Origin of the sequence: Kineosporia rhizophila, assembly GCF_021277265.1 — a bacterium.
Classification (GTDB): Bacteria; Actinomycetota; Actinomycetes; order Actinomycetales; family Kineosporiaceae; genus Kineosporia; species Kineosporia rhizophila.
Map to the genome: position 1 here is coordinate 1 of NZ_JAJSOH010000001.1, position 57,671 is coordinate 57,671.

45 protein-coding genes and 1 tRNA gene (1 of these 46 running past the window's edge) are annotated in these 57,671 nt (G+C 71.1%); 22 read left to right on the forward strand and 24 right to left on the reverse strand.

Translation table 11 applies throughout. The annotated features are described in order from the left end of the window. Positions 1–58: 58 nt before the first annotated feature. Together LWF15_RS00005 and LWF15_RS00010 are read right to left on the reverse strand one after the other, a co-directional pair. Positions 59–2,947, reverse strand: coding sequence for an alpha/beta fold hydrolase (locus tag LWF15_RS00005; RefSeq protein WP_408622250.1), 2,889 nt, complete (start codon positions 2,945–2,947; stop codon positions 59–61). Positions 2,948–3,042: 95 nt separating this feature from the next. Then, entirely contained in the window at positions 3,043–4,188 is a 1,146-nt protein-coding gene (locus tag LWF15_RS00010; RefSeq protein WP_232808205.1) for a hypothetical protein, read from the reverse strand. Positions 4,189–4,685: 497 nt separating this feature from the next. On the opposite strand from LWF15_RS00010, the gene LWF15_RS00015 reads away from it, so the two are divergent. From LWF15_RS00015 to LWF15_RS35800, 3 genes are all read left to right on the forward strand, one after another. Further along, positions 4,686–7,814: a BTAD domain-containing putative transcriptional regulator gene (locus LWF15_RS00015; protein ID WP_232808206.1), complete on the forward strand. Its 3,129-nt coding sequence runs from the start codon at positions 4,686–4,688 to the stop codon at positions 7,812–7,814. Between the two features lie 47 nt (positions 7,815–7,861). Further along, entirely contained in the window at positions 7,862–10,678 is a 2,817-nt protein-coding gene (gene ppc, locus LWF15_RS00020) for a phosphoenolpyruvate carboxylase (protein ID WP_352396455.1), read from the forward strand. Positions 10,679–10,772: 94 nt separating this feature from the next. Then, positions 10,773–12,317, forward strand: coding sequence for a GAF domain-containing protein (locus LWF15_RS35800; protein WP_285616429.1), 1,545 nt, complete (start codon positions 10,773–10,775; stop codon positions 12,315–12,317). 6 nt (positions 12,318–12,323) lie between these two features. Here the strand turns inward: LWF15_RS35800 and egtD are convergent, their stop codons facing one another. Genes egtD through LWF15_RS00050 form a run of 4 tightly spaced genes read right to left on the reverse strand, consistent with a single transcriptional unit; the run spans position 12,324 to position 16,650 of the window. Beyond that, complete coding sequence (egtD, locus tag LWF15_RS00035; protein ID WP_232808208.1) at positions 12,324–13,307, reverse strand: L-histidine N(alpha)-methyltransferase; 984 nt, start codon at positions 13,305–13,307, stop codon at positions 12,324–12,326. Between the two features lie 13 nt (positions 13,308–13,320). Then, positions 13,321–14,055 carry an ergothioneine biosynthesis protein EgtC gene (gene egtC / locus LWF15_RS00040; protein ID WP_232808209.1) on the reverse strand — a complete coding sequence of 245 codons (735 nt, stop codon included), beginning with the start codon at positions 14,053–14,055 and terminating at the stop codon, positions 13,321–13,323. Next, positions 14,048–15,370, reverse strand: a complete 1,323-nt coding sequence (gene egtB, locus LWF15_RS00045) for an ergothioneine biosynthesis protein EgtB (protein WP_232808210.1) — start codon at positions 15,368–15,370, stop codon at positions 14,048–14,050. The genes egtC and egtB overlap by 8 nt, the downstream gene beginning before the upstream one ends. Beyond that, a complete protein-coding gene (locus LWF15_RS00050; protein WP_232808211.1) occupies positions 15,364–16,650 on the reverse strand; it encodes a glutamate-cysteine ligase family protein in 1,287 nt (428 codons plus the stop codon). Before LWF15_RS00050 ends, egtB begins: the two co-directional genes overlap by 7 nt. 160 nt (positions 16,651–16,810) lie before the next feature. On the opposite strand from LWF15_RS00050, the gene LWF15_RS00055 reads away from it, so the two are divergent. Beyond that, complete coding sequence (locus tag LWF15_RS00055) at positions 16,811–17,410, forward strand: sulfite oxidase-like oxidoreductase (protein WP_232808212.1); 600 nt, start codon at positions 16,811–16,813, stop codon at positions 17,408–17,410. Further along, positions 17,403–18,185, forward strand: a complete 783-nt coding sequence (locus LWF15_RS00060; RefSeq protein ID WP_232808213.1) for a ferredoxin reductase — start codon at positions 17,403–17,405, stop codon at positions 18,183–18,185. Before LWF15_RS00055 ends, LWF15_RS00060 begins: the two co-directional genes overlap by 8 nt. Before the next feature lie 48 nt (positions 18,186–18,233). Here LWF15_RS00060 and LWF15_RS00065 read toward each other — a convergent pair whose 3' ends face one another. From LWF15_RS00065 to LWF15_RS00075, 3 genes are all read right to left on the reverse strand, one after another. Next, positions 18,234–19,169, reverse strand: a complete 936-nt coding sequence (locus tag LWF15_RS00065) for a response regulator transcription factor (RefSeq protein ID WP_232808214.1) — start codon at positions 19,167–19,169, stop codon at positions 18,234–18,236. A gap of 86 nt (positions 19,170–19,255) precedes the next feature. Next, on the reverse strand, positions 19,256–19,690 hold the full coding sequence (locus LWF15_RS00070; RefSeq protein WP_232808215.1) for a hypothetical protein: 435 nt from the start codon (positions 19,688–19,690) through the stop codon (positions 19,256–19,258). Further along, a complete protein-coding gene (locus LWF15_RS00075) occupies positions 19,687–22,038 on the reverse strand; it encodes a hypothetical protein (RefSeq protein WP_232808216.1) in 2,352 nt (783 codons plus the stop codon). Before LWF15_RS00075 ends, LWF15_RS00070 begins: the two co-directional genes overlap by 4 nt. A 281-nt stretch (positions 22,039–22,319) precedes the next feature. Here LWF15_RS00075 and LWF15_RS00080 point away from each other — a divergent pair, with 281 nt between their 5' ends. Continuing rightward, a complete protein-coding gene (locus tag LWF15_RS00080) occupies positions 22,320–22,949 on the forward strand; it encodes an RNA polymerase sigma factor (protein ID WP_232808217.1) in 630 nt (209 codons plus the stop codon). A gap of 177 nt (positions 22,950–23,126) precedes the next feature. On the opposite strand, the gene LWF15_RS00085 is transcribed toward LWF15_RS00080, so the two are convergent. Next, a complete protein-coding gene (locus LWF15_RS00085) occupies positions 23,127–25,937 on the reverse strand; it encodes an ATP-binding protein (RefSeq protein ID WP_232808218.1) in 2,811 nt (936 codons plus the stop codon). 250 nt (positions 25,938–26,187) lie between these two features. Here LWF15_RS00085 and LWF15_RS00090 point away from each other — a divergent pair, with 250 nt between their 5' ends. Together LWF15_RS00090 and LWF15_RS00095 are read left to right on the forward strand one after the other, a co-directional pair. Then, positions 26,188–26,823, forward strand: coding sequence for a hypothetical protein (locus LWF15_RS00090; RefSeq protein WP_232808219.1), 636 nt, complete (start codon positions 26,188–26,190; stop codon positions 26,821–26,823). A 72-nt stretch (positions 26,824–26,895) separates the two neighbouring features. After that, positions 26,896–29,337, forward strand: coding sequence for a Dyp-type peroxidase (locus LWF15_RS00095; protein WP_232808220.1), 2,442 nt, complete (start codon positions 26,896–26,898; stop codon positions 29,335–29,337). Here LWF15_RS00095 and LWF15_RS00100 read toward each other — a convergent pair. Beyond that, positions 29,314–29,853 carry a 2'-5' RNA ligase family protein gene (locus LWF15_RS00100; protein WP_232808221.1) on the reverse strand — a complete coding sequence of 180 codons (540 nt, stop codon included), beginning with the start codon at positions 29,851–29,853 and terminating at the stop codon, positions 29,314–29,316. The genes LWF15_RS00095 and LWF15_RS00100 overlap by 24 nt on opposite strands. A gap of 77 nt (positions 29,854–29,930) precedes the next feature. On the opposite strand from LWF15_RS00100, the gene LWF15_RS00105 reads away from it, so the two are divergent. From LWF15_RS00105 to LWF15_RS00120, 4 genes are read left to right on the forward strand one after another with little or no spacing between them, the layout of a single operon-like run. Continuing rightward, complete coding sequence (locus LWF15_RS00105) at positions 29,931–31,079, forward strand: epoxide hydrolase family protein (RefSeq protein ID WP_232808222.1); 1,149 nt, start codon at positions 29,931–29,933, stop codon at positions 31,077–31,079. 36 nt (positions 31,080–31,115) lie between these two features. Then, complete coding sequence (locus tag LWF15_RS00110) at positions 31,116–33,377, forward strand: putative bifunctional diguanylate cyclase/phosphodiesterase (RefSeq protein ID WP_232808223.1); 2,262 nt, start codon at positions 31,116–31,118, stop codon at positions 33,375–33,377. A gap of 43 nt (positions 33,378–33,420) precedes the next feature. Continuing rightward, on the forward strand, positions 33,421–37,272 hold the full coding sequence (locus LWF15_RS00115; protein WP_232808224.1) for a response regulator: 3,852 nt from the start codon (positions 33,421–33,423) through the stop codon (positions 37,270–37,272). Further along, positions 37,269–38,192 carry a GGDEF domain-containing response regulator gene (locus LWF15_RS00120; protein ID WP_232808225.1) on the forward strand — a complete coding sequence of 308 codons (924 nt, stop codon included), beginning with the start codon at positions 37,269–37,271 and terminating at the stop codon, positions 38,190–38,192. Before LWF15_RS00115 ends, LWF15_RS00120 begins: the two co-directional genes overlap by 4 nt. On the opposite strand, the gene LWF15_RS00125 is transcribed toward LWF15_RS00120, so the two are convergent. Continuing rightward, entirely contained in the window at positions 38,193–38,573 is a 381-nt protein-coding gene (locus tag LWF15_RS00125; RefSeq protein WP_232808226.1) for a response regulator, read from the reverse strand. 233 nt (positions 38,574–38,806) lie between these two features. On the opposite strand from LWF15_RS00125, the gene LWF15_RS00130 reads away from it, so the two are divergent. Both LWF15_RS00130 and LWF15_RS00135 read left to right on the forward strand, forming a co-directional pair. Next, positions 38,807–39,331 (forward strand): helix-turn-helix transcriptional regulator, encoded by a 525-nt coding sequence (locus LWF15_RS00130; protein WP_232808227.1) that lies wholly within the window; start codon positions 38,807–38,809, stop codon positions 39,329–39,331. Positions 39,332–39,366: 35 nt separating this feature from the next. Continuing rightward, positions 39,367–40,020, forward strand: a complete 654-nt coding sequence (locus tag LWF15_RS00135) for a nucleotidyl transferase AbiEii/AbiGii toxin family protein (RefSeq protein WP_232808228.1) — start codon at positions 39,367–39,369, stop codon at positions 40,018–40,020. Positions 40,021–40,050: 30 nt separating this feature from the next. On the opposite strand, the gene LWF15_RS00140 is transcribed toward LWF15_RS00135, so the two are convergent. The 6 genes from LWF15_RS00140 to LWF15_RS00165 form a co-directional block, all read right to left on the reverse strand. Next, a tRNA-Lys gene (locus LWF15_RS00140) sits at positions 40,051–40,123 on the reverse strand. Positions 40,124–40,363: 240 nt separating this feature from the next. Then, positions 40,364–41,155, reverse strand: a complete 792-nt coding sequence (locus tag LWF15_RS00145; protein WP_232808229.1) for a hypothetical protein — start codon at positions 41,153–41,155, stop codon at positions 40,364–40,366. Then, positions 41,155–41,697 carry an RNA polymerase sigma factor gene (locus LWF15_RS00150; protein WP_232808230.1) on the reverse strand — a complete coding sequence of 181 codons (543 nt, stop codon included), beginning with the start codon at positions 41,695–41,697 and terminating at the stop codon, positions 41,155–41,157. The genes LWF15_RS00145 and LWF15_RS00150 overlap by 1 nt, the downstream gene beginning before the upstream one ends. 195 nt (positions 41,698–41,892) lie before the next feature. Beyond that, positions 41,893–42,162, reverse strand: coding sequence for a hypothetical protein (locus tag LWF15_RS38030; RefSeq protein ID WP_352396456.1), 270 nt, complete (start codon positions 42,160–42,162; stop codon positions 41,893–41,895). A gap of 56 nt (positions 42,163–42,218) precedes the next feature. After that, a complete protein-coding gene (locus tag LWF15_RS00160; protein ID WP_232808232.1) occupies positions 42,219–42,560 on the reverse strand; it encodes a hypothetical protein in 342 nt (113 codons plus the stop codon). Between the two features lie 184 nt (positions 42,561–42,744). Further along, positions 42,745–43,011, reverse strand: a complete 267-nt coding sequence (locus LWF15_RS00165; protein WP_232808233.1) for a hypothetical protein — start codon at positions 43,009–43,011, stop codon at positions 42,745–42,747. Positions 43,012–43,161: 150 nt separating this feature from the next. Here LWF15_RS00165 and LWF15_RS00170 point away from each other — a divergent pair, with 150 nt between their 5' ends. Further along, entirely contained in the window at positions 43,162–43,605 is a 444-nt protein-coding gene (locus LWF15_RS00170) for a GNAT family N-acetyltransferase (RefSeq protein WP_232808234.1), read from the forward strand. 105 nt (positions 43,606–43,710) lie between these two features. Here the strand turns inward: LWF15_RS00170 and LWF15_RS00175 are convergent, their stop codons facing one another. From LWF15_RS00175 to LWF15_RS00185, 3 genes are read right to left on the reverse strand one after another with little or no spacing between them, the layout of a single operon-like run. After that, the gene (locus LWF15_RS00175) at positions 43,711–45,129 is read right to left on the reverse strand and encodes an FtsX-like permease family protein (protein WP_232808235.1); all 1,419 of its coding nucleotides are present in this window, start codon (positions 45,127–45,129) and stop codon (positions 43,711–43,713) included. Further along, positions 45,126–45,809 (reverse strand): ABC transporter ATP-binding protein, encoded by a 684-nt coding sequence (locus LWF15_RS00180; protein ID WP_232808236.1) that lies wholly within the window; start codon positions 45,807–45,809, stop codon positions 45,126–45,128. The genes LWF15_RS00175 and LWF15_RS00180 overlap by 4 nt, the downstream gene beginning before the upstream one ends. Before the next feature lie 2 nt (positions 45,810–45,811). After that, entirely contained in the window at positions 45,812–46,432 is a 621-nt protein-coding gene (locus tag LWF15_RS00185) for a PadR family transcriptional regulator (protein WP_232808237.1), read from the reverse strand. A gap of 130 nt (positions 46,433–46,562) precedes the next feature. Here LWF15_RS00185 and LWF15_RS00190 point away from each other — a divergent pair, with 130 nt between their 5' ends. The 7 genes from LWF15_RS00190 (at position 46,563) to LWF15_RS00220 (ending at position 55,239) form a co-directional block, all read left to right on the forward strand. Continuing rightward, positions 46,563–47,054 (forward strand): hypothetical protein, encoded by a 492-nt coding sequence (locus tag LWF15_RS00190; RefSeq protein ID WP_232808238.1) that lies wholly within the window; start codon positions 46,563–46,565, stop codon positions 47,052–47,054. Then, a complete protein-coding gene (locus tag LWF15_RS00195) occupies positions 47,054–48,394 on the forward strand; it encodes a hypothetical protein (RefSeq protein ID WP_408622460.1) in 1,341 nt (446 codons plus the stop codon). Before LWF15_RS00190 ends, LWF15_RS00195 begins: the two co-directional genes overlap by 1 nt. Further along, a complete protein-coding gene (locus LWF15_RS00200) occupies positions 48,391–49,734 on the forward strand; it encodes a VWA domain-containing protein (protein WP_232808240.1) in 1,344 nt (447 codons plus the stop codon). Before LWF15_RS00195 ends, LWF15_RS00200 begins: the two co-directional genes overlap by 4 nt. Before the next feature lie 23 nt (positions 49,735–49,757). After that, complete coding sequence (locus LWF15_RS00205) at positions 49,758–50,879, forward strand: ATP-binding protein (RefSeq protein ID WP_232808241.1); 1,122 nt, start codon at positions 49,758–49,760, stop codon at positions 50,877–50,879. Next, positions 50,876–53,716, forward strand: coding sequence for a DUF5682 family protein (locus tag LWF15_RS00210; protein WP_232808242.1), 2,841 nt, complete (start codon positions 50,876–50,878; stop codon positions 53,714–53,716). The genes LWF15_RS00205 and LWF15_RS00210 overlap by 4 nt, the downstream gene beginning before the upstream one ends. A gap of 326 nt (positions 53,717–54,042) precedes the next feature. After that, on the forward strand, positions 54,043–54,786 hold the full coding sequence (locus LWF15_RS00215) for a hypothetical protein (RefSeq protein WP_232808243.1): 744 nt from the start codon (positions 54,043–54,045) through the stop codon (positions 54,784–54,786). 72 nt (positions 54,787–54,858) lie between these two features. Continuing rightward, positions 54,859–55,239 carry a VOC family protein gene (locus LWF15_RS00220; RefSeq protein WP_232808244.1) on the forward strand — a complete coding sequence of 127 codons (381 nt, stop codon included), beginning with the start codon at positions 54,859–54,861 and terminating at the stop codon, positions 55,237–55,239. 527 nt (positions 55,240–55,766) lie between these two features. Here LWF15_RS00220 and LWF15_RS00225 read toward each other — a convergent pair. From LWF15_RS00225 to LWF15_RS00235, 3 genes are all read right to left on the reverse strand, one after another. After that, the gene (locus LWF15_RS00225; protein ID WP_232808245.1) at positions 55,767–56,735 is read right to left on the reverse strand and encodes a hypothetical protein; all 969 of its coding nucleotides are present in this window, start codon (positions 56,733–56,735) and stop codon (positions 55,767–55,769) included. Then, positions 56,732–57,265: a SigE family RNA polymerase sigma factor gene (locus LWF15_RS00230; protein ID WP_232808246.1), complete on the reverse strand. Its 534-nt coding sequence runs from the start codon at positions 57,263–57,265 to the stop codon at positions 56,732–56,734. Before LWF15_RS00230 ends, LWF15_RS00225 begins: the two co-directional genes overlap by 4 nt. Before the next feature lie 95 nt (positions 57,266–57,360). After that, positions 57,361–57,671, reverse strand: partial view of a hypothetical protein gene (locus LWF15_RS00235; RefSeq protein WP_232808247.1) — the 3' end only. 529 nt of this gene lie beyond the right edge of the window; 311 of the gene's 840 nt are visible here — the last part of the coding sequence; its start codon lies beyond the right edge, outside the window — the gene reads right to left on this strand; the stop codon is at positions 57,361–57,363.

Sequence of the window (57,671 nt, forward strand, 5' to 3'; positions counted from 1 at the left end):
CAACCGGGTGTAGCCGGGAACCCCCGCCAGTCCACGGGAATGACCTGTCGACGGCATCTCAGCCCTCCTCCCCGACCAGCGCCAGGAACGTCTCTTCCAGACCCCGCTGCGGCGCGATCCGACTGACCTGCACATCGGCCAGCACCAACTGACGCACCAGTTCCGCCCGAGTCTCCACCGCGGCCCGTACGACGAGAGAACCGTCCAGCACACGGACGTCCTCAATTCCGGCAACGCTCTTGGCCACCTCGGCGGCCCGCTCCGGGTCGTCCACCTCGACCGCCACCGACGCCCCGTTCCCGACCAGCTCCGCCACCGGTCCCTGGGCCACCAGCCGGCCCGCCGCCATCACCACCACGTGGCTGCAGCTCTGCTCGACCTCGGCCAGCAGGTGGCTGGAGACCACCACCGTGCGCCCGGTGGCTGCGTAACGGCCCAGGACCTCCCGCATCTCGCGGATCTGGGGCGGGTCGAGCCCGTTGGTGGGCTCGTCCAGCACCAGCAGATCGGGCAGGCCGAGCATGGCCTGGGCGATCGCCAGCCGCTGCCGCATGCCCTGGCTGTAGGTGCGCACCTTGCGGTCCACGTCCTTGCCCAGACCGGCGATCTCCAGCGCCACGTCGAGGTGCGCCGGACCCGACCGGCCGGCCGAGCGCCAGTACAGGTCCAGGTTGGCGCGACCGGACAGGTGCGGCAGGAATCCCGGTCCCTCGATGAACGAGCCCAGCCGGGACAGCACCGGCGCCCCCGGCCGGACCTCGTGCCCGAAGATCCGGATCCGCCCTTCCGAGGGCAGGATCAGGCCCATCAGCATGCGCAGGGTGGTGGTCTTGCCGGCCCCGTTCGGGCCCAGCAGCCCCAGCACCTGGCCTGCTTCGACCCGGAAGCTCAGGTCCGAGACCGCGCGGAATCCGTCGCCGTAGGCCTTGCCCAGACCTTCGATCGACAAGGGGACGTCTGCCAGCGCCTCTTCGGGTCGGGCGCCCCTTCGGCGCGCGGCCCGGAGGGCGAAGAGCAGCAGGATCAGCGCGGTGCCGACGGCCAGGCCGATCACCGCCTTCCAGGGCACCACCGAACCCGCGTCCCGGGCTGCCAGTTCAGCCCCCGGAACGGTCAGCACCTCGTCACCGGCCAGCTGGATCTGGTAGAGCCGGGCCTCCTGCGGCATCGCGTAGGCCTGGTCGGTGGTGCTCAGCACCACCCGCAGCCGGTGCCCGGCCGGGATGTCCCGCACCACCGAGGGCAGGGCGACCGTGACCTCCTTCGGTCCCTCGTCCAGCCCGGTCAGCCGCAGCGGCGTGACCAGCTGGGCCGGCAGCGAAGCATCCCCGTCGGGGTCCACGTCCAGCACCGAGGCGAACAGCGTCGCCTCCGGCGCCGAACCGGCCACCGAGAGGGTGACCTCCGACGATCCGGTGATGGTCATCGGCTCCTCGAGCGGAGCGGTCTGGAAGCTCACGCTCTCGCCGGGCAGGGCCCCCAGGCTGAAGCCGGATCCGGCGGCTGCTCCGGAGGAACCGAGCGCCCCCAGCAGTGCACCGGCGCCCGGTAGGGAGGTGATGGCCGAGGGAGTGGCCCCCGGCGGGGCGAGCGCGAACTGGGTGCTGCCGGTCAGCGGCAGCCTGACCTGCGGCGTACTGCTCTGCTGGATCTGGCCCTGGGCGTCGCGGGTGGGCACGCCCGGCGCGAGGTCGGCCGAGCGCAACTGGGTGACGCTGGCCGAAGTGGCCAGGGAGAGCGTGCCGTCAGAGACCTCGACCCGGAAGCCGGGCAGCTCGTCCAGCGCGGCGGCGGAGGGGTCGGTCGAGGCGGTACCGATGGTGGCGGCCAGGAACTCGGCGACGACCGGCCGCAGGTCTTCGGTGTCGACGCCCGAGTCGTGCCCGCCCGAAGTCCAGTACAGCCGCACCGACGCCCCACCGGAGGCGATCGCCCGGGCATTCGCATCGGCCTCGGACAGCGGGAACAGTGAGTCCTGCTGCCCCTGCACCAACAACGTGTCAGCCGTGATCCGGTCGGCGGACCGGGCCGGGCTGGATTCGGCCAGCAGATCGACCAACTGGGCGGGCGGACGTCCTTCGGTTGCCGTTTGCACGTAACCCAGACACAGGTCTTTGGCGAGCCGCCCACAAACGGCCTGCTCCGCGTCCCCTTGGGCCAGGTTCTTGAGCTGTTCGGCGGTCGGGGTGCCGGAGAACGTGCCGCCACTGCCGGTCAGCGTGGAGCCGAGCAGCAGCGCTGTCCATTGCTTCTTGAAAACCCCGACCTCGGTGCCCTCGCGGTCGCGGGTCGCCGCGAACTGCGGAAACAGCGCCTGCGGCAGATAGTTCCAGGTGACCATGGGGACGATGCTGTCCACCCGGTCGTCGGCGGCGGCCAGCATCAGCGCGAGCGCCCCGCCGTACGAGGCCCCCACCACTGCGACCTCGGGGTCGCCGCCGGCGCTCTTGCTCACCTCGGAACGACCGGCCAGCTCGTCGAGCATCCGCCGGCCGTCCTGGATCTCGTAGTCCGGGTGGTCCAGGTGGATCAGCCCGCCCGAGTTCCCGAACCCCCGGGCGCTGTAGGTGAGGACGACGTAGCCGCGGCCGGCCAGGTCTTCGGCATCGGCGGCGACGCTGAGCTTGCTGCCGCCGAAACCGTGGGCCAGCAGTACGGCCGGGGCGGGCGTGCGCTCGGGCAGGTAGAGCCGCGCGTCCAGGTCGACCTCGTCGCCGTCGGCCTCCGGCGTGCCACTGACCTGCAGTTCCTGCTGGGTGAAGGGTTCCCCGCCGTCGCCGGCGCGGCTGACCGCGAACCACGTGCCACCCAGGGCGAGAACCAGCAGAAGGACGATGGGCACCAGGAATCGGCGGGACCTCAGTCGAGCGATCAATCCCCTGCGCTCCTCGTGCGAGGCGTTGCGGCGACGGACGGTAGCGGTGGCCTCACAACACCCCTGGGTCAAACTACGACACGGGCCGCCGGCCGAGGCCGGCGACCCGTGCGCTGGTGCTGGTGCCTGTGCTGAGGACGTGCTGGTGGTTCACCCGGTTCGCCGGATCAGGGAGCGACCTGATCCTGCATCTGACCGTCGACCGCGGTGTCGTCCTGCTCAGCGGTACCGTCCTGGGCGGCGCCCTGGTCGGTCGCCGCGTCGGAGGGCTGGACCTCGTCCGTCCCCGTCTCGGAGTCGGTCGCCGTGTCGCTCGGCTCGCTGGTGGCCGTGGCTTCCGGAGCGGCGCTCTCGGTCGGGGCCACAGTCTGGCTGTCCGTGGCGGACGGCGTGGCGGACTCGGTCGAGGAGACGCTCGCGGACGGCGTGGCCGACTCGGTCGAGGTGGGGGTCGGGGTGACCTCTTCCTCGTCGTCGCTGCCGCTGCTGCTGGTGTCGGTGTTCCCGGTGACCAGGCTGGTCAGCGAGGTTCCCTTCCCGGTGTCACCGGACAGCGGGCGGCCGATGGCGCCCTCGGTACCGGTGATCACGAACAGGGCGATCAGGAACCCGGCCATCGAGATCCCGGCCATCATGAAACCGGGCTTCTTCCACCAGCTCTGCTCGGCCTGTACCTGGGCGGCCTGCCGGCGCTCGCTGCGCCGGGTGGGCTGCTCACCGGTGCCCTGGTGACCGTAGGACTGGTGGCCGTAGGGCTGCTGGCCGTAGGAGTGGTGCGCCGAGGTGCTGCCGTGGGCGGGCGGCATGACCCGGGTGGAGTCGTCGTACGGGCGCATCACCTGGGTCTCGTCGGCGATCGGCACCTCGACGTGGTCGACGTCGAGACGGCGTTCGTCCTCCGAGCCGACCCGGTTCAGCGAGTCGGCCACCGGCACCCCCGCGGGGCCGGTCATCCGCCGGATGCTGTCGGCCTGCGACAGATCACCCGGGTGACGCTGCACCACGACGGCGGTGGTGGTCTTGACCGCCTGGTGCGCCTTGTTCAGGGACTCGGTGTAGAAGGCGCCCGCCACGGTCGAGATGACGGAACCGAAGGCGGCGCCTGCGAGCGTGCCTCCCACCCCGAAGTACGACGCGGCCACCGCGGAGGTCACGGCTGCGCCGGCGCTGGCGCTGACCTGCACGACGTTGACGGGTAGCTTGAACTTCTTCTCTTCTTCGGGCTCGCCGACCGGCTCGGGATCGTACGACTGGTAGGTCGACGTGGATCCTGGTGAGCCGGCTCTTTGCGGCGGATGCTGTCTGTCGGTCATAGATCTCCGGTCTTACGGTGTCGGCCGCTCATCAGTTTCTCCCATCCGGCGGGCAGCACGCGAACCGGCAGCACCAGTTCCTGGCACTTCCCAGGAAAGTCCCAGCCCAGCAGCTGTTTACGCCCAGCCGGAGAACCGTCGCCGGACCCACCGGGAACCGTCCGGAGAACGCGCTGGAAGCAGGTACCGACCTGGTGTGACCGAATTCGCGATGAGCAGGCGGATATCGCGGCGCGACCGCCGGATGCAGTGCCCGTTCAGCGGGAGAAATACGTCACGCGAAAACCTGTAACACCGTGGCGGGTGCGGAAGTTTTACGTCGCCGCGAGGACGGCTTTGCCTGATCGTTGCCGGTGGACGGGCCGGTGACGCGGATCCCCGAGGACGGCCGAACTGCCCTCGGGGTCACCGGCCCGCAGGCCGAGACTGCCCGTCCGGGCTGACACGATCGTGAATCTCCCCTGAACCCCTCCCTGACATCGGTACGTTTACCAACGATGACACTCCGTCAGGACGCCCCCTCCCGTCTGGCGATTCGGCTTCTCGGCCCGCTGGAAGTCACCGACGACGGAACACTAGTCACTCTCGGTGGCCGTCAGTCACGCGCGGTATTCGTACTGCTGGCTCTCTCGGCCCGGACCGCGATCGGCACCGACCGGCTCATCGACCAGCTCTGGGACGACGAGGCGCCCGGCGGAGCGGTGAACACCATGCAGGTCTACGTCTCCCGGCTGCGCCGGATCCTGGGCCCGGCCGATCAGCCGGTACTGCGCAGCACCTCGCAGGGGTACCTGCTGGACGTCCCGCCCGAGGCCATCGACCTGCACCGCTTCGAGCAGGCCACCGCGGCCGGGCGGGCCGCCCTGGCCGCAGGCGACCCGGCCGGGGCCGCCCGGGAGCTGCGGGCCGCGCTCGGCCTCTGGCGCGGACCAGCACTGACCGACCTGACCAGCAGCATCGGCGAGGTGCACCGGGCCCGGCTGGAGGGGTTGCGGCTGTCCGCCCTGGCGATGCGCCTCGACGCCGACGCGGCCCTCGGGCAGGACGCGGCGATCGTGCCCGAACTGCAGGAACTGGTGCGGCGGCATCCGCTCGACGAGCGCTTCACCGGCCAGCTGATGACCGCGCTCTACCGGTCCGGGCGGCAGGCCGACGCCCTGGCCGCGTACGCCTCGGCCAAGCGCCGGCTGGGCGAGGAACTCGGCGTGGATCCGGCGCCTGCGCTGCAGGAACTGCACACCGAGGTGCTGCGGCACGCCACCTCGCTGAGCCCGGCCAAGGGCAGCGGGCCGACGGGTCCGACGGGACCGGCCGGGCCGCCGCGTCCGCGGACCGGTCTGATCGGGCGCGAGAACGAACTACGCCGCGGGCGGGCACTCCTGGGCGGGCCGGCCCGGCTGGTGACGCTGACCGGGCCGGGCGGGGTGGGAAAGACCCGGCTGGCCACCGAACTGGCAGCGGATCGGCCGGGCGCACGGCGCACGGTGATGCTGGGGCTGGAGGGGGTGCGGGGCGAGGAGGAGCTGCTCAACACCGTCGCCCGGGCCCTGGGCCGGGCGCCGGGCTGGGGCGGGGAACCGTTGCCGGAAGCGGTCGCGGCGGCGCTCGACGAGGAGCCCACCCTGCTGGTCCTGGACGAGGTCGAGCAGACCGGTGAGCTGCACTGGTTCGGCCGGGCCACCGAGGTGGTGGCCGGCCTGCTCGACCGCACCCGGTCGCTGGTGGTGCTGGCCACCTCCCGCACCGCGCTGCGGCTGCGCGGCGAGCACCTGCTGCCGGTGCCCCCGCTGCCCACCCCCGAGGCGGTCCGGCTGTTCCGCGACCGGGCCGCCGCCGTGCTGCCCGGGTTCGAGGTCAGCAGCGTGAACGCCCGTGAGGTGCAGGCGATCTGCACGCTGCTCGACGGCCTGCCCCTGGCGGTCGAGCTGGCCGCGGCCCGGATCCGCACGCTGCCGCCGGAGGAGATGCTGCGCCGTCTGCGGCCCGGCGACCAGCTCGACCTGCTGCGGGGTGGCTCGGCCGACCTGCCCGAGCGCCAGCGCAGCATGCGGGCGCTGCTCGACTCCAGCACGGCCGGGCTCGACCCGTCGCTGGCCCGGCTGCTGGGCGAGGCGTCGGTGTTCAGCGGCGGCTGGACGCTGGGGGCCCTGGAGGCGGTCTGCGAGACGCCCCCCGGCCGGGCGCTGGACGAGCTGGAACGGCTGATCGACCACAGCCTGGTGCTGGCCGACGGCTCGGGCCGGTTCAGCATGCTGGCCACCGTGCGGGAGTACGCGGCCGGTCTGCTCGCCGCCCGCCCCCCGGAGCAGCGCCGCTCGGTGCTGGACCGGCACGCCCGCTACTTCGCCGATCTGGCCCGCCGTCTGGCCGACGAACCGGGCCGCAACCCCGACTCCCCGCTGCGCCGTGAACTGGAGGCCGAGTCGGCCAACTTCCACGCCGCGCTCGAGCACGCCACCTCCGCCCGCGACGGGAGCCTGCTGGTCAGCCTGGTGCTGAGCCTGCTCGGGCACTGGTTCTACACCGGCCGGCTGCGGCAGGCCGACCGGTGGGTGGAGGCGGCCCAGGAGGCCGCCCCCTCCGGGCCCGACCGGGCTCAGCTGCTGCTCGCGGTGGGCAACCGGGCGCTGGTCGGGGCCGACCTGGCCCGGGCCGAGCCGGCCCTGGTGCAGGCCCACCAGGCCGCCGCGAGCGCCGGGGCGGGCGAGCTGACCGCCCGCACCCTGGCCGCCCGCTCGGTCGCCGCCCGCTACGCCGGCCGCCACCAGCAGGCCCTCGGCCTGGTCGAGCAGGCCCTGCAGGAGGCCCGGGACGCCGGGGCCTGGGCGATGGTGGTGCGGCTGGGCAACGAGCGCGGCGAACTGCTCGACGAGACCGGGCACCCGGACGCCGCCGAGTCGCTGTTCGAGTCGTTCCGGGCCTGGTCGCAGGTCGAGCAGGCGACCAGCAACCTGGCCGTGGCCCTGGTCAACCTGGCCGCGGTGGCGGCCGGGCAGAACGATCCGGCGCGGGCCGCCGACCTGCTGGCCGAGGCGGCGGCCGCGGCCACCGCCGGGCAGTCGGTGCCGCTGCGGGCCGACGTGCTGGCCGGGACCGGGCTGGTGCAGCTGCGGCTGGGCTGCCCGGACGCGGCCGGCGCGGCGCTGCGGGCGGCCCTGCCGATGATGCACGCGGCCGGTCAGCTGATCACGCTCCCCGACGCGGTCAGCCTGCTCGGGGCGGCGGCCCTGGCCCAGGGCGACCGGCGCAGCGCGGTGCGACTGCTGGCCACCGGCCGGGCCTGGCGTGAGGCCCGGGGGCTGGCCGTGGTCGGGCGGCTGACCCGGGAGGTGCTGGCCGCCACCCACGAGGAACTTGAGCGCACCGGCCCGGGCGAGCACGACGCGGCCGACGAGGCAGCCGGCTCGGCGGTGCCGTTCGCCGTGCTCTGGGGGCTGGGCGCCCCGGCGAACTGGGGAACCGCCTGGCTGGACGGCTCCGGCGGAGCGGGGCGGGCACCGTTCCTGAGGCAACGCTTTGTCCCACATTCCGGACACGATGTTCAGATCGCGGAAGGCCGGAACGCTCTCGGCAGTTGGATCACCCTGCCGGAAGGGCAGGAGCTTGCGGCAGACTCAAGCCCATGAGCGACGACTCCACACTTCGCCCGGCCAGCCGGGAGGACGTCCAGCAGATGGTGGACGCCGACCGCAGGGAGCCGGACGTCGGTCAGTTCGCCGGTGGGGTGGCCTCCGACGAGCAGCACACCGCGCTGCGCGCCTCGGTCCGGCAACTGTCCACCCTGCTCGGCGAGGCCCTGACCCGGCACGAGGGACCCGAGCTGCTGGCCCTGGTCGAACGGGTCCGGCAGCTGGCCCGCCGGCCCGACGACGGTGAGCTGCACAGTCTGCTGTCGGGGCTGGACGACCCGACCGCGATCGTCCTGGCCCGGGCCTTCACCGGCTACTTCCAGCTGGCCAACATCACCGAGCAGCTGCACCGCTGGCAGGAGCTGACCGCCCGCCCGGCCGGGCCGCTGCAGGTGGCGGTGGGCCGGATCGGTGAGGCGATCGAGGCCGGTGAGGTGGACCCGGAGCTGGTCCGCCAGATCCTCGCCCGGGTCGAGCTGCGGCCGGTGTTCACCGCGCACCCGACCGAGGCCAGCCGTCGCTCGGTGCTCGACCTGCTGCGCAAGATCGCCGACCTGATCCTGGCCGGCGAGGACCCCCGCGGCCGGGCCACCGACGTGGCCCGGACCCACCGCCGCCTGGCCGAGCTGGTCGACCTGCTCTGGCAGACCGACGAGCTGCGGGTGGAGCGGCCCAAGCCGACCGACGAGGCCCGCACCGCGGTCTACTACCTGCAGACCCTGACCACCCAGGTGGTGCCGGACCTGCTGGAGGAGCTGGACCGGGAACTGGCCTCGATCGGGATCGAGCTGCCGGCCGAGGCCCGCCCCCTGCGCTTCGGCACCTGGGCCGGAGGTGACCGGGACGGCAACCCCAACGTCACCCCCGAGGTGACCATGGACGTCCTCGGTCTGCAGCACGACTTCGGCGCCCGTGAGCTGATCCGGGCGCTGGACGAGCTGATCCTGGACCTGTCCCCGTCCACCCGGGTGGTCGGGATCAGCCCGGAGCTGCAGGCCGCCCTGGAGGCCGACCGCCAGGCCCTGCCGGGGGCCTACGCGGCCTTCATCGACCTGAACGCCGAGGAGCCGTACCGGCTCAAGCTCAGCTACATCCGGGTCCGCCTGGCCCGCACCCGTGACCGGCTCGAGAACGGCACCCCGCACGAGCCGGGCCGCGACTACCAGAACATCGCCGAGGTGATCGAGGAGCTGCAGCTGGTCCGCGCCTCGCTGCTGGCCAACGACGGTGAGCTGATCGCGAACGGACCAGTGCTGCGCCTGCTGCGCACCGTGGTCACCGCCGGCCTGGGCCTGGCCACGCTCGACGTGCGCGAGCACGCCGGCCGCCACCACGCCGCCCTGGCGGTGCTCTTCGACCGGCTCGGCGAGCTCGACGTGCCCTACGCCGAGCTCGACCGGCCCACCCGGATCAAGGTCCTGTCCAAGGAACTGGCGCACCGACGGCCGCTGATCGGCGCGGGGGTCGACACCCTCCCCGAACCCGCCGCCGGCGTCCTGGAGCTGTTCCGGACGATCCGTAACGCGCTGAAGAAGTTCGGCCCCGGCGTGATCGAGAGCTACATCGTCTCGATGTCGCGGGACATCGACGACATCCTGGCCGTGGTCGTGCTGGCCCGGGAGGCCGGGCTGGTCGACACCGGCAGCTCCGCGGGGGACAACGGGGCCTGGGCGAAGATCGGTTTCGTGCCGCTGTTCGAGACGGTCACCGAACTGGAGGCGGCCGGCCCGCTGGTCGACGCGCTGCTGTCCGACCCGGCCTACCGCCGGGTGGTGGCGGCCCGCGGCGACGTCCAGGAGATCATGCTGGGCTACTCCGACAGCAGCAAGGACGCGGGCATCGCGGCCTCGCAGTGGCAGATCCACCGGGCCCAGCGGGCGCTGCGCGACATCGGCGCCCAGCACGGCGTGGTGCTGCGGCTGTTCCACGGCCGGGGCGGCTCGGTCGGGCGCGGCGGCGGGCCGACCGGTGAGGCGATCCTCTCCCAGCCGTACGGCAGCCTGAACGGCCCGATCAAGGTCACCGAGCAGGGCGAGGTGATCTCCGACAAGTACACGCTGCCCCAGCTGGGCCGGGAGAACATCGAGCTGGCCCTGGCCGCGGTGCTGGAAGCCTCGGTGCTGCACCGCAGTTCGCGGCTGCCGGCCGACGTGCTGGACGGCTGGAACAGCACCATGGACCTGGTGGCCGGCTCGGGCCAGACGGCCTACCGGGCGCTGGTCCGCGACGAGGCGCTGGTGCCGTTCTTCGTGGCCGCCACCCCGGTGGACGAGCTGGGGAACCTGAACATCGGCTCGCGCCCCTCGCGGCGGCCCGGTGGTGCGGGCGGCCTGGACGACCTGCGGGCGATCCCGTGGGTGTTCGGCTGGACCCAGTCCCGGATGAACCTGCCCGGCTGGTTCGGCGTCGGCAGCGGCCTGGCGGCGGCCCGGGAGGCCGGCCGGGAGGAGACGCTGAAGCAGATGTACGGCTCCTGGGCCTTCTTCCGGACCTTCCTCTCGAACGTCCAGATGACGCTGTCCAAGACCGACATGCAGATCGCCGCCCGCTACGTGCGCACCCTGGTCGGCGACCAGGACGCCGCGAGGCTGTTCGAGGTGATCCGGGCCGAGCACGAGCGCACCGTCGCCGAGGTGCTGCGGGTCACCGGGCAGAGCGAGCTGCTGTCCACCTCGCCGGTGCTGCGCCGCACGCTGGAGCTGCGCGACTCCTACCTGGCGCCGCTGCACGCCCTGCAGATCTCGTTGCTGGCCCGTTCCCGGGAGGCCACCGCGGCCGGTGCCACCCCCGACCCGGACCTGCAGCGGGCGCTGCTGCTGACGATCAACGGCATCGCCGCCGGCCTGCGCAACACCGGCTGATCCCGGCCGGTCGTCACCTTCCGGGCCAGAACGTTCAAGGCCCGGGAGGTGACGGCCGATGCTCGACCCACGACTTCGCTGGGGGGTGGGCTAGGTGTTCGGCAGAGGACGCGCAGGCGGACACGGGGCGGCCGGGCACGGCGCTCCCCGTGATGTGGAGACCTATGCCCAGGTGATCGCCGCCCTGGACTCGGTGACCAGCGAGGAGAGCGCCTACCAGGTCGCGGTGGACGCCTTCGTCCAGGCCAGCGGGGTGGACTACGGGGCGGCCTGGCTGCCTGAGCCCGGCGGCGAGCTCCGGATGATCCATGAGACCGGCCGGATCGCCGGGGCCCTGGCCGCGGCCTTCCCGGGCAAGCGCAACACCGTGGACGCCAGTCTGGTCGGCCAGGCGTTCCGCACCGGCGAGCCGTTGTTCGTCGACGACCTGATCGGCCCCACCAGCTCGGTGCGGACCAAGGCGGCCCACTCGCTGGGCATGGCGTCCGGCATGTTCTACCCCGTGACCAACCAGGGCCGGGTGCGGGGCGTGCTGGAGTACTTCTCGGCCGAGCCTATCGCCCCCGACCCGGGCCGCCGGCAGAAGATCGTGGAGATCGCCCGGCTCGCCGACATGGCCGTCTACCGGGCCGTCGCCCAGGCCCAACTGCAGGAGATCGCCGACGACCGGCTGGCCGTGACCGAGGTGGTGGGCAAGCTCAACCAGGTGCACGACGAGGCCGGCTGCACCCGGGTGGCACTGGAGGCTGTGCGGGCCTCGTTCGGCTGGGCCTACGGTTCCTACTGGAGCATCGGCGACGGCGAGGACGTCCTGCGGTTCCAGCTCGAGTCCGGCTCCGCCGGCGAGGAGTTCCGTAAGGTCACGCTGGCCGCCAGCTTCGCCGAGGGGGTGGGGCTGTCGGGTCGCGCCTGGCGCGCCCGCGACCTGGTGTTCGTGCCCAACCTGGCCGACCTGACCGACTGCGTGCGGGCCCCCGCCGCGGGCCGGGCCGGGGTGAAGTCGGGGATCTGCTTCCCGATCATCGTGAACGGCCGGGTGATCGGCACGATGGACTTCTTCACCACCGAGACGATCACCCTGTCCGAGTCCCGGATGAGCGCCCTGCGCAACGTGCAGCAACTGGTCTCGCAACGCCTGGAGACGATCCGGCGGGCCGCGACCGAGCGGTCCGGGGCGCGGGACCTGCTGGACACGGTCGACCAGCTGCGCGCCGCCACCAGCGACGCCAACCGGGTGACCGGGGAGGCGGTGCAGCGGGCCGGCGACATGAGCACCGAGGTGGACAACCTCGGTGCGGCCTCGGCCGCGATCGGCGACGTCATCAAGATCATCTCCAGCATCGCCGACCAGACCAACCTGCTCGCCCTGAACGCCACCATCGAGGCGGCCCGGGCCGGTGAGGCCGGCAAGGGCTTCGCCGTGGTGGCCAGCGAGGTCAAGGAACTGGCCCAGGAGACCGCCCGGGCCACCGGCCAGGTGTCCGACCAGATCGCCGCGATCCAGCAGAACGCCCGGGCGGTGGCCACCGGCATCCAGAACACCAGCGAGATCATCGGCCAGATGGACTCGGTGCAGGTCCGGATCCAGGAGATCCTCGAGGTGCAGGCCCGGATGGCCCACGACCTGCAGTCGTCCTGAGAAGGCTCAGGCCGGGCGCCACATCGAGAGCGAGAACTGCCCGTCCGGGTCGGTCCACCAGCCGTCGGCCGCGAAACCGGCTGCGGTCAGCTCGCTCTCCAGTCTCCCGGCGGTGAACTTGGCCGAGATCTCGGTGCGCAGCTCCTCCCCCGCCTCGAACTCGGCCACCAGATCCAGTTCGGCCAGCCGCACCTCGACCCGCCGCCCGGCCCGCAGCCGCATCTCGATCCAGGCCTGGGACTCGTCCCAGACCGCGCGGTGGGTGAAGTCGTCCGGGTCGAAATCCGCTCCCAGACGGCTGTTCAGCACCTGCAACAGGTTCAGGTTGAACGCCGCGGTGACCCCGGCCGCGTCGTCGTAGGCCGGGATCAGCACGTCGGGCGACTTCACCAGGTCGGCCCCCAGCAGGAAGGCGTCGCCCGGATCGAGCCCGGCCCGCACCCCGGCCAGGAACGCCGCCCGCTCGGCCGGTTGCAGGTTCCCGATCGTGCCGCCGAGGAAGACCACCAGCCGGCCGCCCTGCCCCCGCCCGGTCAGCCCGTCGCCCAGCACGGTGGGCAGATGCTGTTCGAAGTCGGCGCGCACGGCCTCGATCCGCAGATCCGGGTAGGTCACCCCGAGCGCCTCGGCGGCCTGACGCAGGGCGCTCCCGCTGACGTCGAGCGCGGTGTAGACCGAGCCCGGCGCGCGCAGGTGGTCCAGCAGCAGACGGGTCTTCTCGGACGATCCCGAGCCCAGCTCGACCAGGTGCCGGGCCCCGGCCGAGGCCACGATCCGGGCCGCCCCGGCCTGCAGGATCGCCCGCTCGCTACGGGTCTGGTAGTACTCCGGCAGCCGGGTGATCTCCTCGAAGAGCTCGCTGCCGGTCTTGTCGTAGAACCATTTCGGGGGAAGCTGTTTCGGCCGGGCGGTGAGCCCCTTGCGCACATCTGCGCGCAGGGCCGAGTCGGAGAAGTCCTCAGGCAGCAGATCCGTGAAGCGGTACGGCATGAAGGCCTTTCGCTCAGAGGACGTGGACGCCGATCCCGTCGTCGTCCACCGTGATCAGACGGCCGTCGGGCACGTCGTGCCAGCCGTCCTCGTCGTCGTACGCCTCCGAGACCACGACCACTCCACCGTCGGTCTCACGGTAGGAGAGACTGGCCCCAGCGGTGGTTCCGGCGATGCGCCGACCATCGGTGAGCAGGAGGTTGACCCGCCCGCCGGTGACTTCGAGGGCCCGTCGCACGACCTGGGCCAAGGCCTCACCCGGGGGTGCCCCGGCCTCCAGGAGCCCGAGCGTCAGCGCCCAGAGCGCGGCTGCGTCGGTGGGTGCGTCGAGCCGCAGCAGCCGCACCGGGTCGATCTCCTTCACCAGCTCGGCCCCCGACTCCGGCCAGCCCGGCAGTGCGCCGTTGTGGCTGAACAGCCAGGGCCCGGACCGGAACGGGGCGGCCGCACCCCGGCCCGAGACCATGCCCTCGGTGCCCGAGCGCACCGCCGCCAGCAGCGCCGTGGTGCGCACCGTGCGGGCCAGGTCGGCGAACGTCTCGTCGCCCCAGACCGGGCCGTCGCCGCGGTGCCGGGCCGGGTGCGGGTCTCCCGGCACGTACCAACCCAGCCCGAACCCGTCCACGTTCATGATCCCGTGGGTCTGCCGCCGGGGCGCCCAGGCCTGCCGGGTGAGCGCGAAGGGCGGGTCGGTGACCAGCTCACCGACCCGGACCTCGGCACCGACGTAGGCCAGATGCCTACACATGGGCTTCTTCCGGCGTCGCCGACCGGGCGGTGCGGAAGCCGCTGAAGATCTGCCGACGGATCGGGTGGTCCCAGTTGCGGAAGGTGGAGCGCAGCGCCGACGGGTCGGTGCCGAACGAGCCGCCGCGCAGCACCCGGTAGCCGCCGCCGAAGAACACCTCCGAGTACTCCCGGTAGGGCCAGGCCCGGAAGCCCGGGTACCCGGCGAACTCGCTGGAAGTCCACTCCCAGACGTCGCCGATCAGCTGATGAACACCCAGGGCCGACCTTCCGGCCGGATAGGCACCGACATCGGCCGGTTCCAGGTGCCGCTGGCCGAGATTGGCGTGGTCCGGCGTGGGATCGTCGTCTCCCCAGGGGTATCGCCGGGAACGCCCGGACTCCGGGTCGAAGCGAGCGGCCTTCTCCCACTCCGCCTCGGTGGGCAGCCGTCGGCCGGCCCAGCGGGCGTAGGCGTCGGCCTCGTACCAGCACACGTGCACCACAGCCTGTTGCGGCCGCAGCGGCTCGGTACGCCCGAAGACCCTTCGGTGCCAGGACTTTCCCTCACGGGTCCAGAACTGGGGGGCGAACAACCCGGCGCCGCGCACGTGCTTCCAGCCGTCCGGGTGCCACCACCGGGGATCCTCGTAGCCGCCGGCCTCGACGAAGGCCAGGTAGTCGGCATTGGTCACCGGGGTGGCGTCGATGAAGAACGAAGGCACCTCGACCGCGTGCGCGGGACGTTCGTTGTCCAGCGCCCAGGGTTCGATGTCGGTGCCCATCACGAACCGCCCACCGGGGATAAGTACTTCCTGCGGCAGAAGGGTTTCGGCCGCAGGGGCGGGCGGCGCGGTCAGCAGCGCCTCACCGGCCCGCAACTGGTGGGTGGCCAGCATGGTCTCGTCGTGCTGCTGCTCGTGCTGGACGATCATCCCGAACGCGAAACCGTTCTCCAGCAGCGGGCGGCCGTGCAGCGGGATGCGCTCGAGCACGTCGAGCACCTTGCCCCGCACCTCGTCCACGTAGCGCCGGGAGGGCACCGCCTCGAGCAGCGGCAGGCTGGGCCGGGTGCTGCGGGGGTGCTGGAACGCGTCGTAGAGCTGGTCCACCGTCTCGGGCAGCAGCGGGTCGCGGCCGGCCACGTCCCGCAGCAGCCACAGCTCTTCCTGGTTGCCGATGTGAGCCAGGTCCCACACCAGCGGCGACATCAACGGCGAGTGCTGGTGCAGCAACTCGGTGTCGTCCACCGCGGTGAGCAGTTTCGTGCGCTCCCGGGCCCGGATCAGGTCGGCCGCCAATCGCTCCCGGAGCTGGTCGGGGTTCTCGGTCAGCACGGGCGTTCCTCCTCGGCAGCGTTCGGCCCGGCCCCGCGCAGCGCGACCCGGTCGAGGTATTCGGCGGTCTGCGCAGCCAGCCCGCGCTGCCCCGCCCGGTCCAGCGCGTACGCGGCCGCGGTCAGCACCCCACGGGCGGCGTGACCGATGCGGGCGTCGCCCAGCCCGGCCCGGGCCGCCAGATCCCACTGTTCGCGCACCGGTTCGCAGGCGGCCAGCGCCTCGTCGGCCGCGGCCTCGTCTTCCAGCAGAGCGGGGGCGACGGCGGCGGCGACCCGCCACCAGGGCCCCGGCTGGGCATCGAGATAGCGCACCTCGAAGTGGCCACGCGCCCGCACCGGCGGAAACAACGTGGTCATGTGGAACTTCAGGTCCTCGACGGTCGGCGGTCCCGCGTCCGGTACGGCTCGCGGGCCTTGGCGCAGCCACTGCCGGAAGGTGAGCCCGGCCGGCGCCGTCCACGGCCGGCCCTGCCGCCGCACCGCGAGCACCGGAGCATCGAGAACCCAACGGGCATAGGCGTCCTGAAGCGCTTCACCCGGGCGGACCACCGGACCGTGACAGCGGGCCGGGTCGAGCTCCCGCCAGATGGCCTGCCGCAGAAGGCGATACCCGCGCAACCGCGGGTCGTCCACCGGGTGCCGGCTGGGCCGCCCGAAGGCCGCGGCGGTGGCCGGGCCGATGGCGTGCAGCAGGTCCCAGCGCCGCTCCAGGTCGCCGGGAGCGGCCCCGGTCCGCGCCGCTTCGACGTTGACCTGCACGGAGGCACTGGAACGCATCATCATCCGGCCGGCGGTACCGGTGCGGTCGAAGTACTCCTCCATCGCCGCGTAGCGCGGTTCGGCCAGGAAGCGCCTCGGCCGGGGGAGATCGTCGATACCGGTGCCGACCAGCCGGGCGCCGTGACGGCGGGCGACCTCGGTGATCAGGGCGAGATCTGTTTCCACGTCGGCGATCGCCGCGGGCAGATGATCGGCCGGCAGGGAGCTGAGCTCGACCTGCCCGCCGGGCTCGACCGTGAAGCTGGAGCGGAGGGGCTGGACTCTCAGGTCTTCGTGGAGCCGCCGCAGTTTGTCCGGAGCCAGGTGCTCCGGCGGATCGACGTCACGATGGACCTGGAACTCCAGTTCGATGCCGACCCGGCGGGGCGGACCGTGTTTGAAACAGGTTCGGGGGATCCAGCCTTCGGCATCGGACTCGGTGAGGGGCTGTCCCGGGTGTGGGTGCTTCACCGGCCCGTCCGCTGGACCCGCCTCAGGGGCGAGATCTTCGACCGACACGCCGACCATAGTGCGCATCCCTGCCCGGATCGCGCTACCCGAAGTGTTGGACGAATTTCCCCCTGATCCGCACCCGGCCACCGCTACCTGCGACGATGCTCTCTGCAGGAGAATGGGCCCGAAGGGCGTTGAACCGCTTAAGCGTTGGAGAGGACAAGCCATGGCACGACTCGGCTTCGGCCGCGGGCAGCTGCCGGACCCCCGGCTCCCCCCGGGGCAGTACGACACCGGCAGCAGCTTCCCGGTGCTGACCGCCGAGGTCAGCCCGAAGCTCACGGCGCAGAACTGGAGCTTCCGGGTGGACGGCCTGGTGCAGGAGGCGAAGACCTGGGACTGGCAGGCCGCGCACAAGCTGGAACCCTCCTCCTACGAGGGCGACATCCACTGCGTCACCAGCTGGTCCAAGCTCGGCACCTCGTTCTCCGGGGTGAGCCTGGACACGTTCCTGGAGTCGGCCGGGGTCCTGCCGGAGGCCACCCACGTGGTGGCCTGGAGTCACACCGGGTACACCACCAACCTGCCGCTGGCCGAGGTCACCGGGGGCCGGGCCTGGCTGGTCTGGGACCACGAGGGCAAGCCGCTGCCGCCCGAGCACGGCGGCCCGGTCCGGATGCTGGTGCCCCACCTGTACTTCTGGAAGAGCGCGAAGTGGATCGGCGGCCTGCGGCTGCTCGACCACGACGAGCCCGGTTTCTGGGAGCAGCGCGGCTACCACGAGCTCGGCGACCCCTGGCTGGAACAGCGGTACTCGGGTGACTGAGAACCTGCCGGCCCTGCCACCGCTGCCCACGCTCGGCGCGGTGACCCGGAGGGTGCCGGCCTCCGGGGCCCGCCGGGTCTGGCGCCCGGCCACGGTGACGGCCGTTCGCGACGAGACGGCCACCGCCCGCACGTTCCGGCTACGGATCACCGCCGGAGCGGGCGAGGTGGTCGACCGGCACGTGCCCGGCCAGCACTACGACGTCCGGCTCACCGCCCCCGACGGTTCCACGGCCCAGCGCTCGTACAGCATCGCCTCGAGCCCGCTCGACGGGCGTGAGGTGGAGCTCACGGTCGAGCGGATCGCCGACGGGGAGGTCTCGCCGTACCTGCACGACGAGATCTCGGTGGGCGACGAGGTGGAACTGCGCGGGCCTTTCGGCGGATGGTTCATCTGGCGCGGCGACACCCCGGCCCTGCTGCTGGGCGGCGGCTCGGGGGTGGTGCCGCTGATGGCCATGCGGCGTTACTGGCACTCGGTCGGCGAACCGGTTCCGCTGCGGGCGGTGGTCTCGGTCCGCCGTCCGGAAGACCTGTACTACAAGGGCGAGTGGGGTTCCGAGACCACGGTGGTGCACACCCGGCAGGCCCCGCCGGACGGCCGGCCGGCCGGACGCCTGGCCGCGGCCGATCTGGAACCTCTGCTGGCCGCCCTGCCCGGTCCGGTGGCCTACGTCTGCGGTTCGGCCGGTTTCACCGAACACGCCTCGCAGCTGCTGGTCTCGCTCGGCCTCCCGGCCGGGAACGTCCGGATCGAGCGCTTCGGCCCGGCCTGACGCCGGGTGACGGCGGGCTCTTCGATGCCGAAGGGCCCGCCGGGAAGATCAGTAGGTGGTGGGAAGCCCGGCGTGGTGCCCGGCCGACTGGGCCGGGTCCACCGGCGCCATCCGGTAGCCGATCCCCCGCACCGTCTTGATGATCGGCACCCCGGCCCCGGCCACGTCCGCGAGCTTGCGGCGCAGATTGCCGATGTGCACCTCGACCACGTGATGGTCCGACCACTGCCCGCCCCAGACGATGTTCAGCAGCGTCTCCCGGCGCCAGACCCGGCGCGGGTTGCCGGTCATGGTGGCGAGCAGGTCGAACTCGATCTTGGTGAGCGGGAGCTCGGTACCGGCCAGGGTGGCGATCCGGCCCTCGACGTCGATGGTCAGCTGCCCGTGCCGGAGCATCCCCGGCTCGACCTCCGGCTCCGCAGAAGCGACCCAGGGCGGGGCGTCCGGCACGGTGAGGCCCCCGGGGGTGGCGTAGGCGTGCCGGCCCTCGGGGCCCGCGGTCGCCGGCCGGGGAGCGACGTGCCGGCCCGGGTTGAGATAGCTACGTGCCCCGAGGTCCGGCTGGACCGGCCCGGAAGGCACTGCGGTACCGAAGGTCGCGGCCGGGGCCGGCTGGGTGACCCGGCGCGGGCGGCGGAACATCGCGGCGACCCGGGCCTGCACCTCACGCGGGCTGAACGGCTTGGTCACGTAGTCGTCGGCGCCGGTGGCCAGGCCGACCAGACGGTCCGCCTCGTCCGAGCTGGCGGTGATCATGATGATGTAGGCGTCGGTCATCTCCCGGATCCGGCGGCAGACCTCCACCCCGTCGAACCCGGGCAGGACCAGGTCGAGGGTGACCAGGTCGGGATTGTGGGCCCGGACCAGACCCACCGCGTCGTGCCCGGTCACCGCCTCGAACACGGTGAACCCGGTCGACTCCAGCGCAGCGCGCAGGATCATCCGGATCTCCGGGTCGTCGTCGACGATGACAGCAGTCCTCACCCCCTCGGCCATGCAGGGTTTCTCGGGCCGGGGAGGACGGCGGTGAAGCGGGGCCGGACCCGGCACCCCGAACGGCGGGCCGTTCGTCACTCAGGGTGGTCACCGGTGAAGAAGGAGCTGCGCAGCATCCGGCGCAGCCGCAGCAGCTCCTCGGCGGGCATCGAGGCCGACATCGGCAGCGGGTCGGGCATCCAGTCGAGCAGCAGCACGTGCCCCGGCTCGTGCGGCTGCGGCACCTTGCTGACCGCGCAGATCCAGGCGATCACGTCGGCCGCGGCCCGGTCGGTGCCCGCGCTGATCCCGATCGCCTCACCGCTGCGGTGCAGCCCGAGCACGCAGCCCCGCGCCCCCTGCGGCCGGTGCGGGCCGGGCAGGTGCAGATAGGAACCGATCACGTCGGCGACCTGCCCCTGGGCCCGCACCAGCAGCGCCTCCGGCCAGACCGGGGGTGCCAGGTCGGCCAGCAGGTCGGCGTCGAACCGGAAGCGGCCCCCGTTGACCGCCAGCATCGCCTCGATCATGACGCCACCACCACGACTCCCGGGATGGCCAGCCGGTCCATCCGGGCCTGCACCGACTCCGCCACCCGGGGGTCGCTGACCACGACCTCGACCGCACGGAACGGGTTGCCCGGATAGTTCACCACCGTGGTGAACTCGATCAGCCGGCGGTCGAGTTCCAGGTCGGCCCGGTGCCGCACGGCGTCGGGCAGCGTGTCCGGCAGGCTGGCGGCCACCTGCCAGGAGGCGCCGCCGGAGTACCAGAGCCCGAGAACGCACATGCCGTAGTCGAGCGAGCGCTCGGTGGTGCCCGACGACCAGATCTCCGGCCGGTTCGCCACCATCAGCTGGTAGCGGCCGAAGAGCCGGGCCCGCCACTCCTCGCCCCGGCCCGCGACCTCGGGCTCGAACCTCTCCAGACCGTTCAGATGACCGGCGAACTCACGCTCGGCGTCGGCGCTCAGCGGCGAGAGCAACCGCCCGTCGGCCAGTTTCAGCGCGGGCAGATCTTCCGGAGATCGGCGTCGCGGCACCACCGGCAGAGGTTCCTCCTCCTCCACCGCGGTCACCGCGGCCGCGCCGGAGCGGATCTGCCGGCGTCGGCGTTCCACGAAAGTGGGCGGATCCGCGCGGAAGTCGCCCACCGCAGCCCGGATCGCAGTGCCGGAGGGATGAGTGTCGGCCCGGCTCGGCAGGGTTCCGGCGAGCAGACAGAAGAGGTCCACCAGGGCCGCCGAAACACTGGTACCGCGAAGATATTCGGCGACCGAGGCGCGCTCCAGCGGCACCGGTCGACGGGTCAGGAAGGTGTCCCGCCCGCCGAACGCCGACCAGTCGGCCACCCCGGCCAGCATCAGCAGCACGGCCACCACCTGCACCACCCACACGCCGCCGGAGACCCCCGAGTTCTCCCACCAGGAGGGGAACTGGGCCACCGCCTCACCCGGCCAGGTGGCAGCGGCCAGTTCCGACGAGACCGAGACCCGGGGCAACTGGTCCACCCACCACGGCCCCAGCCCGAAGGCCGCCGCGGCCAGCAGCACGATGCCCAGGGCAGCGCCCAGCCGGTTGCGCCACAGCGAAACCCTCCGGTCCGGGTCGGCGGCCAGCCCGATCGCCTCGGCCCGGACCCACCGCACCATCACCCCGGCCGCCCGGGCCCGGGTGATCGCCGTCCAGCGCACCGCCCCGGAACCGCGCCCGCTGCGACGCACCGCGGCCAGGACGACCCCGAGGTCCCGGCCCGCGAAGGCGAACACCGAGCAGGTGGTGGCCACCAGCCAGACCAGGGCCGAGACCGGCCGGGACTGGCTGGTCCCGGCCCAGCGGGTGGCCCGCCCGGCCCAGGCGTCGGCCGCGTTCACCGGGTGGAACGGGTGCGGCACCGGGTCGGGCTCCAGTTCGGCCGCGTTGCGCAGCCGGCCCGCGTCGACCATCAGACCGAGCACCAGCAGGGCCACCAGCAGCCAGCCGAGCGCCCGCCCCTGGGCCGAGAGCCACCAGCCGAGCTCCAGCACATCCGGCGAGGGGTAGCTGGTCTCACCGAGCACCCGCTCCAGATTGGCCTGGGCGTGGGCGCTGACCGCCAGCCACCACATCAGCAGCGGCCAGCCCCCGGCCAGGGCCAGCCAGAGCAGGCGGCCAGGCACCGAGAGCGAGGCCTTGTCGGCGTGCCGGCGGGCCGCCACCGCGAAGCCCACCCCGGCCGCGGCCAGTCCGGTGAGCACGTGCTGGCCCACCAGGCCGGGCTGGGGGCCGGCGAACGGGCTCGGCGACAGGCCACCCATCCCGTCGGGCTGGATCAGCGCGGCAGCCAGCTGGAACCCGGCGCCCACCACCACCCCGGCCAGCAACCAGTCGGTGAACGACAACCGCCGGGCCCGGGAGGGCAGCAGCAACGGGATCAGCAGCAGCGGCACCACCAGGAGTGACTGCTGCAGCAGGGCGGACAGCACGGTGGCCTCGGGCAGCACGACCGCCCCGGTGACCCGCTCGGGGTCGAGCACGAGCGCCGTCCCCCAGGCCGCCACCGCGACCAGCACCCCCCAGGGCACCGAGAGCATCAGCAGACCGGCGACCGACGACCACGACAGCGTCTTCGTCCGGGCCGCGACGAACCAGAACAGCACCAGACCGGCCGTGCCCAGCACCGCCGCCGAACTCTGCCCCAGGTCGAGGAACACCAGGCCACCGGTGATCAGCAGGAGCGGCAGGGCGACCCAGCCGGCCACTGCCCGCACCGTGTCGGCCCGGCGCCGTTCGAGACCGGCGGCCCGGGATCTGGAGGGGCTGGAGGGGCGCGCGTCAGGAGTGACCGGACCGGCGGGAGACCCCGCCAGAACCCCGGGTGGACGACGCATGGTGCCCATGGCGCGATAACGCTCCTCTTCCGAACGGCCCACCGTTTCCCCACCGGCATCACCCGGTGGAGGCACGATTCTGGCGTATCGGTCTGGGCCGTGGCCATTGCGTCACGCAGAGCATTCACGGAAGTACCTCCCCAGGGGGTACCCCGAGTTCGCCGATCTTGACCCTGGGGTGGGCCCCCGGGGTCGGGGCGACAACCCTGGGGTCCGACCCTGATCCGCTCCCGTCCGCCGGTCCATAGCGTTTCTGGTGTTCTTCCACGAACTCCCGGAGGCAAGAAGCCATGACCGTTCTCGACGTGATCGAAGAGACCGACCGGACGCCGCGCTACCGGCACGCCGACGCGGACATCAGCGTCGCCGAGCTGGTTCTGGCTGCCCGGCGCGGCGACCGCAGGGCCTACGAGCTGCTGGTGGAGCGCCACCAGCGCCAGGTCTGGGCGGCGGTGCGCGGGTTCCGGCTGAGTGAGGCCGACGCCGGCGACGCGGTGCAGATGACCTGGCTGCGGCTGGTCGAGAACCTGCACCGGCTGAACGACCCGGAGCGGGTCGGCGCCTGGCTGAGCACCACCGCCAAGCGCGAGTGCCTGCGCCTGATCCGCCGCCGGGGCCGTGAGGTCGGCACCTCGGACGAGTTCTTCGCGGCGGTGCCCGACGAGCACAACCCGACCCCGGAGAAGCAGGTCACCGACGACGCGATGGACCAGCTGCTGTGGGGCTTCGTCGACGAGCTGCCGAGCCGGGGCGCGCACCTGCTGCGTGCGGTGACCGGCTCGGACCGCCCGGCCTACGCGGAGATCTCGAAGCAGACCGGGATGGCGGTGGGCAGCATCGGACCGACCCGCGGCCGGTACCTGACCCGGCTGCGCAAGCGGATCGAGGAGTCCGGCCTGGACGCCCAGGCCTGGCGCTGAACGGCGCTGAATCAGGACTGCTGGGGCGGGCAGCACCCGGGTGCGACCGGTCTGGAGGGTCCGGGCGCACCAGCTGGGGGAAGAGGGGCGGCGACGAGGATCAGGGGCCTCGGCGCCGCCCCTCGGGTTTGCCCCGATGTGTTTGAGGACGCTCGTGGGCCTCTTCGCGGAGCCGCTTCAGCTGGGTGCCTGGGCCAGTACCGACAGATCGTTGCGCGAGCGCAGCCCGGTCTTCCGGTACACGTTGCTCAGGTGGTACTCGATCGTCTTCTGGCTCAGGAACAGCGCCGCGGCGGCCTCGGAGTTGCTCGCCCCGCGCGCCACCACCAGCGCCACCTGCAGCTCCTGCGGAGTCAGGTCGGCCGCCGGGCCGGTGCCCCGGGCCAGCGTCTCGCCGGTGGCCTTGAGCTCGTTGCGGGCCCGGGTGGCCCAGCTCGGCGCGTCCAGCTGCTCGAAGATCTCCAGCGCCCGCCGCAGGTGGGTGCGGGCCTCGGCGCGCTGACGTCCGCGCCGTAGCCGCTCACCGAAGTACAGCAGGGTGCGGGCCCGCTCGAACGGCATCGGCAGTGCGTCGTGCGCGGCCAGGGCCTGACCGAAGGCGGCCGCGATCGCGGTCTTCCCGGTGGCCAGCAGGCCCCGGCAGCGCCAGGTGCGGGCGATCAGCAGGTCCGAGCGCACCCCGTCGGGCGCCTCGTCCACCGCGATCTGCTCGAGCAGGCGCTGCGCGTCTTCGGTGCGCCCGGCCCGGGCGTAGGCCTCGACCAGGTCGAAGGCCCAGGGCACGATGCTCTGGTCCTTCGTGTGGATCGCCACCGGCAGCCGGCCGGTGGCCTCCAGCCGGGCGATCGCCTCGTCCAGGTCGCCCTCGCCCAACGCCAGCAGGCCCTGGGTGTGGGTGGTCTGCAGGTGCAGCCCGGGGGCCTGGAACCGGGTGGTGATCTCGTCGATCACGTTGATCAGCCGCAGCGCCTCCCGGGCCCGGCCGTGCACGGCATGGTTGCGGGCCACGAAGTAGAGCCCGTACACGTTGGCCTGGCGGGTCTCCTTGGCCAGCTCCACGCTCTCGTCGGCGTAGGCCTGGGCCTGCCGCCAGCGGCCGGTGCGGAAGGCCAGCTCGGCGCCGACGGTCAGGCACTGCGGCAGCACCCCGAGCGCCCCGTTGGCCCGGGCCTCGCTGATGATCGCGTCGAGCAGCCGCTCGGCGACCGGGTAGTCCTCCAGCCACATCGCGATGAAGGCGGCGTGCGCGAACTCCTGGGCCCGGGGCATCGGCGGGAACTGCAGCAGCTGCGGCACCACCTCGGTGAGCAGCTGCTGCCCCTCGGCCCGGTACCCGTTGATCACCAGGGCGCCGCTGTAGGCCACCGTGGCCACCGGCCGGGCCACCCCCTCGGTGCCCTCGCTGAGCTCGAACGCCCGCCGGGTGGCGGCCAGCAGCTCGACCGGCTCGCCGAGCATGAAGTGCGCGATCGCGGCGTCGGCGTACATCAGCGAGGCGCGGGCCGCGTCCACCCGCTCGACCTCGTCGGCCCCGTCGATCATCTCGGCCAGCGCATCGCGCGGAAGCTCCCGCCACATCCGCACGTAACCGCGCATGTGCCGGATCAGGCCGCGCAGCTTCGGGTCACTGGACAGTTCCAGCGCCTCGTCCAGCAGCGGGATCATCTTCCCGGTGCGCCCGGCCAGCTGCCAGCAGCGGGCCGCGCGCAGCAGCAGGGCGGGCCGGGCCGAGGCCGAGCCGAACCGGGCGGCCTGCTCGAACGCCCGGGCCGCCTCCAGGTTGCCGCCGCGGAACCGGGCCCGGGTGCCGGCCTCGGCCAGCAGCTCGCTCACCCGGTCGTCCGGCGGCAGCACGGCCTGGGCCAGGTGCCAGGCCCGGGCGTCGGCCGCCGCCTCGCCCGGCACCTGGGCCAGCGCGTCGGCCAGGGCGGAGTGCGCGGCGGTGCGCTCGTGCAGGGTGGAGGCCGAGTTCAGCACCGAGCGCATCAGCGGGTGCCGGAAGTCGACCTGCTCGTCGCCGGCCACCAGCAGCCCCGCGTCCTCGGCCGGGGCGAAGTCGGCCAGGCCCAGGCCGATCACCGCGGCCGCGCGGCGCACCACGTCGGTCTGCCCACCACCGGCCGCGGCCACCAGGAGCATCGCCCGGCGGGTGCGCTCGGGCATCTCCACCAGGCGGCCGGCCAGGGCCTGGGTGAGCCGGGACGACTGGCTGGGCAGCAGGGCCGCGCCGGAGGCGCCCCGGCCCAGGGCGCTGCACAGTTCCTGGATGCCGAGCGGGTTGCCGGCCGTGTCCGAGTAGATCTGCTCGAACTGCTCGGGCGAGACCGCGGGGGTGAGTGAGCGGCACAGCTCACGCGAGTCGTCCTGCCCCAGCCCCCGCAGTTCGAGCTGCTGCAGCCCGGCGTACTGCCGGTCGAGCGCGGGCCCGTGGGGCGCCCGGTCCGGCTCGGTGCGGATCGCGATGAGCAGGCCGATGCCGTCGTTGGCCAGCCGGCGGGCGGCGAACAGCACGGCCTCCCGGGAGGAGACGTCGAGCCACTGCAGGTCGTCGATCACCACCAGCAGGGGGCGCTCGGCGGCCGCGGCGGCCAGCACCCCCACCGTGGCGGCGCAGACCGAGAACCGGTCACCGGCGACCGGCGGGCCCAGCGACAGGGCGCTCTGCAGAGCAGCGGCCTGCGGCGGGGGCAGTTCGGAGAGCAGGGGCAGCACCGGACGGATCAGATCGGCCAGGCCGGCGAAGGGGATCTCGGACTCGGACTCGTACCCACGCACCGACAGCACGGTCATGCCCCCGGGGTCACCGGTGGGGCCCGCGACAGCCGGGTCGACAGCCGGGTCGGCGGCCTGGTCGGTGGCGTAGGCCAGCAGGGTGCTCTTGCCGATGCCGGCTTCCCCGTGGATCACGAGGCTGCCCCCGCGGCCCGCGCGCACGCCACTGAGCAGTTCGTCGATCACCACTCGTTCGGCGATCCGTCCGAATACCATTCGTCGAGTCTATGTGAGGGTTCACGATGGTTTAGCACGATCTGAACGCCTGACCTGCTCCATCGGGCCGATGTGAATACCCCAGGGTCCGACCCTGAAGCGAGAGGGTGTTCCGCCGCCTAACGTCGGGGTGGGTCCTTTCGGACCACACCATCATTATTGCGTTCGGTAATGACCTGAGCACTCTACGGTGAACTGGCCGTGCAGGACGACAGCATTCCGGAATTCGTTCTTCCCAAGGAGGGGCAGCATGCGGTCTCGACAGGACAGCGGGGCGCCTGCGCCGGCCGGGCCGGGCACCCAGGGCGTCCACGAGGTGCAGGAAGCGCAGCTGGACATCATCGCGGCCAACCGGGCCGGTAAGGCCACCGGCCTGACCACCTTCACCCCGCTGCCCCGGCGCTGGTCGCCGCTGGTGCGCGCGGTGCTCCGGCTGAAGACCTGGTCCGGGCCGGACAAGACGCTGCGCCGGCTCTCGTTCATCCACGTCGCCCACTGGGTGATGGTCGACCGTTTCCCGGGCGAGACCCAGCGGCGCCGCTACAGCTATCTCTTGTTCGTCAGCAATTTCAATGGTTCGTGGCTCGACTACATCGACGTCTTCTCCCGCACCGTCCCGCAGAAGATGGCGTTGTTGTGGGGTTCGTCGTTCGGTTTCCCCGGCGCCATGCCGCCCCGGCCGTTCACCGACTACATCCGCGGCAACGACTGGCAGCTGGCGCACTACTTCTCCGCCTATCCCGGCGCCACCGCCACCGAGATCGCCTCGGCCCTGAGGGTGCGGGACAAGTTCGAGTCAGGCCTGGCCCGCCCGCAGGAACTCGACGACGTGCAGCTGGTGCGGGTCTGGCGCGCCCTGCTCGCCGACACCCAGCGCGATCTCTGAGTTCTTCCCCCCTCCCTCGTCTCAGCGCCGCCGCGCGCTCGTACACCCCCGCCGAGCTTGGAGCAGTCCGCCATGCCCACCACCAAGAAACCGGCCCTGCTGCGCCGTGTCCTGCCCAGCGCCCTGGCCCGCCGCCTGCCCGCCGGGCTGGTGCACGAATACATCGACCCGCCCACCGGCGGCCGCCAGCGCGTGCTGACCGTGATGACCCGGGTTCCCGACGAGGCCGTCGAGGACCTGCGCGCCGACCTGGCCCGGATCCGGGCCGGAGCGAGCCCGTTCCGCCGGGTGCCGGGCACCCACTTCGCCCGGCTGGCCGTGATGGCGAGTTCCGACTTCACCCCGCAGTCGCGCCCCGACCGCTCGCGGATGGCCCTCAGCGCCAAGCTGCTGCACCTGCTCATGCACGGCGGCCGCGAGCAGGAGCCGGACCGGCCGGAGACCTCCTACCTCCTGTTCAGCGCCAGCTACGACGGCCCGGGGCGCAGCGCCGAGGCCGACCAGGCCGACTACGCCGAGCGTCTGCGCCGGGGCCTGGGCGAGCAGGCCGACCGGATCTGGGGCCGGTGCGAGGGCTACCCGGGGCGCCACGACGGGCCGGCCTTCGCCGCCTTCCTGACCGAGCACGCCCTGCGCTCCGGCTACGTCTTCTCGGCGAGCGACACCGAGCCCTCCGTCGACGACGTGCACGCGGCCCTGGAGCTGCGCCGCCGGGTCGCCGACCTGGCCCTGGACACCGAGGGCCTGGACGACACGGAACTGGCCGCCCGGCTGCGGGCCGAGTGGGACGAGAAGATCCTCAGCCGGATGGAGAGCGACCTCGGCGACCTGGCCGACCTCACCCCGAACGACCTCAGCTGGCCCACCCTGCCGGTCTCCCCGACCCGGGCGCCCGACCGGGTCCTGACCCGACCGAGTGCACTGCCGGTGCAGTACGCACCGCCCCCGGTCGCCCCCGAGGTCACCTCGGCCCAGCCGGCCCGGGTGCCTCGCCTCGGGGGCGGCACCCCTCCGGTCGACCCGGACCTGACCGACGTGCAGAACCTGGTCAGCTCCGGCTACCCGCGCCACCACGCGGCCCGGCACCTGCTGCTGGAGGTCACCGACGCGGCGGCCGCCCGGGACTGGCTGGCCCGCCTGATCGACGACATCCCGACCGCCGGCTGGGCCGAGAACCTGGTCGACCGGCTGGGCCGCGACGTGGAGGGCGCCGACTCCGGCACCCCCACGAAGAACCGGCCCAGCTCGCCCACCTTCGCCGCGCACGTGGCGATCAGCTACACCGGGCTGGCCGAGCTCGGGCTGCCGCCGGCCGAACTCACCGGATTCCCCGCCGAGTTCACCGAGGGCATGGCCGCCCGTGAGGCCGGACTCATCCCGGGCACCGGCACCAGCACCTGGCAGGCCCCGTTCAGCGAGGCCGGCTCACCGCACCTGCTGCTCATGCTCTCCGCCCCCGACCACGCCACCCTGGACGCCGAGCTGGCCACCCGCCCGCACGTGGTGCCGGGCGACGGCGCCGGCCTGATCGTGCTGGACTCGGTCGAGGCGGGCCGGATCTCGGACGCCCCGAGCCCGGACGGCGCACGGGCCGCCGGTTTTCGCGAGCACTTCGGCTTCGTGGACGGCATCTCGCAGCCTCGTGTGCACGGGGTCACCACCGGCCGTCACACCGCCGAACTACCGCCCGGAGAAACCCTTCTGGGCTACCGGGACATCGACGGCGACACCGCCGGGGCCGGGCTGCCCGCCTCGATCGGGCGTAACGGCAGCTACCTGGTCTGGCGCAAGCTCGAGCAGGACGTGGACGGCTTCGACGAACTCACCCGCGAGCTGGCCGGGAAGCTGGCCGGGACGGTGACCGGACGCAGCACCGACAGCAGCGAGCTGAACGAGCTGGCGGCGGCCAAGCTGATGGGCCGCTGGCGTGACGGTACGCCGGTCACCCTGTCCACCGAGGGCCCCCGCCCGTCCCTGGCCAAGCAGGAGTTCCTGTTCCAGGAGAGCGACGCCGAGGGGCACGGCTGCCCGGTCGGGGCCCACATCCGCCGGGCCAACCCGCGCGACTCCCGCCCCAAGGACCACGACCAGGACGTCAACGCGGGCAAGGACGCCGACCTGGAGAGCAGGCTGGCGCTGCGGCACCGGATGCTGCGCCGCGGGATCCCCTACGGTCTGCCGGTCGCGGCCGGCACTTGGGCCGGGGCCCCCGCTCCGGACCCGAGCGACGAACTGCCCGACACCGAGCGCGGCCTGCTGTTCGTGGCCCTGGTCGGCGACATCCACCGGCAGTTCGAGTTCGTGCAGGCGCACTGGATGAGCGACGGCAACGCGTTCCGGCTCGGCGCCGACCGGGACGTGATCTCCGGGGCTGCCCCGGCCGGCTCGAAGTTCGTGGCCCAGGGCCGCTGCCCGGCCTTCGTCGAGCAGCGCAAGCAGGTGGTCACCTGCCGCGGCGGGGAGTACTTCCTGCTGCCGGGGATCAAGGCGCTACGTCAGATCGCCCGGCGCTGACAGCAGCCAGGTCCGCTTGGCCACCGAGTCCCAGCGCCGCACCGCGACCGCCTGCCCGGACTGTTCGCGGAAGTACCCCAGGGCCTCGATCGCCGCACCGACCTGCTCCGGCCGAAAACCTCGGCCCAGGGTGACATGTGGCGACCAGCGTCCCGGGGTGAGCAGTTCGTCCGTGCCCGGCAGCCCGGCGTAGAGCCGGGCTGCCGCGGCCTGCAGGTGCAGCAGTTCCGCGTTCGCCACCACCGGGCGCACCAGGATCTGCCGGCCGTCGCGGCGCCCGAAACACAACAACCCACCCAGCCGCACACTCACCGGCACCTGCGCGGCCAAGGCGCGCAACCCGTCCTCAATTTCGGGTGGTACCTCGTGGGCCACCGCCAGAGTGACGTGCGGGGCGTTGCTCGATCCCGGGTGCCGGCCCTGGCTGGGCAGACCGGCCGCTTCGAGCGCGTGCCACTGGGCCCGCACCAGGGCGTCCAGTTCCGGGTCGAGCAGCAGTTCGAGGCTCTGGGTCACAGGCCCATCCTGGGTCATCCACCGACCGCGCACGAACAGGAACGAACCCGTCCTGATGCCGGTCTAGCTTGCCGGTCATGACCATCGAGCCGTTCACCGTCCACGTCCCGCAGGCCGACCTCGACGACCTGCACGACCGGCTGGACCGCACCCGCTGGCCGGCCGAACTGCCCGGCGTGGGCTGGGACCGGGGTGTTCCGGTGAGCTATCTGCGCGAGCTCGCCGCTTACTGGCGCAACGACTTCGACTGGCGCGCCGAAGAGGCCGCGCTGAACCGGCTTCCGCACTTCGTCACCACGATCGACGGCCAGCGCCTGCACTTCCTGCACGTGCGCTCCCCCGAACCCGACGCCACCCCGCTGCTCCTGCTGCACGGCTGGCCCGGCACCTTCACCGACTTCCTCGATGTGCTCGGACCGCTTTCCGACCCGCGCAGCCACGGAGGCGACACTGCCGACGCCTTCCACCTGATCGTCCCTTCCCTGCCCGGCTTCGGATTCTCCACGCCCCTGAACGGGCCCGGAATGAATGCGGCCCGAATGGCGCACCTAATGGCCGATCTGATGTCTTTGATGGGATACGACCGTTACGGCATACAGGGTTACGACACCGGCGGATGGGTGGGCCCGGCCCTGGCCACCCAGGCCCCCGATGCCGTCATCGGACTGCATCTGAACGCCCTTCTCGCCTTCCCGATCGGGGCCGAGGGCGAGATGGACGGCCTCTCGGCGGCCGATCAGGCCCGCTGGGGCCGGATGCAGACCTTCAACGACGCCTATCTGCAGTGCAATTCCAAGCGCCCGGCCACGGTCGGGTTCGGTCTGCACGACTCGCCGGTGGGGCAGCTGGCCTGGATCGTGGAGAAGTTCAAGGAGCTCACCTGGCCGCCCTCGGGCCTGCCGGAGGACAGCGTCGACCGCGACCGGATGCTGACCAACGTCTCGCTGTACTGGTTCACCGGCACCGCCACCTCGGCCGCGCAGATCTACTACGAGGAGATCAGTGCCGCCTCCGGCGAGGACGGCTGGGAGACCCCGGCTCGCGGTACGGTGCCGACCGGCGTCCTGGTCTCCGCCCACGACGTAACTGTCCGCCCCTGGGCGGAACGCGACCACAACGTCCTCAGTTGGACCGAATTGAACTCCGGCGGGCACTTTCTGGCGATGGAGGCACCGGACGAGCTGGTCCAGGACGTACGCTCGTTCTTCCGCGGGTTACGCACCTGAGTCAAGGCGGGGACGGCGCCGCCGATGCTGTGAGAGATGAACTGGTGGTGGAAGGCCTACCTGGCCTGCGGGGCGGCCGTGATCGCCGGCTACCTGCTGGTGCCGGCGGGCATTCCCCGAGACCTGGTGTACAGCGCGGTGGGCCTGTCCGGCGTGGCCGCCATCACCGTGGGCATCCGCGCCCACCGGCCCCCGAAGGCCTCGGCCTGGTGGGCGATGGCGGCCGGGCAGTTCCTCTGGGTGAGCGCCGACGCGGTGTTCAGCTGGTACGAGGACGTGGCCCAGATCGAGCCGTTCCCGTCCCCCGCCGATGCGCTCTACCTGATGGCCTACCCGTTGCTGGCCGGCGGTTTCGTGATCCTGGTACGGGTTCGCCAGCGCAGCGGTGACCTGGCCGGTCTGGTCGACAGCAGCGTCCTCACCGCCAGCCTGGCCCTGCTGTCGTGGGTGGTGCTGGGCGCGCCGATCGCCAACGCCGACGACACCCCGCTGTTCGAGCGGGCGGTGGGTGTGGCCTATCCGGCGGCCGACATCCTGCTCCTGGCGGTGCTGGTGCGCCTGGTCATCGTGCCGGGGGCCCGCTCGCCCGCGTTCCGGATGCTCACCGGCGCCGCGCTGATGCTGCTGGCCGCCGACGCGGTGTTCGCGGTCCTGATCGCCAAGTCCGGTTACCAGACCGGCTGGGTGGATCTGCTGTGGCTGGCCTCGTACCTGCTGTGGGGGGCCTCGGCGCTGCATCCCTCGATGCCGCAGCTGTCCGAGCCGGGCGAGCACACCGTGCCCTACACCCGGCTGCGCCTGGCCGCCCTCACCCTGGCCGTGCTGCTGGCCCCGGGCACCCTCGTGGTCCAGCTCGTGGCCGGCGTCGAACCCAGCGTCTGGGCGGTCGCCCTGGCCTCGATCGTCCTGTTCAGCCTGGTCGTGATCCGGATGAACGCGGCCGTCCAGCAGGTCGTGGTGTCCACCGAGCAGCGCCGCCAGCTGCAGGACGACCTGGCCCACCAGGCCGCCCACGACTCGCTCACCGAGCTGGCCAACCGGGCCCGGGTGCTGGAACTGATCGAGGCCGGCCTGCACCGCGGCCAGCGCTCCGGCAGCCTGGTCGGGCTGCTGTTCATCGACCTCGACCACTTCAAGGCGGTCAACGACACGCACGGGCACCGGGCCGGTGACGACGTCCTGCGCGAGACCGCGGCCCGGATGCGGCGCCTGGTCCGGGCCGGCGACACCGTGGGCCGGCTGGGCGGCGACGAGTTCGTCGTGCTGATCGAGTCCCTGGAGTCCGAGCGGGACCTGATCGAGCTGGCCGAGCGGCTGGTGGCCAGCATCTCGGCCCCGATGGAGGCCGACGGTCACGGGGTGGTGATCGGCGCCAGTATCGGGGCGGCGATCAACCGGGACGGCGGGACCGACGCCTCGGCGCTGCTGCACGAGGCCGACGCCGCCGCCTACCGGGCCAAACAGGGCGGCCGGGGCCGGGTCGAGGTGTTCGACGACGCCCTGCGCCAGCAACTGCAGGACCGGACCGAGCTGGAGTCGGCGATCCGCAACGGCCTGGCCGCGGGCGAGTTCCTGCTGCACTACCAACCGGTGGTGCAGATGGCCACCGGCGCGCTGGAGGGCTACGAGGCGCTGCTGCGCTGGGACCGGCCCGGACACGGGCTGCTGCTGCCGGAGACCTTCATCCCGACCGCCGAGCAGTCCACCCTGATCAACCATCTCGGTCGCTGGGTGCTCGGCGAGGCCACCCGCGAGTTCGCCCAGTGGTTGCGCACCCGGCCGGACCCCGACCGGGACCACATCACCGTGGCGGTGAACATCTCCGGGCGGCACCTGACCAGCGCGAGCATCGTCACCGACGTGAAGAACGCCCTGCACGCCGCCCGGCTGCGCCCGGAACTGCTGGTCCTCGAGATCACCGAGACCGTGCTGCTCGACGAGGCCACCGCGGCGCCCCACCTGCGGGTGCTGCGCGAGCTCGGGGTGAAGATCAGCATCGACGACTTCGGCACCGGCTACACCTCGATCGGGCAGCTGCAGTACCTGCACGCCGACACCCTGAAGATCGACAAGAGCCTGGTCGGATCGACCCGGCCGGGCTCGGGGGAACTGGTCGAACTGGTGGTGCGGGCCGCCCACGCCTTCGGGCTCAACGTGATCGCCGAGGGTGTCGAGCGGGACGACCAGGTGCCCCTCCTGCAGCGGGCCGGCTGCGACTCGGTGCAGGGCTACCTCTTCGCCCGGCCCGAGCCGGGCCTGTCCGCGCCGGAGGCCGCCCGCACGCATCTGGAGCAGTGAGCCACGGTTCAGGGCCGGTGGCCGTCTGCCGATGTTCGCTGGTGTGGCAGCGGACGAAGCACCGACGCCGGCGGTCTGGCGGCAGGCCTCGTACCTGGCGCTGGCCGGGACCGCCCTGGCCATAGGTCTCGGGGCGGCCCTGCCGGGCTCCGCCGGCACCGTGCTGCTGCTGGTGTCCGCCCTCTGCGCCATGGTTCTGACAGCCTGGCGGGGCACCCTCGTCCTGGCCGGCGCCCAGTTCTGTTACTGCGGAACGATTCTCTACGACTTCATCGTTCCCTGGCTGACCGGCGACGCACTGCCCGACGGGGACTTTCCGTTCCTGGCCGTCGCGCTCGGCAACGCGACCGCGGTGGTCCTGCTCAGCCGGACCCCGGCCGCCCCGGGCGCCCAGCGCACCCCGATCACCGACGTCCTGATCATCGGCACCGGCACCGCCGTCCTGGGCTGGTTGTTCCTGTTCAAGGAGCTCTCCGACGACTCGGCCCTGAGCCTGCCCCGGCAGCTCGCCGTGATCGCCCACCCCGGGCTGGACGTGTTCCTGGTCCTGCTGGTGCTGCGCCTGGTGTTCACCGGGCGGGCCCGGAACCCGGCCAAGCTGTTCCTTCTCGCCTGGGCCGGTCTGCAACTGGCCGGCAGCATCACCCACACGATCCAGGAGCTGCGGGGCACCTGGACGGTGGACAGCCCGGTGTTCCTGCTCTGGATCGCGGCCGCCGGATGCCTGGCCGCCGCCGTGGTGCATCCCGCGATGTCCCGTCTGACCATCCCGCCCTCGACCCGCGGGCCGGTCGCCCGGCGGACGATCCGGGCGCTGGTGGTCGCGGCCGAACTGGTGCTGCCGGCCGTCCTGCTGGTCCGCGTGTTCCAGCGCAACTCCGACGACCTCGCCGTGATCACCGGCGCCACCGTCCTGATCTTCGTGCTCGTGCTGATGCGGGGTGGCACCTTCGGCGATCGCCGGTCCACCCGCTCGGACCGGATCGCCGGGCTCCGGATGGTGGCGGTGTTCGTCGTGGCCGCGCTGTTGCCGCTGGGCCTGATGGCCGAGTCCAGCATCCGGCTCGCCGAGAAGGTGGTCACCAAGGACGCCCGCGACCGGGTCAGCACCACCAGCGTGGTGTCCGCGCAGCTGGTGCAGCAGCAGATGGCCGGCCTGAGGAAGCTGGTCGGTTCCTACGCCGAACGCCGGCTGCTGGCCGCGGCCCTGGGCGACGGCACGTACGCCACCATGGACACCACTGCGGTGGAACGCCATCTGCGGCAACTGCAGGCTGCCGACTCCGGTCTGGTCAGTGTCTTCGTCACCGACGCAGCCGGCCGGCTGGGCGACGTGAACCCCCGGACCGCGGCGTTCGAGGCGGGTGCCGACCGCAGCGGACAGAACTGGTACAGCGGGGTGCGGGCGACCGGCCGGTCGTACATCTCGCAGGCCTACACCACGTTCTCGGACGGCGACGAGACCCGGGCCGTGGTCGCCGCCACGCCTGTGCACCGGGTGGCCGACGATCGCATCCTGGGCTATCTGGGGGCCGTGTACGACCTGCGGGCCATCCAGGCGTTCGCCGTGGACCTGGCCAAGGCCCAGGGTGTCAGTCTGCGGATCACCGACCAGCGGGGCATGGTGGTGGCGGCGCCCGGCACCGACGTGAGCTCGATGACGGACGCCTCCCAGGAGACCGGGGTCGCGCAGGCGCTGCAGGGCCAGGCCGGCCTGGGCACCACCCGGGCCCCGGACGGCGAGGAGATCCTGTCCGCCTACGCCCCGGTCTCCGGGCTCGGCTGGACCGTGACCGCTCAAGTGCCCACCGCCACCGCCTACGCCTCGCTCGCCGAGCTGCGGTCCACCGTGCTGGCCGTCGCCGTCCTGCTCGGTCAGGTCCTGATGGGCGGTCTGCTGATCATGGTGCGGGTGCAGCGGCGCCACCAGGAGGCCGAACGCAGCCTGCAGGAACGGGAGCGCAGCACCAGCGCCATCCTGGAGGCGGCCGGCGACGCCTTCGTGTCGATCGACGAGAACGACGTCATCATCGCCTGGAGCCGCCAGGCCGAGCTCCTCTTCGGCTGGAGCTCGGCCGAGGCGCAGGGGGCGGTGCTGACCGACCTGATCGTGCCGCCGTCGCTGAAACAGCGGCACAGCAAGGGCGTACGCCGTCTCGTGGACACCGGCGTCCCCCGGATCCTGGGACAGCGACTCGAGCTCTCGGCCATGCACCGCGACGGTCACGAGTTCCCGATCGAGCTCGCGCTCTGGCAGTCCGAGAGCGACGGGAACCGCTCGTTCAACGCCTTCATCCACGACATCACCACCCGCAAGCAGCACGAGGCGGCGCTGGCCGAGGCCCGCGACCGGGCGCTGGAGACCTCCCGTCTGAAGACCGAGTTCCTGGCCGTGATGAGCCACGAACTGCGCACCCCGATGAACGGCGTCATGGGCATGACCTCGCTGCTGCTCGGCACCCAGTTGTCGCAGCAGCAGCGCGAGTACGCCGAGACGGTGCGCAGCAGCGCCGACAGCCTGCTGGAACTGCTGAACGACATCCTCGACCTGTCCAAGGTGGAGGCCGACCGGCTGGAACTCGAGGTCCTGGACTTCGATCTGCACCAGGTGGTGCGGGACATCGTGCACCTGCTCCAGGTCGCCGCGCAGCAGAAGGGCATCACGCTCACCGCCACCATCGCCGACGACGTGCACCGGGCGCTGCGGGGCGACCCGGGCCGGCTGCGTCAGGTGCTGGTGAATCTGGTCGGCAACGCGATCAAGTTCACTGCCGAAGGTTCCGTCACCCTGCGGGTTCTCACCGATCGCGCAGCTTCGGCCTCGGCCGACGGGCCGGTCTGCCTGCGCTTCGAGGTCATCGACACCGGCATCGGGATCGCCCCCGAGGCCCGGGCCCGGGTGTTCGAGTCCTTCTCCCAGGCCGACGCCTCCACCACCCGGCAGTACGGCGGCACCGGGCTGGGCCTGGCCATCAGCCAGAAGCTGGTGGCGCTGTTCGAGGGTGAGATCGGGGTGGAGAGCGAACTCGGCGCCGGGTCGACGTTCTGGTTCACCGCCCGCTTCCAGCGCGGTGAACCGGTCGAGCCGCCGGCCGAGGACCTGGACTCCTCGGAACCGGGTCCCGCGGCCTCCCCCGGCCTGGTGCTGGTGGTGGACGACAACGCCACCAACCAGAAGATCGCGGTACGGATGCTGGAGCGGCTGGGACACCGGGCCGACGTGGCCGCTGACGGCGCGGAAGCAGTGAGCGCCTGGGCCGCAGTGCCTTACGACCTGATCCTGATGGACTGCCGGATGCCGGTGATGGACGGTTACGAGGCGACCCGGACGATCCGGGGCACCGAGGGCAGCGGGCGGCGGACCCCGATCGTGGCAATGACGGCATCGGCCATGGTGGACGACCGGGAAAGATGCCTGGAGGCAGGGATGGACGACTTCCTGAGCAAGCCGGTTCAGCTGAACCAGTTGCGGGACAAGGTGAATCACTGGCTCGCACGGCCCACCGCGGTCGAGGCTCCGGCGGTACCCGCCCCACGGACCGAGGACGGCCCGCCGGTGCTGGACCAGGAGATCATCACCGAACTGAGTTCGTACGGTTCGGAGTTCATCGTCTCGCTGATCGAGGACTTCCTGGCCGCGGCGCCGGACCGGGTGGCCCGCATCCGGGCCACCGCCGAGGAGGGGGACGCCGAGGAGGTGGCCCGCGCGGCCCACGCCCTGAGAGGAGCCGCCGCCAACCTGGGCGGAGCCCGGCTCGCGCACGTCTGCGCCCAGATCGAGGAGGCCGGCCAGAACGGCCGGCCGGAGGAGGCGGTCGTGCTGTTGCCCGCGCTCGACACCGAGGCCGAGAGCCTGCGCCAGGCCATGAGAGCCGTTACGGAAGTGGCGGTATGAAGATCCTGGTGGTCGACGACGACCCGATCGCGCTGCGCATCCTGACCACGGTGGTGCAGGCCGCCGGGCACACGCCGCTGAGCGCCACCGACGGCGACGCGGCCTGGCAGCTGCTGTCCACCGAGAAGATCGACGTGGTGATCAGCGACTGGCAGATGCCCGGGGTGGACGGGCTGGAGCTGTGCCGGCGGATCCGGGAGCAGGCCCACTACACCTACGTGGTGATCGTGACCAGCCACTCGGACCCGGACGAGGTGATGCGCGGGATGCAGGCCGGGGCCGACGACTACCTCACCAAACCGATCGACACCCGGGGCCTGCGGCTGCGCCTGATCGCCGCCGAGCGGGTCACCGCCGTCCATGCCCGGCTGGCCGAGCAGCAGGCCGAACTGGAGCGCCTCAACACCCGGCTGGCCGCCGCCGCCCGGATCGACCCGCTCACCGCCCTGCGCAACCGCCGGGCCCTCGACGAGGACCTGCCCGCCCTGGTCGCCCGCTGCGAGCGCTACGGCCACGAACTCTCGGCGGTGATGCTGGACGTCGACTTCTTCAAGGCGTACAACGACCGGCTCGGCCACCCGGCCGGCGACGACGCCCTGCGCCGGGTGGCGGCGGTGCTGATCACCCAGGGCCGGCAGACCGACCAGTTCTACCGCTACGGCGGCGAGGAGTTCCTGTGCCTGCTCTCGCAGGGCCGCCAGACCGCGATCCTCACCGCCGAGCGCCTGCGCCGGGCCGTGCACGACCTGGGCATCCCCCACCCGGCCAGCGCGCACAAGGTCGTCACCTTCAGCGCCGGGGTCGCCACCTGGCGCCCCTCCGCCCCCGACGCCCTGCTGCAGGAGGCCGACGAGGCCCTCTACCGGGCCAAGGCCGCCGGCCGGAACACGGTCGGACTCAGCGACGAGCAGCTCGCCTGATCACCAGGTGTCCAGCCGCGAGCCGACCGCCTCGTCGATGGCGTTCAGCAGGGCCGCGGCGATGAAGGGCTTGGTCAGGAACGACGCCCCCATGGCCCGGCCGGCCTCGATCTGCTCCGGCAGCACCCGCGCCGACAGGAAGATCGCCGGCACCTCGCCCAGCCCTTCCTGAGCCCGCAGGATGGCCAGCAGCTCGGGCCCGCTGGTCTCCGGCATGGAGACGTCCAGAACCACCACGTCGGGAAGCCCGCGCACCGCAATGAGCTGCAGCGCCTCCTGCGCAGAAGGGGCCCCCATCACCTCGTGCCCCGCCGACCGCAGCCGCGCGGCCACGATCCGGACCGTGCTCAGGTCGTCGTCGACCACGAGTACTCGAGCCATAGCTACCGATCCTCCCTCACAGGCCACACTCTCCCGCGTCGGACATCGGCAGAGGTGAGGACGGGCTGAAGCGCAGGTCCATCAGAACGGGCGAACGCAGCACAGCCCATCGGTGCAGGTGCTCGAGGTGGACATCTGGTCCCATGTGTACACAACGCTCAAGGCCGGGATCGAAGCAATGACCCCCGCCCATAAAGCCTTGGTAGTATCCGATCGGATACATAGGAGGTGTCATGGCCAACCTGATCGCTCAGGCCCGCGCCGCCAGCTCCCTGAGCCAGGACGAACTTGCCGGCCTGTCCGGTACATCACGGCCGACCCTGTCCGCATACGAGAACGGCCGCAAGTCTCCGTCGCTGAGCACCGCGACCCGCATAGTGGAGGCTTCGGGATTCGAACTGCGACTGGCCCCCACAATCACCTTTCGCCAGGTGACCACGTCCCGAAACCGCGTACTCACGGTTCCGGACCGCCTATGGCGGCTGGCCGTCGAGCAGGCCCTTGCCGAGGTCACCCTGCCCTTGCATCTGAACTGGTCGGCGCCGGGCCAGGTGTTCAATCTGCGGGACCGAAATCGCCGGGCCCGGGTCTACGAAGTCGTCCTGCGCGAGGGGATGCCCAAGGATTTGCTGACATATGTCGACGGCGTGCTCCTCGTGGACCTCTGGGACGACCTGGTCCTGCCTCGGGAACTTCGTGAGGCATGGAACCCGGTGATCGAGCGACCCCTCGAGACAGATATTCATCTGGCCTCATGAGCAGACCCCACGGACTCACGCCAAGGTAGGAACAGGTGGCCGAGATCTTCTTCGCACTGCCGGAGAGTCGCGGCTTCCTCCTTGCGGGAGGCGCGGCCCTGGTGGCCGCGGGCCTGTCTGAACGCAGCACAGAAGACCTCGACTTCTTCACCGCGCCAGCAGCGGGGAACGTGCAGGCAGCCAAGGCAGCGCTGCTGCAACGCGCCGGCGACCTGGGTTGGGGCTGGGAAGAACTCCAGAACGCCGAAACGTTCTGCCGCATCGTCCTACTCACGCCAGGCCCGGAAAGAGTTCTGGTCGACTTGGCACTCGACTCAGCTCCGGGACGCCCGGCAGTCGTGAGCGTGCTCGGACCATCCTACGCACCGGAAGAACTGGCAGGCCGCAAGACCGTGGCGCTCTTCGACCGGGCCGAGTCACGCGACTTCTTCGACGTCTACACCCTGGCCAGCAGGTACGGCCGTGACCAATTGCTGACCTGGGCAGCAGATGTGGATCCGGGATTCGACCGTAGCGTCTTCATCGAGATGCTCGGCACGCTACGCCGCATCCGCGACGAGGATCTCCCGACCACCGAAGAGGAGGCGTCTGCTCTGCGCACCTTCTTCAGCCAGTGGTCAAAAGACCTGACCGATGACATCAAACAGCACGGCTCCGGAGCGACGGCAGGACCTCGCCCTCCTAGCTGACCAGAGCCGTGATGCTCTGGCCCGTCTCTGTGGGCCCCCGGGGGATCGAACCCCGAACCCGCGGATTAAAAGTCCGCTGCTCTGCCGGTTGAGCTAGAGGCCCGTGGGACGACGCCGACCCACCCCCCAACCTACGGGAGGAAGAACCGGTCGGCAGGCGACCGGGGCGCGATCCCTCCCACAGATTACCGTGCGGTAGTCCGAATGGTTGGGCTACTCGTCAGTCAGATGCCTCAGGAGGGCCGAACCGGCCCTGTCGGAGTGGTTGACGCGGGCACTTGCCCACGTTCGGCTGTCTTACGTTCACTCAGAGGTGTCACCTGTCGTACGAGTGCGCCGTGGATCACATCGGGGAGACGTCGAAGTCCTGGATCGGCTCGACCCGGCTGGTGCCGTCCTTGAGGGTGATCTTCACGTCGGGGTTCGGCGGGCCGTTCTCGAGCAGCCGGCCCAGCAGGGTCTTCGGCCGGCGTTCGGGCCACCAGGCGGCGAAGAAGCCGTCCTTCAGAGTGGCCTCGATGTACACGCCACCGGCATCGAAGCTGACAGCGGCGACATCGCTGCCCACTCGGCCGGTGGCCACGTACTGAACCCCGGCGAACAGGTCCACCGACATCACGCTGTTCGTGGCCAACCCGTCAGCGGATGAGGGCATCGGGGTGACGGGCCCCGAGATCGACTGACCGCTGCCCTCGAAGTTGGCTGGTAGCGGCCGCTCGTCCGTGGCCAGGCAGGTCACTTCCCGAAGGCCGTCGGCCGAGACCAGGTAGGCCATGCCGAAGTGCTCGCCACGGGATTCCACGATGCGCGCTTCGTACTCCTGGCCCGGCCAGGAGTTGCACTCGTTCTCCCAGTGGGCCCACTCTGCGGCCGTCATCGGTTCGGGCTTGGCCGTCCAGTCCGCGATCGCGGCATTGCTACCTCCGAAGACTGGGGCCGCCACCACGACAACGGCGGCGAGGACAGCCGCCAGGGAGTAGCGCGTGCGGCGTTTACGTTTCGAGGCTCTCGCCTGACGACCCGGGGGCGTGGACGTCACCTCCGCAAAGGTGGCCGCGGCCTGCGGCGACAGGGCCAGGTCCTCGGTCAGGTGCTGGGCCGGGTCATGACGGCGCAACTGCTGGTCCAGGTTCATCAGGCGTGTCCTTCTGCGCTGGTGGCAAGGCTGCGGGAGCCGGCCGCGGGAGCGTGCGACAGGTGCTGCTCAAGAGCGCGGCGGGCGCGGCTCAGCCTGATCCGGAAGGCCACCGGCGAGATACCGAGCACGCGGGCGGCCTGGGCGGCAGTGAGCCCTTCCCACACCGAGAGGCTCAGGACCTCCTGCTGCCCCGCATTCAGCCGCCGCCAGGAATTCGTGAGGTCGACCGAGGTGGCCACCAGGTCGTCATGACTGGTGGTTCGCTCAGGACCCGCTGTCACGATCCGCACCGACAGGGCCCGCCCGCGGCTGTCGGCCCGATGCTCGGCCATCAGCAGCCGCCGGGTGATGCCGAAGAGCCAGGCCCGGGCCTCGCCCAGGTCGTCGGGCAGGTCACCGAGGCGCTGCCACGCGATCGCGAAAGCCTCGGCGACCACGTCCTCTGCGCGTTCCGGCGGTTGCAGCCGTCTGACCACGAACCGGGTCAGATCGGCGTACGTCTCGAGGTAGACGTCCCGGAACCACTCGCTGTCGCTCACGCCCCTACATGTCACTCGGGTGCTCAACGTTTCAGGCCAGTTCGGTGCGCACGAAATCGTGCCCACGAGCGTCTTCAATCGGCCTCTGAACCAGACCGAATTGAGGACGTCGGTGCGCGCCGTTGCATTGCAGCGGCACGGTGCCAGGTGGCGGGCTTGGTAAACGCATCGAGACCTGAACCTGGAATCCGCGGATCAAGAGTCCGCTGCTCCGCCGGTTGATCCAGAGGCCCAGGGGACGACGTCGGTCCTGTCACCGCGGATCGGCACCCTCACCACTGGGAGATGAGCCTCTTCGGCCTTGCTCACTTCAAATCGCACCCAGGGCGAGGCACGACTGAACTCGCTCTCAAGGAAGAACAGGCATCTGGACAGGCGAATGCCACCACAGATCTGAGGAATCAGGTTTTGGGAAAGATCCAGGCGCTCAATGTCGATCCAGTATTGCGTACGCCGCCTACGCATCCACCGCACAAGCTCATCCGCCGCCCGCCGGTCGTGCCATGAGTAGCTGATGAAAATCACGGCATGGGCGCGATCTGCCCCAGAGACCAGTTGCCGTCGCCCGCGTTCCTCACCACAGCCGCTGCAGGAACGAACTGCAGCGCCTCCGCCGTACGCCAGGCTCTGTCCGGTCCTTGGCGCTCGGTGGACATCTGGACCAGGCATCCACCCGTGTTACGCACCATCTCCTCCAGTTTCAAGGAGGTTCCTTGCGCAGTGAATGCCACCCCGGAGCGGGCCGAGACCCTGGCCGCGACTGCCGTGATCACCGAGAGCACGGCGCGCCGGAAGAGAAGACAGACCCCCAGCAGGACCAACCACGGGAAGTATCCGTCAAAGGCCTTGAGGAACTCGATCACTGCCTGGGGCTCCTACCTGAACAACCGACGTGAGCTTGAGCGATGAACTGACACGTTAGTTGAAGACGGGACCGTCGGAGCCCTATATGTACCAAATATTCATCAGAGCCCAGAGGCCAGTGCGTCGCCCCTCACTGCCCTCAGTGAACCCGGTGTTCAGGCGAGATCACCCAGGGACTTGTCTTCAGAACGGGTAGTCCGCCATCAGGCTGCCGAAGTTCTTGTACTTGTCCGGGTCGGTCGACCGGGCTTTCGCCATGCCGAGGGCCGCATGCCCGAGGCCGCTGACCAGGGCGACTCCCGCAGCGAGGATGGCCAGGCCCTGCCAGAAGAACGGGCTTGCCTCGAGCGGGCCGGTGCGCACGAACTGCAGAGCTGCGAGGGCGGCGGCGAGGGCAATGAACTCCGCGAGGTGGATGGCGAACCTGCTCCACGAAGGCTGCTGCGTCATGCCCATGAGCCTATGAGCGCGACCGGCACCAAACAGCCGTCGCCGGGATGATCGTGGGCGATGCGACTTAAGTCGGACAGCAGCGGATTACGCGGCGGGGCACGGGCGGTCAGGCGTGTTCGCGGCGGACTCCTGCGCAAGGATGCCTCTATGCAAGCCGTCCCTGCCACCGCGGCCGACCGTCCGGCCTGGCTGCGGCTCGCGGCCGAGGTCGAGTACCTCTTCGGCCCGTTGGTCGGGGATCCGGGATTCGAGGCTGCGCTGTCCCGCAACATCGATCGGGGTTCAGCGTTGTGCGTGCGAACGTCGGAGGGGCTGGCCGGCGGGCTGCTGCTGTCCGCCCACCATCCGCTGTACCGGATCGGCTGGCTGGCCGTGAGTCAGCAGCACCGCAAGCAGGGTGTGGGCGCGTTGCTGGTCAGGACCGCAATAGGCACCCTGACCCGGGCGCCGGGGGCGGTCGAGGTGACGACCTTCGGGCCGGAACATCAAGGTAAGGACGCTAGCGGCTTCTATGAGCGTCTGGGTTTCCAGGCGACGGGCTGGGTTTCGGACGACGGTATGCGCGAGTCGTACGGATTGCGGCTGACGTGAAGCAGCCGGCACTGCGGTGACCTATCGAAGTGCTCCCTGCGGGAGAAACGTCCGGGGCACCTAGAGATCAGGCGCCCCGGACGTCCTCTGTTGGTTGATCTGTCGTTATGGCGTGCGAAGGTTTTCCGGCCCGGAACTGCTCCGGATCGCCGGGCCGACCGCCATGGTGGCGATCAGCGCACCCAGCACTGCGGCCAGGGCCGCAGAGCCCAAAGCGACGGGAAGCGTGGCGACGATCCAGACAATGTTCTGCCCCTCGTTCCTCAGCAGCAGTACGTATGCCGCCCAGCCCAACACCGCACCGATCATCGTGGGCGGGACTGCGGCGAGCATCAGCTGACGGCGGACAATTTTCGAGACCATGTTCGGTGAGGCCGCCAGGGCAACGAAGACCGCTGTTGCTCGGGCATTTTCCAGTACCTGTTCAGTCGCTCCCACAACGAGGGACGAGGTGGCTACCACGGCTGCCAGAAGAGCGGCAATTGCTGCGCCACCGCTTCCGTACAGGTAGAAGCCGTAGTCCTCGCGGTTCACCTGGGTGATGACATTCGCCACCAGAACCGGCAGGACACCGAACGTGACACCGACCGCCAGCATCACGCCCACACCCCGCCCCGGTGTGCGCACGTCGGCCAGCAGGCGCCGCGCGGCCAATGAGGTGAGGAGCCCTTGCCTTCGCGAGGAAATATGCGCAGTCAGCAGGATGAGCCAAGGTCCGCCGGTGACCGAAAGCGTCATGACAGCGGCAAAGACGATCATCAGCATGTAGTCCTGGTATCCCAGCGGCCCGATGAAGCACGCCACGATGACAATCAGAGAGACGACCGGCACGAGGGCGTCGAAGCGGGTGAGGGGGCGTGGCCGCCGACGAGTCAGACCCAGCGGCGAGACAGTGGCCGGGCGTGCTGTCAGCTGGGCGATCAGCCCACCGGCCGAGCCCAGCACGAGTACAAGACCGAGCCAGCCCAATATTAGGGGCATTCCTGGCTGAGGAAGCAGTTTCGCATTGTTGGGCATCACGGGACCGAGCAGCAGCCAGAGCAGGATGTACCCCGGTCCGGCAGCCAGCGCCCCTACGACGGCGGCCCGTGTCCCCTCCATCAGGGCCAGCCGCCGTAGGTCGCCTCTGGTGGCCCCGGCCAGACTCAGTGCAGCGAGTCTGCGTTCGCGGGCCGCCGTGCCGGTGCGCAACGCCTGCAGCGCAAGGAGGATGAACGGGACGACCAGCAGCAGAGCGCCGAACGTGGTGCCGGCTCGTAAGTCGGGCTGGGTCACGTAGTCTGCAAGGCCCGGCTGATAGGGAGTTTCCGAGGGGGCCTGAGGGACGCAATTGGTGGGGGCACACGACATCGCCGCGTTGGGGTTGCCGTCGATGCTGAGCAGAGCCAGTGCGGCGAGCAGAAACACTCCGCTGCCGGCAACGCCCGCAGACATCCGGAAGGCACGCCGGCGGTCGGCTGCAGCCTTCGGACGCGACAACTGCCAGAAGACCTGGTGCGGACGGGGCGCTGTGCCGACACTCATGCGAGCACCGCCTCGGAGACGATTCTGCCGTCGAGAAGGTGGATCTCGCGATCGGCCCGGGCCGCGATCGAGTTGTCGTGGGTGACCATGACCAGGGCGGCGCCGCCGCTCCGGGCCTCTCCCAGCATCAGGTCGAGCAGCTCCCGGCCCCCGGCCGAGTCCAGGCTTCCGGTCGGTTCGTCGGCCAGGATCAGCTGCGGGCCGGTGATCAGCGCCCGGGCAACGGCGACGCGCTGCGCCTGCCCGCCGGACATCTCGGGCGGCGCCACGTCGCCGAGCGCTTCGGCACCGCACCGCTCCAGCCAGCTCGCGGCCATTTTGCGCGCTTCCCGAGGGTCGTGCCCCTCCAGCAGCAACGGTAGCGCCACATTGTCCAGACCGCTGAGTTCCGGTACCAGCTGGCCGAACTGCAGCACCAGGGAGAGCCGACTGCGGCGCAGCCGGGCCCGGTCGTCATCGGTGGTCTCGGCCAGCGAGCGGCCCATCAGGTACGCCGTGCCCGCCTGAGGCCGGATCAGCCCCGCCGCAACATGCAGCAGGGTCGATTTGCCGCACCCGCTCGGGCCGGTGACGGCCACGAACTCACCCGCCTGCACGCTGAGGCTGATGCCCTGCACAGCCACCGTACGGTGGTAGGCGTGCTGGATGTTCTCCAGCACGAGAACCGGTTGCTCGGACATGTTCATGCTCCTTCGCCGGACTGCGCATCGTTCACGAAATTGCCTGAGCCGTCGGCCGGATCGGTGATGACCGGTCCGAGCAGAGCATCGACCGGCGGCGCGGGAAAACGCCGGATGCGTTCGCCCGTGACCTCGAGCCATCGCAGATCGGCATCCAGGTGCTGACGCCGGTGATCGCTGGTGACCGCCCGGCCGAGGCTTTCGACCTCACCTCCGGTCCCAGGCTCCAGGGCTCGCATGGCCCGCAGGTGCACCGCTCGCTGCCGGGCGACCAGACCGGCCGGATCGGTGTGGAGACGATAGGCCGCCAGCGTCTTCCGGATCAGCTCGTCGGCCGGTGCACCACCCGGCACGTCCGGGTCGACCGGTTCGCTCAGCCATTCCTGAGCACGCGTGCGGCCGACCGACGTGAGCTCGTAGACGGTGCGTTCCGGCCCCTCGGCCGTCTCGGTCTGGGCGACCTGGATGAGATCGTCCCGCTGGAGCCGGGACAAAGTTGAGTAGACCTGCCCGAAGGCCATCGGCCGCAGACCTGAGAACCAGTCGTCATAGGCTCGTTTCAGGTCGTAGCCGTGCCGCGGGCCAAGAATAAGGAGCGCGAGGAGCGCATCACCGGTGGCCATGGAACGACTATACACTCGATACATACACCGCGTGAATACTGCCGCGTTCGTCCCGGTGATCCGATTCTGTCGGTGGCTTCCGCTACAACTTCTTCCACCCGGAGGGGCCGGGCCGCGGAAGGCAGGGGTTGTGAAGAAGCTCGTAACCGATCCGGCGCGGGTCAGCGTGGCGCCTCAGGTGCCACCGGTACATCCGCGCAAGCTGGCCAAGGTGCCGTTCCTCGAACTGTCCGACGGGCGTCTGCAGGGTGTCGTGTCCAGCGGGTCCGACATCGAGCGGGTCTACGTCTCATCGATCTCGGCCGGTGAGCACGGGCTCGACTGCTCCACCAACAACAACCGGCCGTGCGGCGGTCTGGGCAGCAGTCCCTGCAAGCACATCCAAGCGCTGCTGGCCGAGGCGGAGAAGCAGTTCGGCACCGAACGCGTGGCCCGCTACCTCAGCATCGAGGTGGCTCAGGGTCAGGAGCTGGCGGCCGGCCTGCGCCCCGCTCGAGTGAAAGGCCAGGCCGCCGAGGTGTTCAGCAGCTTCCTGCGGCACCTGGCCTACCTGGAGGTGCCGGTCACCACCGAGCCGCTGCCCGAGCTGCAGTGGTTCCCGGCCGGGCAGGCGCAGCCGTGATCCTCGCCGAAGCCCTGAGCAGCCCGCCGGCCGGCCTGGCCGAGGCACTGGCCCTGGTCGACGGGTTCGACGAGGCGCTCGTGCACGGTCTCGGCCGTCCCGACGAGAGCCATCTGCAGTCGCTCGCCGATCTGGCCGCGGTGTTCGCCGACTCACCGCTGGCCACGCCGGTGGCCGAGGCCGTGGCCAAGATCGAGGCCGGCTCGATCACCGACGAGCACCTGGTGGCCCTGGCCGGGGCGCGGGCGGCGCTCCTGGGTGCGGCCCACGATGCTCTGCTGGCCGGGCTCGACCAGGCGCTGAGCCGCCCTCGGGCAGACCTGCCCGAAACCGCGCCCAGCTCCGCGGTGCCGGCCGGGATCCGTTCCTGGCTGCGCGAACTGGCCATCACCGGCTGGCGCGGCGTGGACCACGAGGTCGCGGCCGCCGGCGCCCGTCTGGTGCCCGGCCTGCTCGAAGATCCGCGCCACCGTCGCCCGGCCGTGCTGATCGACGGGCTGGCCGCCGAGCTGAGGGCCGCGGCGCCGGTGGCCACGCAGCCGCAGGTCCCGGCCCGGCGCTGGGCCGATCTGTGGGGCCGGGCGCTACTGATGTCCCAGTCGCAGGCATCGGCCCGGGAGGTCACCGGCCGTTTCCTGATCCTGGGAGCCGACCTACGGGAACACCCCACCGCGTTCCAGGTCCAGGTGCACGGGCTGCTCGAAGAGGGAGAAGAGGTCCGGCTGGTGCGCACCTCGGTCACTGCGGCCAAGGTCGACACCATCACCGGCGCTTCGGCCTGGCGCCTGCTCGAGGGCTTCCCGGTGCTGCTCGACGCCCTGGCCAAGCATCGCTCGGTCGAACTCGCGGGCGTCCCGCTGACCGCCTTCGGAGACCTGATCTGGGACGAGTCGCGCGCCTCGGCCGGTGAGGTCACCGATCCGTTCGCAACGGCCCGGGTCCGGTTGGCCGGGGCCCTGGCCGCGCCGGTCGCCCCGCTCGAACGCCACCCGGCAGCCATTCTGGAACCGGTTCTGCTGGAGGGCTACACCGTCTCCGACGGTGAGATCGATCTGGGCGGTCTTTCCCTGCCGATCGATCCACTCCTTGCGGCCGGTCCCCTCACCGCGGCCATGGTCGGGGCATCCACCACCTGCATAGCTCTGCTCCGGCACGATGCCGGGCGGTGGTCGGTGCGGCCTCTCGCGGTGCAGGCAACGGTGCGCAAGAAGGCGGTCGAGGCGCACACCGGCGACTGGGCGCTCGGCCCCACCGAGCCGAAGGCGGCCAAGGCCGAGGCGGTGGCCGGAGCAGCGGTCGAGGTCCTGCGGGAGCGGGCGGGAAGGTTGCTGCGCAAATGAGCGAACAAGCGTCCGTTCCGGCGAACGCCCTCTCCGACAGCGCGGCCGAGAACCGTCGTCAGGTGCTCTACTGGCGGCTCCTGGCCCGGCTCTTCGATCCGGACGAGCAGCCTGCGCTCGAGAGCGCGAGCGTGGCCGTGGTCGAAGACCTCGACCTTCCCTCTGTGCTGCTCGACCCGGGCACCTCGGTGGACAACCTGGTCCAGCGCTTTCCCCACCTGCAGGCCGAGTTCGACGGCCTGATGGCTGAGGGCACCGTGGCCGAGGGCGAGAAGGCCGACGAGGTCCGGCGGGCCGCCCTGGTCTCGAAGCTCCTGCTCAACGTGTTCGCCACCGGTCAGGGCAACGTCACCGCCGGTCAGCTCGCCCGCTGGCAGGCCGACGCCGGCTGGTTCGAACGGGCCTGCGGTTTCGGCCCGGGCGAGATGCGGAGCCAGGGGCAGGGCAGCGGTCTGGGGCCGATGCTGGCCGGTATCGAGGGCGATCTGGTCAACCGCATGCAGCTGCGCGAGGTGCTGGCCGACAACCACCTGGCCGGCCGGCTCACCCCCAGCATGTCGCTGATCGAGCAGCTGCTGAGAGACAAGAGCAATCTCGACGGGGTGGCCCTGGCCAACGCCAAGGCGCTGATCCGCCGGTTCGTCGAAGAGGTCACCGAGGTGCTGAAGACCCAGGTGGCGCAGGCGAGCGCCGGCACGGTCGACCGCACGGTGCCGCCCAAGCGGGTCTACCGCAACCTCGATCTCGACCGCACGATCTGGAAGAACCTGCCGAACTGGAGCCCGGAAGACGAAAAGCTCTACGTCGATCGGCTGTTCTACCGGCAGACCGCCAAGCGCGTCACCCCGGCCCGGCTGATCGTGGTGGTCGACCAGTCCGGTTCCATGGTCGACTCGATGGTCAACTGCACCATCCTGGCCTCGATCTTCGCCGGGTTGCCCAAGGTGGACGTGCACCTGATCGCCTACGACACCCGGGCGATCGACCTCACCCCCTGGGTGCACGACCCGTTCGAGGTGCTGCTGCGCACCAGTCTCGGGGGCGGCAACGACGGGCCGGTGGCCATGGCCATGGCCCGCCCGAAGATCGCCGACCCGCGCAACACGGTGATGGTCTGGATCTCGGACTTCTACGAGTTCGACCGTTCGCAGCCGCTGTTCGAGGGGATCGAGGCGGTGCACCGGTCCGGGGTGCGCTTCATCCCGGTCGGCTCGGTCAACAGCTCAGGTTCACAGAGCGTCAACCCCTGGTTCCGTCAGCGCCTGAAGGACCTGGGCACACCGGTGATCTCCGGTCGCATCGGCAAGCTCGTCACCGAGCTCAAGAACTTCATCGCCTGAAACCGCTGAGGAGAAAATCTTTCATGAGTGACCTGCTGCGCGCCCCGGCCGAGGCCAAGTACGCCGAGGAGCTGGACTGGCTGGAGTCCGTCGACACCGGCACCAGGCCGTTCTCCTGGCGGCTCAGCCCGAAGATGGTGCGCACCTTCGTCCTCGGTTCCGAGCGGGCCGACGGGCTGGAGCGCGAGATCTCCCAGAAGTGGTTCGGCGACCGCAGCATCGTCGAGCGGGCCATCGTCACCCTGGCCTCCGACCGCGGTCTGCTGCTGATCGGCGACCCGGGCACCGGCAAGAGCTGGCTGGCCGAACTGCTGGCGGCGGCGATCAGCCGCAACTCCACCCTGGTGGTGCAGGGCACCGCGGGCACCACCGAGGACCACATCAAGTACTCGTGGAACGTCTCGATGGTGATCGCCAAGGGGCAGTCGCGCGAGTCGATGATCCCCTCGCCGATCATGACCGCGATGGAGGGCGGGGTGATCGGCCGCTTCGAGGAGCTCACCCGTTCCACCAGCGACGTGCAGGACGCCCTGATCTCCATCCTGTCCGAGAAGTACGTCTCGATCCCGGAACTGGACGACGACAACATCGTCTTCGCCAAGCCCGGGTTCTCGGTGATCGCCACCGCCAACAGCCGCGACCGGGGGGTTAACGACCTCTCCTCGGCGCTGAAGCGGCGGTTCAACTTCGTCCGGATCCCGGTGGTGACCAACAAAAAGAGCGAGACCGAGATCGTCCGGTTCCGCACCGAAGAACTGCTGCGCCGCCACGCGATCGACCTCGAGGTGCCGCCCACCCTGTTCGACGTCCTGCTGCAGAGCTTCGCCGACCTGCGGGCGGCCGCGGCGGCGGCCAAGAGCGACGACGAGAAGCTGGAGTCCGCGCTCTCCACCGCCGAGCAGATCGGTGTGCTGGAAGACGCGGTGCTGCACAGCACGTTCTTCGGCGAGAAGCAGCTCACCGCGCAGACCCTGGCCGGGTCGCTGGTGGGCTCGCTGGCCCGCCGCAGCCCCGAGGACCTGGCCATCCTGAACACCTATCTGCACGGTGTGGTCGAGCCGCGCAGCAAGGCCGAGGGTGACGAGGGCGGACAGTGGCAGGGCTTCCTCGAGGGTGGTCGCCAGGCGATCAGCGCACTGTCATGAGCAGTGTCCGGAGCCAGGTGCCTGGTCACACCTTCGAGGCCCTGCGGGGGCAACTGCTCGACGCCGCGGCCACCTTCGCAGAGGGTCCGGCCGCCCTGCCGGAGATCCTCCAGGGCCTGGTCGACGACGTCGATCACTCCCTGGCCGAGCCGCTGGAGATCTTCCCGGTCTGCCACCACTCGCCCGCCTCGGCGCTGGCGATGGGCCGGCGGCTGCGTCAGAAGCAGCCGAAGGTGATCTACCTCGAGCTCTGCGAAGACCTACAGCCGTTGCTGACCGAGCTGCGCAACTGCCGGCTGCCGGTGGCCCTGCAGGCGTTCGCCTCCGACCTGCAGGGCTTTCCGGCCGCCTGGGGTCCGCTCAACGTGATCGCGCCGATCACCGAGGCCTCGGCGGAGTACCAGGCGATCGCCTATGCCCTCGAGACGCCCGGCGTGGAACTGGTTCTCGTCGACCGGTCGGCCGACCACGTGTTCCAGTGGCTCCCTCAGGAATCGGCCGACCAGCCCGACCAGCCCGACCAGGCGGAAGAGAACCTGCACGGCGATGCGGTCGGCGTCGAGATCGGCGACCTGCGGCCCCGGTTCGCCGAGCTCGAGCAGTACCTGCTGCACCACGGCAAGGTGCGGCACTGGTCGGAGTGGTGGGACCAGTACGTCGAGCAGCCACTGGCCGACGCCGACCACGACACCTACCGCCAGGTGATGACGCTGATCGGCAGCCTCTTCCGGCGGCTCACCCCGGAAGACAGCGAGCGGCTGGCCTCCGACGAGGAGCGCGAGCGGTACATGTGGACGAGGATCCGCGCCCACCTCGCCTCCTCGGGCCTGGACCGGTCCGAGGCCCTGTACGTGTGTGGGGCCTTTCACGCCGTCAGCCGGGTCGAGGAGGCCGGGTCGACCCCGGGCACACCCGATCTGCAGATCAGCCCGCGCAGCGGCACCGAGTGGCTGTACGGCCTGATCCCGTCGAGCCACTCGTCGATCGAGGCGCAGTTCGGGCTCGCCCCCGGATCGGTCTCGATCGCCTCGGCCACCTGGGAGAAGTCGCTCAGGCGTTCGGGTCTTGCCCCGTTCCGCCTGGAGGGGCAGAAGGGCACGCGCCGGCGCTCCACCAAGGCGCTGCCCGCACCCGCCCCGGCCACTCCGGTCACCGACAAGCTCAGCGAGTACCTGGCCACCGCTCCCCCCGGAGGCGGCCTGGACGAAGACGAACTGCGTGGCTGGTGCGTCGACATCGTCCGGCTCGCCCGTCGCAACGGCTACCTGGCCAGCACGGCCGATGCCATCGCGGTCTACCAGACGTCGGTGCTCCTGGCCGGGATGCGAGGACGGCTGCGGCCCACCCCCTACGACTTCCAGGACGCGGCGATCACCTGCATCGAGAAGGACGTGGTGCCGGGCCGGCGCGACGTCCGGCACCTGTGCGAGATCCTGCTCGGCGGCGACAAGGTGGGTCAGGTCGGCTACGACGCGCTGCCGCCGCTGGCGAAAGACGTCCACGACCGGCTCGCCCCGCTCGGCATCGACCTACAGTCCCGCACGATCCGGCGGGCCCTGATCGACCTGGTCGCCCAGCCCGAGCTGGCCGGCTGCTCCCGCCTGCTCTGGCGCCTGCAGTACCTGCTGCCCGGCCGGGCCGTCCGCACCGTGATGGGCTCACGGCGACTGGGGGAGAAGTCTCGCCAAGAGAGCTGGGACCTCGACCTGGGCCGCCAGCAACGCACCCTGATCGAGCTCGGCTACGAGGGCGTCACCGTCGAGCAGGTTCTGGAGCAGCGTCTACGGCGCTCGGTGCACGATCCAAAAGCCACCGCAGCCGACGCCCTGGGCGCCGTGGAAGACTCGCTGCGCCTCCTAGAAAGCCCGCGCCTCACAGACGAGCTGGGCCTACGCGCGGTCGAGCTGCTGGCCGCCGAGCGCACGGTCGACGATGCCCCACTCGTCCTCAACCGCATCCGCCGGCTGATCGCCTACTTCGAGAGCCCCGCCCATCCCGGCGGCCGGCTACCCACCTGGTGCCAGCAGTTCGTCACCGCCGGCTACGCCCACTACTGCACCCTGCTGCCCACCTCGTTCGCCGACGAGGAGACCGGCGTGCGGCAGGTGGCAGCCATGCTGGGCTTCCTGTTCAGCATGGAGGGCCTGGCCCTGAGCCTCGGCTGCGAGCGCACTCAGCTGGAGCTCGCGGTGCAGCAGTCCGCACCCCAGACCCCGGCCAAGACTGCACTGTTCTGGGCCGCACGCCACCAACTGGGCCACCTGAGCATCGGCGACCTGCGCGAGAAGTGCGACGAGCTCCTGGCCAACCCCCTCGTCGTCCCCAGTTTCCCGCAGTACGTGAGCGGTTTCGTACACGCCATGGAACCCGTCCCCCGCCTGTCCCCCTTCGTCGTCGAGACCCTCTCGAAGGCCTTCGCCCGCCTGCCCGACCCGGTGCTCCTCCCCTGGCTGCCCAACCTGATCACCACCCTGAAACAGGAAGCTGCCGAACTCGTCCCGATCCTCACCCGCGAGGCAGGACGCACGTTCCCGGGCCAACTACCCACCCTGGACTCCTGGACTGCCCCGTGGAACCGAACACAGGCACCAGTCCGCACAGGCCCCCAGGCACCGGCCGCCCAGAATCACCACCCGCTGGCCAGAAAGCTTTTGGACGCCCACCCCACCACAGCACTTGGAGTCGCCGGCCTGTTGGGGCAAGAAGGCGCCTGGACAGAGTTCGCCGTCGGTAAAACGGGAGCTTCGGGCAGCATTTCGGCTGATGCCCCGGCGGGAAAGCTTTTCCGGGAGTTCCCAGCGTCCATGAGAGCGGTGGCCGACCTGCTCAGGGGATGAGTGGAGTAGGAGGATCCGGCCGGCCGCCGGGCTCAGGGCCCCGACCTTGGCACCGCTCTCGGTCTGCGGCTCGGGCTTGGGCTCCGGCCTTGGCTCGGGTCTCGGCTCCGAGCTCCGGGCTCCGGGCTCCGAGCTCCGGGCTCCGGGCTCCGGGCTCCGGGCTCCGGGGTCCGGAGCAGGGCACGTGCAGCCGGCGTCCTCCGCACCCGGCCGATTACGACCCGAACGGGAACCGTCCTTGCTCGGCGAGGCACCACCCCTTGGTCTTCGCATTTCGCTAGAAAGACCCCGGAGGGGCAACCACACAGCCAAGGAGGGGCGGGCAAGTGGCAGACAGGAACGAGCACAGCGAACGCGGAACGGCTCAGTCGAAATCAGTAGCTGTAAGCGCGAACAAGCTCGGAGAAGAAAGACCAAGCACGCCGACGCTCGGCTCACCGCAGTTGCAACAGCCCACCAACTCTCCCCAGCCCACCCACTTCCTGCAGACCCCCGGACTGCCGCAGTCCACACACTCCTCGCAGCCCGCCGAGCTGCCGCAGTCCACACACTCCTCGCAACACACCAAGCTGCCGCAGCCCATCCACTCCCCGCAGCCCGCCGACCTGCCGCAGCCCACCCACTCCCCGCAGCACAGCGAGTTCCGTCAGAGCAATGAGTTTCCGCAGGGCGACTGGGCGGACCTCCCTGAGGTTGCCTTCCTCGAACTGGCCGACGGGAGGCTGCAGGGCGTGATCCCGAGTGAGACAACACCGTCACGGGTCTACGCCTCCTCCATCACCGCCGGGGACCACGGACTGAGCTGCCGGTCGAACGACGATCTGGCCTGCGGCGGGCTGGGCGAGCGCACCTCCTGTCGGCACATCGAGGCACTCTTGGCGCAGGCGGTGAAGGAGTTCGGTGCTCACCGGGTGGCCAGCTACCTCGGCATTGAGCCCGCGGCGGGGCAGGATCTGGGCAATGGGCTGCATCCGACGCCGGCCCCCAGTCATGCATCAGAGGTGTTCAGCAGCTTTCTGCAGCACATGGAATACCTGAAAGTGCCGGTGAGACAGGCGCCTCCCTCGTAGCGGCCGGTCGCCGCGGAGCAGCCGGGCTCATAAGAGGGTGCACAGGCGCCGTCAACTCGTAGATTGGGGGCCATGCACAGGAGCCGATTCTCCACGCTGCTCATCGACGTCCCCCGCGACGAGGTACCCGCCGCCGCGACCTTCTGGTCTTCGGCGCTCGGCGTCCCCGCCACCCCCGTGCCTGGCGAAGAGCAGTTCACCAGTCTCAAGGGGGCATTTCCGGGGCTGGTGACGGCAATTCAGGCGGTGGACGACGCCCCGCGCTTCCACATCGACATCGAGACGGACGACCTTGACGCAGAGACGGACCGGCTGCTGGGGCTGGGGGCGGTGGAGGTGGGACGGTGGCTGGACTGCCGCACGCTGCGGGCACCGGGTGGCCATCTGCTGTGCGTGATTCCGGTGCACAGCGATCCAGAAGAGTTCCGGCAGTCGGCCACCGTCTGGCAATAGGCACCGGGCCCAGGGGCCGAGCCCACTACCGGGTGGCTTGCCAACAGGTCAGCCAGCCGGGGTCAGAGGACGGCCAGCGAGAGGGCCAGTGGCTCAGACAGCAGGGTCGGCGATGGGTCGGCGGCGGGTCGGCCCGAGGACGGCCAGCGGCTCAGACAGCAGTTCGGCCATCTGCTGTGTGATCCGGTGTACAGCGATCCAGAAGAGTTCCGGCAGTCGGCCACCGTCTGGCAATAGGCAGCGGGGCATCGGGCCGAGCCCGCCGCCGGTGCAGCCAGCCCAAGTCGAGGGACGGCTGGCGAGTCAGCCAGTGGGACGGCCAACGGCTCAGCCATCGGTTGGCCAGCAGTTCAACCAGCAGCCAGCCGGGAAACGACAGCCGCTCGGCCAGCGCGACGGCTAGCGGCTCAGTTGGCGAGACGGCCAGCCGCTCGGCCAGCAGGACGGCTAGCGGCTCAGTTGGCGAGACGGCCAGCCGCTCGGCCAGCAGGACGGCTAGCGGCTCAGTTGGCGAGACGGCCAGCGGTTCAGGGGGTCCAGACGCCCGCTGCCTCTCCCCCGCCCGGCGCCCACACCACCGCGCCCTTTCCCACAGGCTCGAACTCCAGCCGCGCGCTCGGCCCACCCACGTCTCCAATAGCCCAGGCGCCCCGCCAGGCTAGGGAGGGCCAACTGCCCTCGACCATTGCGTGCTGGGTGCCGTCGGCCGCGGCCCAGAGGAAGTCGTCGCCTCTGAGCTCGTAGTGGCCGGTGGCCGTGAGCACGACCCGGGCCTGAGCGGTCTCGCCGGCCCGGCCTACGTCGGACACGGTGACCTGGGCCAGCGGGCTGCGGCCCTGGTAGACGGCCACCGTGTCTTCTTGCTGCAGGTACCAGACCCGGTCGGTCTTCACCTCGGTGGGCGAGGTGCCCGCCCCGACGCTCCACACCGCCGCGGGCTGGCCCACCCCCGGCAGGATCCAGGCCAGCTCACCGTCGGACACCTCGCTGTAGGTAAGCCGCAGTTCCTTGGCCCCCTCCACCGTGACCTGAGGCCCGGCGTCGGTGGGTGCCACGTCTTCGCCCTCTCCGGCCCAGAAGAACCCTGCGGGGCTGAGGGTGAACGGGCCGTTTGAATCGACCGTCACCTCGACCGTGCCGGAGCCCTCTCGGCCCACGGTGACCGCCTCCAGCCTGACCCGGGCGAGCGGATCGCCGTCGCGGTAGACCATCACCGAATCGCCGTGCTGCTCGTAGACCAGCTCGGCGGGGTCCGGGGCGGTGACCAGCTCCGGCTCTTCGTCGGTCCAGCCCGTCCAGCCCGTCCAGATCGAGCCGGTGACCAGCCCGGCCAGCACCAGCCCGGCGCCGGCCGCGGCAGCGGTGCCGGCGTTGCGCCGCCGAACCCGGCGCTCGCCGCCGCGCACGGCGGCGTCGAGGTCGAACTCGGGCATCGCGGGCCCGGCCTCGTCCAGCTGTCGGAGGCGCTCCGGGAGGCGCTCGTCCGGCTCACTCATCGGGCGCCACCTCCAGCCTCTTCCAGGGACAACCCCTCATCGGCGAAATCGTCGCCCAGGATGAGCCGCAGCCGGGCCACCCCGTCGGAACACTGCCGCTTCACCGTACCCGGCGTGGTGCCCATGATCCGGGCGACCTCGGCGACCGGCCGGTCCTCCACGTAGCGCAGCACCACCGCGGCTCGCTGGCGGGTGGTGAGCCCGGCGAGCGCCCGGGTCAGGTCCATCCCCAGGTCGGCACCCGGCGTGGAGTCGTAGCCACGCTCGGGCAGCAGCGCGACGCAGTGCTCACGCCGCCACGAGCGGCGCCCCTCGTTGAGCACGTGCCGCAGCAGAACGGCCCGCAAATAGGCTCCGGGATGGTCGATCTCGTGCACCCGGGGCCAGGCCACGTACATCCTCTCCAGCGTGCCCTGCACGTAGTCGTCGGCCCGGTGCACATCGCCGCAGACGTGCAGCGCGAAGCGCCGCAGCCGGGGCAGCTCTCTGAGCGCCATCAGCTGGAAGCGGTCTTTCAGGTCCTGCCTCATCGTCCCCCACACCTCGACGGCGGCCCCCACCCCCCGGTCCGGGCCGCCGGGCAGACAGCATTCCGTCTGCCCGGCGACCCGCGAAACGCGGCAGGTCAGCCGATGCCCCAGGCCCCCGCCACCAGGTGGGCGCGCGGCGACCAGACCAGCCCGCCGGCGGCCACGTCGTCGTACTTCACCGTGATGCTGCGGGTGGTCTTCGGCTCCAGCGAGACCTTCTTGCCGGCCACCGGCTTGTGCCGGTCACCGTCCCGGTCGCTCCAGACGAAGGCCGAGGGCCGCAGCGAGAACTTCTGCACCGCCTCGACATCGAGCCGCACGCTGCCCTTGCCCTTGGCGTGCACCGCGGACTGGGCGGTGACCCGGGCCACCACCTTGCCCGCCTTGTACACCGACACCACCGAGT

Bases quoted from the DNA above. Each gene is read 5' to 3' on its own strand.
- LWF15_RS00075 (WP_232808216.1), bottom strand. From the start codon at position 22,038: ATGGGCACCATGCGTCGTCCACCCGGGGTTCTGGCGGGGTCTCCCGCC.
- LWF15_RS00165 (WP_232808233.1), bottom strand. From the start codon at position 43,011: ATGACGCAGCAGCCTTCGTGGAGCAGGTTCGCCATCCACCTCGCGGAG.
- LWF15_RS00055 (WP_232808212.1), top strand. From the start codon at position 16,811: ATGGCACGACTCGGCTTCGGCCGCGGGCAGCTGCCGGACCCCCGGCTC.
- LWF15_RS00010 (WP_232808205.1), bottom strand. From the start codon at position 4,188: ATGACCGACAGACAGCATCCGCCGCAAAGAGCCGGCTCACCAGGATCC.
- LWF15_RS00210 (WP_232808242.1), top strand. From the start codon at position 50,876: ATGAGCAGTGTCCGGAGCCAGGTGCCTGGTCACACCTTCGAGGCCCTG.
- LWF15_RS00090 (WP_232808219.1), top strand. From the start codon at position 26,188: ATGCGGTCTCGACAGGACAGCGGGGCGCCTGCGCCGGCCGGGCCGGGC.
- LWF15_RS38030 (WP_352396456.1), bottom strand. From the start codon at position 42,162: ATGCGTAGGCGGCGTACGCAATACTGGATCGACATTGAGCGCCTGGAT.
- LWF15_RS00185 (WP_232808237.1), bottom strand. From the start codon at position 46,432: ATGGCCACCGGTGATGCGCTCCTCGCGCTCCTTATTCTTGGCCCGCGG.
- LWF15_RS00175 (WP_232808235.1), bottom strand. From the start codon at position 45,129: ATGAGTGTCGGCACAGCGCCCCGTCCGCACCAGGTCTTCTGGCAGTTG.
- LWF15_RS00225 (WP_232808245.1), bottom strand. From the start codon at position 56,735: ATGAGTGAGCCGGACGAGCGCCTCCCGGAGCGCCTCCGACAGCTGGAC.
- LWF15_RS00130 (WP_232808227.1), top strand. From the start codon at position 38,807: ATGGCCAACCTGATCGCTCAGGCCCGCGCCGCCAGCTCCCTGAGCCAG.
- LWF15_RS00205 (WP_232808241.1), top strand. From the start codon at position 49,758: ATGAGTGACCTGCTGCGCGCCCCGGCCGAGGCCAAGTACGCCGAGGAG.
- LWF15_RS00125 (WP_232808226.1), bottom strand. From the start codon at position 38,573: ATGGCTCGAGTACTCGTGGTCGACGACGACCTGAGCACGGTCCGGATC.
- egtC (WP_232808209.1), bottom strand. From the start codon at position 14,055: ATGTGTAGGCATCTGGCCTACGTCGGTGCCGAGGTCCGGGTCGGTGAG.
- LWF15_RS00105 (WP_232808222.1), top strand. From the start codon at position 29,931: ATGACCATCGAGCCGTTCACCGTCCACGTCCCGCAGGCCGACCTCGAC.
- LWF15_RS00080 (WP_232808217.1), top strand. From the start codon at position 22,320: ATGACCGTTCTCGACGTGATCGAAGAGACCGACCGGACGCCGCGCTAC.
- LWF15_RS00200 (WP_232808240.1), top strand. From the start codon at position 48,391: ATGAGCGAACAAGCGTCCGTTCCGGCGAACGCCCTCTCCGACAGCGCG.
- LWF15_RS00220 (WP_232808244.1), top strand. From the start codon at position 54,859: ATGCACAGGAGCCGATTCTCCACGCTGCTCATCGACGTCCCCCGCGAC.
- LWF15_RS00085 (WP_232808218.1), bottom strand. From the start codon at position 25,937: ATGGTATTCGGACGGATCGCCGAACGAGTGGTGATCGACGAACTGCTC.
- LWF15_RS00070 (WP_232808215.1), bottom strand. From the start codon at position 19,690: ATGATCGAGGCGATGCTGGCGGTCAACGGGGGCCGCTTCCGGTTCGAC.
- egtD (WP_232808208.1), bottom strand. From the start codon at position 13,307: ATGCCGTACCGCTTCACGGATCTGCTGCCTGAGGACTTCTCCGACTCG.
- ppc (WP_352396455.1), top strand. From the start codon at position 7,862: ATGGTGGACGCCGACCGCAGGGAGCCGGACGTCGGTCAGTTCGCCGGT.
- LWF15_RS00120 (WP_232808225.1), top strand. From the start codon at position 37,269: ATGAAGATCCTGGTGGTCGACGACGACCCGATCGCGCTGCGCATCCTG.
- LWF15_RS00145 (WP_232808229.1), bottom strand. From the start codon at position 41,155: ATGAACCTGGACCAGCAGTTGCGCCGTCATGACCCGGCCCAGCACCTG.
- LWF15_RS00170 (WP_232808234.1), top strand. From the start codon at position 43,162: ATGCAAGCCGTCCCTGCCACCGCGGCCGACCGTCCGGCCTGGCTGCGG.
- LWF15_RS00015 (WP_232808206.1), top strand. From the start codon at position 4,686: ATGACACTCCGTCAGGACGCCCCCTCCCGTCTGGCGATTCGGCTTCTC.
- LWF15_RS00230 (WP_232808246.1), bottom strand. From the start codon at position 57,265: ATGAGGCAGGACCTGAAAGACCGCTTCCAGCTGATGGCGCTCAGAGAG.
- LWF15_RS00095 (WP_232808220.1), top strand. From the start codon at position 26,896: ATGCCCACCACCAAGAAACCGGCCCTGCTGCGCCGTGTCCTGCCCAGC.
- LWF15_RS00180 (WP_232808236.1), bottom strand. From the start codon at position 45,809: ATGTCCGAGCAACCGGTTCTCGTGCTGGAGAACATCCAGCACGCCTAC.
- LWF15_RS00110 (WP_232808223.1), top strand. From the start codon at position 31,116: ATGAACTGGTGGTGGAAGGCCTACCTGGCCTGCGGGGCGGCCGTGATC.